Origin of the sequence: Tepidibacter sp. Z1-5, assembly GCF_037844525.1 — a bacterium.
Classification (GTDB): Bacteria; Bacillota; Clostridia; order Peptostreptococcales; family Peptostreptococcaceae; genus Tepidibacter_A.
Genome location: NZ_JBBMMD010000045.1, coordinates 1 through 57,671, shown reverse-complemented (window position 1 = coordinate 57,671; position 57,671 = coordinate 1). Strand labels below are relative to the sequence as shown.

The window sequence follows — 57,671 nt, the reverse complement described above, 5'->3', positions numbered from 1 at the left end:
CTAACTGAAAATATAAAATTTCCATAATTATTAGTAACATCTGAACACCAGTAAAATAAGAAACAAGTTAATATTATTATGATTATTTTTCCAATGAATTTGCCAAAGCAAATTTCAATAATATCGTATAAATCTTTATCGGGGAAAATAGAATGAAGTCGTGAGTATATAAGTGCCATCGGTAACGCCATAAATATTGCTAAAATAATAGCTAACCACAAATCTTGTTTAGCTTCTGAGCCCATTATAAAAACAGAAGATGATCCTATAATAAATAAAACTATAAGAGAAATACCTTGTTTATCAGAAACAACTTCTTTGTTCATCAGTCTACTCCCTTTACATTGATAATGTTAATAAATTACAAAATAAAATAGAACACCTAAATATAGTATATCCTAATCAAACTGTATTTATAATTTTAAAAAAATTATTAAGTATTGCTATTAAAAAGATTGCATAATATAAAGTGAAACTTAATTCAGATGGAGTTCTTATCTCCAGCCTTAAGAGGGCCAAGTATTAGAACTCTTAGCCTTCGGATAAATACAAAAATATGATAAACTAATGTATATAAGGTAGTGACAAGGGGGCGAGTATAATAAAATTAAAAAAACATATTGTAATTATTGGAATAGTAGTAATGGTAGCTTTAATTATTAGTATTAATTTTGCAAAAAAACTATCAACAGGAGAAATTTTAAATTCTCAAAAAAACAAAAAGCTTACTATAGCAAGAGCTAGTGATTCTATTAGTTTAGACCCTGCGATAACAACGGATATGGAATCTTTTAAGGTTTGTGTAAATATATATGATACATTAGTTAAATACGAAAAAAATGGGGATGAGATAGTTCCATCTCTTGCTGAAAGCTGGAAAACCAGTGAAGATGGTCTTAGATGGGTATTTAAGTTAAGAAAAAATGTTAAGTTTCACGATGGAACAGACTTTAATGCTCATGCTGCTGTATTTAATTTTGAAAGATGGAAGAATGGGGACAATCCATATCATATAGGTTCTTTTAGTTATTGGAGCTATAATTTTGGTCAGTTTCCTGGATTGATAAAGAGTGTAACAGCTCTTTCTGATTATTCACTTGAGATAGTTTTAAATGAACCGTATTCTCCTTTTTTAAGTACTCTTACTATGCCTGCATTTGGGATTGCAAGTCCAGATTCTATAATGAAGTATAATGAAAACTTTAAGGAACATCCTATTGGAACGGGACCATTTGAATTTGAGTATTGGGATAAAGGAAATGAAATAGTATTAAAGAAAAACCAAAATTACTGGGGAAATATTGCAAAGTTAGATGAAGTGGTTTTTAGTGTCGTTCAGTCAAGTGAAAAAAGATTGAAACTTCTTGAAGAAGGCAAGAGCGATATTGCAGATAATTTAACATCTAACGAAGTTGATAGAATAAATAAAAATCCAGATTTAGATTTATATTTAAAAAGTTTTTTTAATATAGGGTATTTGGCTATGAACAATCAAAAAAAGCCTTTTGATAATAAAAATGTAAGAGATGCAGTAGGACACTTAATTGATAAAGATAAAATGGTTAAAGATGTATTTAATGATTTTGCAAGGCCTGCAAATTCATTTGTTCCGCCTATAATTTGGTCATATAATGAAGATATTAAGTCTTTAGATTATAATATAGATACGGCGAGAAAATTACTTAAAGAAGCTGGGTATGAAAATGGATTCGATACAACTCTTTGGGTTATGGAGGCTCCTAGAGCATACTTTCCTGATACAATACGAATAGCTAAGTTCATACAAGCGAGTCTTTTGAAGGCAAATATTAGAGTTGAAATTATTACTTATTCATGGGATGAATATATTGAAAAAATCAAAGAAGGCAAGCATGACTTAGCTCTTATAGGGTGGACGGGAGACCATATTGATCCAGACAATTTTTTATATACATTCTTTTCATCGGATAACAGAAAAACTGAACTTACTAGCAATTATTCATTTTATAAAAATAAAGAGGTTGATAAACTATTAAAACAAGCTCGTCAAGCTACGGATAGGGAGTTTAGAAAGAATATTTATAGAAAATTACAGGAAATTATTAATGAAGATACTCCTGCTATACCGCTTGTTCATACTATGCCAATAATGGGTGCATCTAAAAAAGTAAAAGGATACACTCCACATCTTACTGGAGAAGAAACATTAGAAGATGTTTATTTAATATCTGACTAGTTATTTTTTTGAAGATGTCTAACGTTTGGAGGAAATCATGAAATCTAATATATTAAAATTTATAGTGTTCATAGTTATATTAATAATTCTTGCTGTAATTTCGAATACTTCTAAAATCCAAGTAAATGATGACAGATATGAGTTGCCTTCTCTTCCTAGACCTATAGCAAAGGACAAGGTCTTGATAACTTCTGCTGGGCAAAGTACGGATACTTATATTGTAAAAGATATTGCAAATAAGCTTATGATTCATAATTTTTTTATGCCTCAAGCGAAGGATGTAGATCTTGAAGGAATTAATACAGTTGTATTCGTAGTAGGATATAGTGCTATTGGCGAAAATTTACATGATTTAACATATGAAGAAGAGAAAAAACGTATAGATGATTTGATTCAAAAGCTTAGATATAAAGAGATAACTATAATAACTATATTTATTGGTGATAGAGATAATAAAAATAAAAAAACAGATGAATTTTTGGATTTAACGTGTAAATATTCTGACTATGTAATAGGAACTCAAAATAATAATAACAATAGATCTTTGGTAGAACTTGCAAAAAAGTATAAATTTCCTCTTACAATAGTTGAGGATGTAACTGGTTTATCAGAGCCTTTTGCATCAGCATTTAGGTAGGGAGCAGATTATGAAAAATAAAGATAATATGATTTACATTAGGACTTTTAGTTTTATTGTTATAGGATTTGTATTCTCATTTTTTACAAGTTCTCTTTGGTTTAATGTTATTGTGAAAATTAGAGAGGCTATATATACAGGAGATAGTGGACATCTTATTTTAGCTTCAGCTTATAGTAGTATTCTTTTTTCTATTCAAAGTACATTGTTTTTTTTGGGTACTATAAGTTTGTTATCTATAATAAATAAAAAACATCAAATGTCACACATTAAAACATATGTATTTGTTATTGTAGTATTTTCTATTTTGAATAGAATTGTTGAGGTGTTTTTTATTGTTCCTTGGGAGCCTATAACTATGATTGTGGGATTGTTTGCTACTATGATTTTGCTAAAGGAGCAAGATTATTCATCATTTGAGTTTATACAAACTACTATAATAGCGATTCAGGTATTTTTTGCATTTCAGTGGCTAAATATAATGCCTACTTTTTCTTTTTTACAAATTGGACAAAGTGATATATCGATGAGTATTAAAATAGCTGGAGAGTATCTTAAATCAGAATCTGTACTAAATTTTATAGGGTTTTCTTTCTTTTTACCATTTACATTCTTAGCATCTATTACAGCATCTTTGTTTATGATTTATGCTCATAATATATTGATTCTTGAGGAAAATTATAAAAAAGAGAGGGATATTCAGCTAATTAAATCTAAGGCAATGGAGAATAGAATATATCAAGAAATAAAATCTTTAGCACATGATTTAAAAACTCCACTAGTTACCATTAAAGGTCTAAATTCATTGATTCCAATATGTAATAATAAGGACAAATTAATAGAGTATAGTGAACGTATAGAAGGGGCTATTACTAAAATGGGTGAGATGATTTCAAGCTTTTTATATGAAGAGTCTCGTCAAAAACTTAAGGTGGAGGAGCTGATTCAATATATTCAGGCTCAAATACCTATTGAAGATGAATTTTTAAATGTTGATATTGATTTAGAAACCCAATTGCCTTTAATTTATGTAAATAAGGTAAGGGTTGTTAGAGCGCTTATAAATATCGTTGAAAATGCAATTGTAGTTCCTTGCATTCATAAATTTAAACATATAATAATTAAGGTAAGGAAGGTAGAAGGTGGGGTCAAGATATATATATATGATAATGGGATAGGAATAAAGCCATCAGACCTTGAGAAGATATGGGAAATAGGGTATTCCACTTGTAAAACATCTGGACTTGGATTACCTTTTGCAAAACAGATTATAGAGGATCATAATGGGATTATAAGCATTGAAAGCAAACTAGAAGAAGGAACTTGTGTAACAATATATTTACCATCAGCTAATGACATTAAAAATAAAAGGGGTGATTGTGGTGAATAGTAAAAACAAAATAAGAATTGTAGTAATAGATGATGAAGAGGATATTTTATATACGATAAAAGAAATATGTGAATTTGGAGGATATGACGTATTAACTGCAACTAGCGGAAAAAAAGGATATGAACTTTGCAAAAAATATAACCCACAGCTTGTTATTGTAGATTATCATATGCCAGATTGGGATGGAATAAATACTGTTAAAAAAATTAGACATATGAACCCAGCTGTGTCTATTCTAGTTTTGACAGTTGATGAGAGACAGGAAATTTCAGATAAATTTATTGAGGTAGGAGCTACTGATTTTGCAATAAAACCTATTAAAGCACCAGATTTAATATCTAGAATAAAGGTTAATTTGAAAATTCATGAAGTGACTAAAAAGAGTATTGAAGAGAGAGCTAATGCATTTGTAGATAAAGGAATTAGTCCTGCTACTTTAAGTTTAGTATGGGATTTTCTCTTAAATCAAGATGAGGATGTAACTATAGACTATATTGCTAGTGGTATGAATTTGGCTTATCAAACCGTACATAGATATGTTCAATACCTTATTGAGCATGAGAAATTAGAACTCATTCCAGTATATGGTCAAATCGGAAGGCCTAAAAATAAATATAGAGTTATAGATAAAAAAATGTCTGAATAGACATCTTTTTCGATTATTCAGAAATTTTATTCAGAGAAAAAAGTGATAAAAAGTAAAAAAATATTTTGAAAATATATAATAGTATGTGAAGTTATATATTTTTAAAAATTAAAAGAAGGGGGTTACAATATGGCAAAAGAAGATATTGCAAAGAAAGAATTTAAACCTTTTATATCTGCAGACAAAGTTTTACCAGAATTTACAATCACATCAATAATATTAGGTATTTTATTAGCTGTTGTATTTGGCGCTGCTAATGCATACTTAGGATTAAAAGTAGGAATGACAATAAGTGCATCTATTCCTGCAGCAGTTATTTCTATGGGACTTATAAGAGGGGTTTTAAAGAAAGAATCTATTTTAGAAAACAATATGGTTCAAACTATTGGTTCTGCTGGAGAGTCATTGGCAGCAGGAGCTATATTTACATTACCAGCTCTTTATATTTGGTTAGAAGAGTGGGATATGGGAACTCCAAGTTTATTAACTATAACAACTATAGCTTTATGTGGTGGGATTTTAGGAGTATTATTTATGGTTCCTTTAAGAAAAGCTCTAATAGTTAAAGAACATGGTGTTTTACCTTATCCTGAGGGAACAGCTTGTGCTGAGGTACTTCTTGCTGGAGAAGAAGGAGGAGACAAGGCTAAAGCTTGTTTTACAGGTCTAGGTGTTGGAGCATTATACAAATTTATAGCTGATGGAATGAAATTATTTCCAAGTGAAATTGAAACAACAATCAAAGGATACAAGGACGCTGCTATTGGAGCAGATGTTTTACCAGCACTTTTAGGGGTTGGATTTATTATAGGACCTACTATTTCTGCTTATATGTTAGCTGGTGCTGTTATAGGATGGTTTGGATTAATACCATTGATTTCAAATATTGGTGGTATGGGAGAAGTTATAATGTATCCTGCATCTGTACCTATTAGTGAATTAGGATACTGGGGAATATGGAATTATTATATAAGATATATTGGTGCTGGAGCAGTTGCTTTTGGTGGTGTTTTCAGTTTAATAAAATCTTTACCATTAATAGTTCAAACATTTAAAGATGCTATGAAGGATTACTCTGCTGGCGGTGGCGTATCTTCATTAAAAAGAACAGAGCAAGATATGTCTATGAAGATTGTTTTAATAGGGGTATTAGTAATTATATTATCTATGATGATGCTTCCAATAATACCTGTAGGACTTGGTGGAGCTTTACTGATTGCTGTATTAGGTTTCTTCTTTGCAACTGTATCATCAAGAATAGTTGGTCTTGTAGGAAGTTCGTCAAACCCAGTTTCTGGTATGACTATTGCTACATTAATAATCACAGCTATTATATTTAAATCAACTGGAAATGATGGACAAACAGGAATGATAGCTACATTAACAGTAGGTGCTATAATATGTATTATCGCTGCCATGGCAGGGGATACATCTCAAGATTTAAAAACAGGATTTTTAGTAGGAGCGACACCTAAAAAGCAACAGTATGGAGAGATAATCGGAGCATTAGCTGCAGCTATTGCAATAGGTTCTGTTTTAACATTATTGAACCAAGCATGGGGATTTGGATCTGCTGAATTACCAGCACCTCAAGCAACTCTTATGAAGCTTGTTATAGAAGGGGTTATGGGTGGAAGTCTACCTTGGGCTTTAGTATTTACAGGAGTTGGTATAGGAGTAGCTATTGAATTATTAGGACTTCCAGTTCTACCTATAGCAATAGGTTTATATTTACCAATTCATTTAAGTACTCCTATTATGGCAGGTGGATTAATAAGAGGAGTATTAGATAAGAAGTTAAACAAAGTAGGTGGAGAAGAAGCTATTCATGAAAATAAAGAAGCTAGAGGATTCAAAGATAAAATTGAATCAGGAATTTTATATGCATCAGGTTTAATTGCTGGAGAAGGTTTAATTGGAATTCTTCTAGCAGTATTTGCAGTAGCAGGATGGAATGTGAACCTTGGAGTTGACTTAGGACAATTAGGATCAATTGCGTTCTTTGCTTTACTGATATATTCATTAATGAAGCATTCTGTATTAAAGAAAAATTAATAGTATAATAAAAAAGAGGATATTTAATATCCTCTTTAAATTATGGATAAATATAAATTCCGTTATGAGTTTCAAAAAAGTTTACATTTAAGGTTCTTCAGAGAAGAACTTTTTTACTTACTAAGAATTTATAAAAAGAAGGTGACAAAATGGCTAACAAAATAAAAAAAGATGATAACTTTTTGGAATTAGTTCCTAAAAAAACGGGTAAATATAAATGGGAAACAAATGAAGACGGGTTTGTTAAAATTATTATACCTAGAGACGGAGTATTAGATAAAATAGTTAGATTTTTCTTCAAAACTCCAAAAGAAATGAAAATAGATTTAGATGAGCAAGGAAGTTGGGTTTGGAAACTAATAGATGGAAAGAATAATATTGAAGATATAGGTAGTAGTTTAAAAGACGAGTTTGGGAAAAAATCTGAACCTGTTTATGAGAGATTGGGAACTTATATAAATATTTTAAGAAACAATAATTTTATAACACTTGAGAAGGTAAGTGATTAGTATGATGAATTTTGTGTTCAAGATATTATTAGTGGCTGTAACATTTGCTTTTTTACTGTCATGGGGATACATTAAGCAACAAAGAAAGAATGAGGAATTATTGAATAATTTATATAAGAAAATAGAGAATAAAGTAATGAATGAATTTAAGAAAAAAGAGAAATTAACTATAGCAGATATAGAAAACCTTATTAAGGGAACAAAAGCGTCTTTATTTTGGAGTAAGAATAAAATTACAGTAACTGATCCAAGGGTATTTATTAAAAATATGATAAAAGATATGATGAATAAAGGACTTATTGTAGAGGTTGTAGATAATAATTCTAGAGTATATAAAGCTAAATGAACTATATTAAAAGGTGCATGTGAAAATAGTGTTTTGATAAAACTATTTTCACATGCACCTTTTGTATATATGATAATTTTATTACATCTAGATTATAACTATTTTAGCGAGTTTACACATTTTAAATTATATACTCATATATTCAAGAAAAACTATATGATTAGCATTTGATATTTTTAAGAAAATTTTAAGATTTCATTAATATTAAATAATTAGAATAAGTAAATAAAATTTTATATTAACTATAATCGAGCAGTTTAAATTGAAAATTTTCACAGTTAAACAACTAAAGCAATTTCTATGTGATTTTCTTGAATTATTCTGCATTTTTTTAAATCCAGAGTCAAAATTAAAGGCTACGCATGAGGAAAATTTAGAATAAGTATAGGATATTAACATTATTTTGTATAAATATTTTTATTTTGTTCAAATGTAAATTTATTCAAGAGGTTTTGTGCTTTTACAATATTTAACAATTATTTTTTCTATAGATAAATAAGTTTAAGTTTTAAAAATATACCATTTTATATAAGCAGATATTTAAGTAGGATATATGAACTAAAATTGAAAGAATTTTCAAAAAAGTATTGAAAATTATAAAGAGAGGTATATAATGTAAAAAAAAGAATTGTTTTGTCGAGAAAAGTTTTTTTTTGACGAAAAACTGAAATTTATATGGAGGCAGAAAATATGGAAACAGAAAAAAGTTCAGTAACAGATTTTATTAACGAAAATAATATAAATACAGATGAAGGAGCGATTTTAAATGATAATACTAATGCAGAAAATGTAAATAATGAAGAGTTCAAACTTGATCCATTATTAAATGAATTATCAGAAGAACTTGCTAGAGTGCAAGGGGACATGGAATCAGCCTATACAAACTTATCAAGAATAACTGGTAAAGAAAGTTTTGGTAATTACGCTAAATATATGAAATCTCTAACAGCAATAAAGACTATTTTTATGCGTAATGGAATTAATGATCCTGCTGATTTATTTAGACGTTTAAATCAAGTAGGTGCAGCAAGTGGCTTACCAAGTCAAATAGCAGGGCCAATAAGTATGAATAATTTTGTTTATAATTTATTGAATGAAATTGTATGGGGAAATACAAAGGATCGTAAAAAAAGTATTCTTCGTTTAACACAAGATGCAGCAGGGATTGCAGTGGATACATTTGGTCTTGGATATAGTATATTTGCAGCTAAAATGGATCCAAGCTTAAAAGGAGAAACATTTGCAGAAAGATTTCTCGAAAGATATATGACGGTGAGTGATACTACAATTACAACAAGAAGTTATGATCTTGAAAATGCTGTAGTTAGGAATTTAGACATAGATCCAGACGTAGAGTTGACATCATATAAGCCAATAGCAGATGATGGTATTTCTAATAAACCTATAGATGCTGATATACCTAATAAACCTGTAGATGTTGATATTCCTAATGTAGGACGTGGTTCAATAACTTCAAGACAGTTACGTACACAATTAAATAAACTTAATAATGCTTTTGGAGAGGTTATGGGTTATGGCAGTTATGATTTTAATTTAGCAAGAGAAAACTATAATGCAGCAGTAGATCCAGATACAGGTATTACAGGAACAAGCTACAAACCAACAGGAGATGTAGATGTACCAAATTCAGGATCAAAACCTTCATTAGGATCAAACACTTCAGAAGTTTATAATCCAGGTAGTAGATTCGGTTCAATTAATAATGCTGCAAATACAGGATTAAATGCGCTAGGAGTAGGATTAAGTGCGTATGGTTTAGGCTTTAGTTTATATGACATAATAACTGCTGGGCAAGAAGGGAAGATTAATGCGAGGCATATAACTAATGTAATAGGTAATACATTAGGTCTTCTAGCAAACTGTTTAGCATTTGCAGGACCTATAGGTGCAATAGCAGGTGCTATAATAGGAGGAGTAGGTGCAGTAGTATCGTCTGCTGGACAGATTGCTAGTCTACCTTCAGATGCTAGTTCACTACAAAAATTTACGGCTTCAATGGCTATAATGGTATCATCTATTCCACTTATGCCAGATGTACCTTCAATAATAAAAGCAATGAAATTAGAAGAACTAAAACATTCAGCAAATAATGATATAGATAGAGATACTTATTCAACATTGCACAAGATTTCTGCATTAAATGCAACACCAATTATTAACACGTTTTCACCTGGTTATACGTTAAAATTACAAAAGGATTTATTTGAAAAGCTTACTAATGATTATAAGACAGAACCAGATTTCTTTAAGCATCTATTTGAAAGTAGGGTAATAGAACAAGTTGGAAAATATGCAGACGAAGTAATAAAAGAAATGGGTGCTAATGCATTCACATATGAAACTTATCAGACACCTGGAACGGTTGGAAACATAGTTGAAGGAAATAATTATAATACAACACTATATAGACAAACACACGTAAATGGAGAAACACATACTAATGCAATAGGTTACCATTTTAAAGAGGAAGGTAACAAAAAAAGGGAGATTCGCTTAGACGTAGGTGAAAAAGGAACAGGCAAAATAGATTCATTTTATCACGAAGATATAAGTAAAACAATGGCAGATAAGATTGCAAAAGATTTAAATGGTACAAAAATTAATCAGAATTATGTAGATATGGGTAACACTAGAAACTATTTAGTTACTAAGCTTATGAATTTTATAAATCAAGAAATTCAATTAAATGGTGGTGACGATATAGTAGAATTTAAAGAAACTCTTAGAGCAAAGGATGCTAAAAATATATATGCGAAGGTAGATGGTGGAGAAGGACATGATGGGGCAAATTTAGGAAATATTACAGAAAAAAATCATCAATTATATAAAGGAGACTTTTATTCTGGGTCTAATAAATTAGATGTTAGACATGTCGGGTCTGTAAATAATTCAACTATTGTTACATTATCTAATTTTGAAGAAATTTATCTTCCTTCTACCAAATATGCTCACAATATAATAAATCATATACAAGAAGATAGTTCTTCTGATAAACCAAAAACAATAAGATTAATTGCACCTAAAGCAGGTAAAAATGAAATTAATTTTACAGATGTTACAAAAAGTAGACTTGAATTTATAGGATCAGTTTATGAGAATATTGTAAATGGTACAAATAATGATGATTACATGAGTGGAAATGGATTATCTACTTCGGAAGAAAATGAAAAAATTAATGTAGTGATGGACAATCTAAAACCTTTGATACATAATAGGATTGATACTTCATATGATTTTCTTAATGATAGAAGTTTTAAGCAAGCGGTTATAAGCTTAGGTTTAAATTCTAATGAAAAAATAGGTAGTACATTCCATGGTATGGAAGGTAATGATATATTAATAGGAGGAATAGGAACTGATAAGTTATATGGAGATGATGGAAATGACTATTTAGATGGAGGGCTTTTAGGAAGAGATGAACTTTATGGTGGAAAAGGAAATGATACACTTAAGATTAATTATATGACTAAAGTAATAGATGGAGGAGAAGGAACGGATATAGTAGACTTTAGTAATATTGATGAAGATATTAAGCTGAATTTTAATTCTGGAGAGAGATATAGTGTCGGTAGAAGGTTTATGGACAATTTAAAATCTATTGAAGGAGTAAAAGGAGGTACAGGAAATGATACCTTCACTGGATATTTAAATAGTGAAAATATGATTGAGGGTAATGAAGGAAACGATGAAATAATAGGAGGAAATAAAAATGACTTCCTAGCAGGGGGAAAAGGAAACGATGCATTATATGGTAATGATGGAGATGATATTCTAAATGGAAAAGAAGGAAGAAACAACCTTTATGGTGGAGCAGGAAAAGACATACTTATGGATAACCATTTAAATACAACAGTAGATGGAGGAGAAGGAATAGATTGCGTAGATTATAGCAGATATGATGGATCTGTTTCAGTAGATCTTCAAAATCAAAAAGTTGAGTTTTTTGAATCTAATACAGATACTAGTATAGGTAATCATAATATTACTTCTATAGAACAAGTTAAAGGAAGTAAGAATAATGATACAATCAACGGGTTTGAAACAAGCGGAAATAGTATTTTTGGATATAAGGGGAATGATAGTATTATTGGAGGAAGTGAAGCTGACCTTCTTAATGGTGGAGAAGGTGATGATGAATTAAATGGTCAAGATGGAAATGATAATTTAGTAGGCGGTAACGGTTTTGATCAAATTTATGGTGGAGATGGAAATGATTTAATTATTGGAGGAAAATCAAAAGATCAAATTTATGGTGGATCTGGAGATGATTTGATTTTCAGTGATGATATGAATTCATATAATACTCCTGATGAAGACAGATTTGTAGCCTCTTACATAAATGGGGAGGATGGTAATGATAGTATCTATGGAAGTGATTATCAAGATCGCATTTATGGTGGATCTGGAGATGATTATATAGATGGTAGAAAAGGGTTTAATGAATTATATGGAGAAGAAGGAAATGATACAATTTATGCTATAGAAGGTCACAGTAATGTTCATGCTGGAGACGGAGATGATATTGTTTATGACTATAGCGGAAATAGAGGTGTATATGACGGTATAATTATAAATGTATCTGGGGGAAATGGATATGACAGAGTAGATTATAGTAAAAGTGATCTAAATGTTAACATAGATCTTAAATTTGGTACTGCTGAATTTGGAGATGGATCAAAACATAACGTACTTGGATTTGAGAGTGTTATAGGAAGTAATTTAAGTGATTCTATTAAGGGGAATTATGCAGATAATCATTTAGAAGGTAAAGATGGAGACGATTCTATATATGGATATGAAGGAAATGATCGTATTCATGGAGACGAAGGAAATGATAATATTGTAGGTGGAGAAGGAAACGATATGCTATTTGGAGAAAATGGAGATGATACATTAGTTGGAAATGAAGGCAATGATATGATTACTGCTGGAGAAGGAGATGATACATTAGTTGGAAGCGAAGGAAACGATATGCTATTTGGAGGAAATGGAACTGATACATATAAGTTTGAAGGTAGCTTTGGCAACGATATGATATATGATCCAGGAGATGGAAATGATATTATTTCCTTTGAAGACAAAAGAAAAGAAGATATTTTCTTTGAAAGAGAGAATGATAATTTAATTATAAAGGTAATTGGAGAAAGTAATTCAATTACTGTTAATAATTGGTATTCAGAAAAAGATTGTAAACTAGACATAAAATATGCAGACGGAAGCAGTATTACAAAAAATAAAATTGATTTATTAGTTGATCAAATGGCTGGATTTGAAAGTGAAAGAGGCGTAAGCTGGGAAGATGCAATGAAGGAAAATATACAAAATAATAATAATGTATTAGCAAGCTCTAATGGAGCTGCAGCATATAATATTTTAAACAATAGCTTTTAATCATCCGACAAATTAAATAACTGAGTATAAAAAGAGACTAATGTTCTTAGTCTCTTTTTATAACAAATAAAAAATATTTAATTTAAAAGCGAAGGAGAGGAATAAATGGAAAATGAAAATTTTAAAAAATCATTGAATAGTTTAATTGTTGTTGCACAAATCAATCATATTGCTTTAAATGAAGAACAAATCAATCATGACTTCGCTTTAGAAGGAAAAGATGTAAGTGCCGAAGATATTCTCTTAATTAGCAAAAAAGTCGGGTTAAAGGCAAAAATAACAAATATGGAATATTCAAAAATGATAAAATGCCCTTTACCAATATTGATTGAGACAAAAGAAGGGGATTTTATTGTACTTGCAAGAGCAAATAAAGAAAAGTTAATGATATTTGATCCACAAAAGCAAAAGCCTGAGGAAATTAATAAAGAAGAATTTGAAAAAATTTGTACAGGGAAAATCATCTTAATTAAGAACAAAGACAATAAGCTTCAAAATATAAAATTTGGAGTAAAGTGGTTCATACCAACAATACTTAAATTTAAAAAATCTTTTATAGATGTTTTAATAGCAGCATTTATACTTCAAATTATAGGATTAGTATCTCCTCTTATAATTCAAACCATTGTTGATAAGGTATTGGTTCATAAAGGATTTACAACTTTAAAGGTTTTAATGACAGGACTCTTTATTGTTATAATATTTGAAATGTTTTTAAATATGTCTAAAAATTATGTTTTTTCACATGTAACAAATAGGATAGATGTGGTTCTTAGTGCAAGAATTTTTGATCATTTATTTAAGTTACCACTTAAGTTTTTTGAATCAAGACGAGTTGGAGAAACAATTGCTAGAGTAAAAGAGGTAGAAAATGTTAGACGTTTCTTAACCGGAGCTCCTCTTTCAACAGTAATAGATATTATTTTTTTAGTAGTTTATATTGTTGTAATGTATATATATAGTAAGACGCTAACAAATATTGTTTTATTATCATTACCTATTTTTATTATATTATCTTTAATTGTAACACCAATTTTTAAAAATCAGCTAGAAGAAAAATTTAAATATAATGCTGAAATGCACAGTTTTTTAGTGGAAAGTGTATCTGGAGTTCAAACAATCAAATCTTTTGCACTAGAGCCTTTAAGTCAAAAAAGATGGGAAGATAAAGTTGCAGATTATACAAATTCTTCTTTTAAAACATCAATTACAGCAGGTAATTCAAATGCTATAGCACAATTTATTCAAAGAGCCTTTGATTTAATCGTTTTATGGAAGGGCACTCATATGGTTATAAGTGGGAAAATAACGGTAGGACAGCTTATTGCTTTTAGAATGCTTTCAGGAAATGTAAGTGGACCAATATTAAGACTTGTAAACCTTTGGCAAGAGTTTCAGCAAATGAGTGTATCTATTGAAAGATTAGGAGATATTTTCAATACACAAACAGAACCAAATTTTGATGGAAAAAAGCTAAGATTACCAAATATAAAAGGGAATATTGAATTTCAAAATGTTACCTATAGATATAGAATTAATACACCTGAAGCTATAAGAAATTTATCATTTAAAATACCATCTGGTAAAACAATAGGAATTGTTGGAAGATCAGGTTCGGGTAAAAGTACTTTGTTTAAATTAATACAACGTCTTTATATTCCTGAAAGTGGAAAAATAATGGTGGATGGAGTGGATATTTCAATGGCAGATCCACATTGGTTAAGACGCCAAATTGGTGTTGTGCTTCAAGAAAGCTTTCTTTTCAATGGATCTGTAAAGGATAATATTTGTATTAATAAGCCAGAGGCAAGTATGGAGGAAATAATTTATTGTGCTAAGCTTGCAGGAGCTCATGAATTTATTCTTGGAACGCCACAAGGATATGATACACAAGTAGGAGAAAAAGGAACAGCACTTTCTGGAGGACAGCGTCAGAGAATAGCAATAGCTAGAGCGCTTATTACAAATCCATCAATATTAATATTTGATGAAGCAACCTCAGCACTTGATTATGAATCTGAAAATATTATTCAAAAGAATTTATCAAAAATTTGTAAAGGGCGTACAGTTCTTATAATTGCACATAGACTTTCAACGATAAAAAATGCAGATGCAATAATGGTATTAGATAAAGGAAATCTAGTAGAAGCGGGATCTCATGCTGATTTAATGAATAAAAAAGGATTGTATCATTATTTATTCAATCAACAAGATCAGGAGCAAAATAATAATTAAAAAAGTTTTTATGAATTGGAGGGAAAAAATGCGATTATTTGAAAAGAAAGATATACGAAAGGAATTTCTTCCTTCGGCCTTAGAAATTATAGAAACACCTGAATCACCACTTGGGAAATTAGTTATTTGGATAGTTGCTTTAATAATAATAATTGCGATTATTTGGTCTATAGTTGGAAAGGTAGATGAAGTTGCTATAGTTGCTGGAAAGGTAATTCCAGATGGAAATGTTAAAGTAATACAAGCATCAGACGGTGGAGTAATTACATCTATAGATATTAAAGAAGGAGAAAAAGTGAAAAAAGGACAGCTTATAATGAAATTAGATACATCTATTTTAGAGGCTGAAAAAGATAAAATAGAAAATGCTTTAAATACAACATTTGTTGAAAGAAAATTGCTACTTACTACATTTAATAAAGGTAACTTACAGCTTAAGGATAATGGAAATATAAAAAAAGATGAGTTAGCAAGACAATTAGAATACAATAAAATGAAGGAAGCTCAACAGGATCAGAAACAACAAGCTTATGAGAATAGTACAGAAAAAATTATAAAAGAGTTTGAAGTAGAAAAGCAAAATTTAAAGCAAATTGAATTAAAGATACAAATATTAAGTGAAGAAGAGCAGAAATTAAAAAAGCTATATGAAGATGATTCTATACCTCAGCAACAATATATAGATAAAAAAAATGAACTTGATTTAGCGAAGCAGTCTATGGAAATTCAAAAGAGTAAGATAGATATTTATGAAAAGCAAGTAGAACTAAATAAAAATCAAAAGATAATTAGTTCATTAGATTATGATAAGAATACTATGAAGGAAATAGTAGAAAAGGATAAAACAATACAAACTATGGAAAAAGAATTAGAAAAAATAAAAAATCGTATACAAAGACAGACTATTGTTTCACCCGTAGATGGAACAGTACAAAGTCTAAGTGTAAATACTATTGGAGGAGTAATTGAAACAGGAAAGCCTATTGTAACAGTTGTTCCAGATGACTCAGAATTGCTTATTGAAGGTATGATATTGAATAAAGATATAGCATTTGTAAATGTAGGGCAGTCAGTAGAAATAAAACTTGATACTTTTCCTTTTCAAAAATATGGAACAATCAAAGGTAAGGTTGTACATATAAGCCCAGACGCAGTTCAAAATGAAAAAATGGGATATGTTTATAAGGCTTTAATCAAACCATCAAAAAATTCAATTTTTGTTGAAAAAAAAGAAGTAAATATTTCAACAGGAATGACGGCAGTTGTAGAAGTAAAGACAGGTACAAGAAGAATAATTGAATTTTTCCTTCCAGGAATAAAGGAAATAAAGGAATGCTTTCAATTAAGATAAAAATAATAGATATAAAAAGAGGGATTAAATATGAAAAAAGTTATTTTGGGTACATTTTTATTGTGTATACTGATAACATCTTCAACAGGAGTGTATGCTCAAGATAAATCAGAGGATATAAAAAAACTTTCTATTGAAGAGGCAATAAAAGAAGGAATAAAAAACTCTAATGAAATTAAATTAAGTGATTTAGATATTCAGATAAAAGAAATAGAATTAAATCAAGCAAATTATAGAGAGAAAAAGTATAAAAAAGGAAATAATGACAATTTCTCAGGAACAATAGAAGGATTTCAATTAGATGCAAATATGGTATCTAAAAATGCTGAGTATGAATTTCAAGAGGAGAAAATAAAAAAGGAATATAAAATAGAAAATTTAAAATATAATATAACGAAATATTATTATTTAGCAATTCAAGCAAGGGATAAGCTTTTTATAGCACAAAATAATTTAGAAAATGTTGAAAATAATAAAAACATAGTAAATAAAAAATTTGATGCTGGATTAGCATCAAAATCAGATTTAATAATGGCTGACATTAATTTAAGTGAAGCAAAAACAACTTTAGAAAGAGCAAGTAATGATGCAAAAAAATCTCTAAGAGAATTAAATAAGCAATTAAGCTATTCTCTTGATACAGAAATTGAGCTTACATCTGATTTTAATGAAGCAGATTTTCTTTCTGACTTAAATAAGGATTTAGAAAAAGCGTATAAAAATAGATTTGATATGATTAAAATAAAGAATAAATATGAAATTGCAAAACTGGATTTTGAAACTAATGCAATAAAATACTCAGAAAACACATATACCTATAAATATAAGGAAAGAAATGTAGTAAAAGTAGAAAATCTTTTAAAAGAGGTTAAAAGTGATGTTGAATTTGATATAAAATCAAAATATGATGAAGTGAATGTTCTTAAAAGACAGATAGATATTGCAAAGTATCAGGTAGAAAAAGAAAAGGAACAACTGAGATTAAAGCAAAGCTCATATAATGCTGGAATGACAACATTAATAGAAGTAAAGCAAGCATTTAATAATTTATATAAAGCTCAAATTTATCTTGACGAAACTGTATCGAATTATAATTTATCTATTCTTGATTATAATAAGTGTGTGAGTATAGGGGAGATAGGATAATATGAAAATAATCTAGAAAATATAAAAATTTCTGTATGCGTCGGGAGGCCACTGAAAAAGTGTTCTTATTTTAAAAAGGTATAGCGTTCACTTCATTATATGAATGTTATACCTTTTTATTGTGCATAATTCTAATATAAAAAATTAAAGATGAGTTGACTTCAAAGTATTGTGTTGATAATGGTCGCGTAGCGATTGATCCTATAAAAGATATGAATCTTTTAGATATGCTTATAAATAAAACTGTTGAGATTTCTATAGAGAAAGGTATTATAAAGAGTAACTCTATAATTGTAGATGCTACTCATACTAAAGCACGTTATAATCAAAAATCGCCTAAAGAAATCTTAATGGATAGATCTAAAAAACTGAGAAAATCAGTATATACAATAGATGAAAGTATTAAATCAAAATTTCCAACTAAAACAACAACAAATATTTTAGAAGATGAAATAGAATATTGCCAAAAACTTATTGATGTTATAGAAAAAGAAGATTATATATCAAACTATCCTAAAGTTAAAGAAAAATTGAATATTTTGAAAGAGACCTTAGCAGATGATATAGAGCACTTACGAATATCGGAAGATGAAGACGCAAAAATTGGTCATAAAACTGTGGATTCTTCATTTTTGGTTATAAAACACATATTGAGATGAGTGAAGAACGAATTATTACTGCAGCAAATCAAACTACTACATATTATTTTGATATAGAAAAGTGTAAATGTTGTCCATATAAAGAAGGATGCTATAAGAAAGGGGCTAAAAGTAAGAGCTATTCTGTAAGAATTAAATCAGCTGAACACACAGAACAAGCAAAATTTCAAGAAAGTGACTATTTTAAAGAAAAATCAAAAGAGCGATATAAAATAGAAGCTAAAAATAGCGAATTAAAACACAGACACAGGTATGATGTTGCATCGTCTTCGGGTCTTATTGGCATGGAAAGACAAGGAGCAATGGCTATATTCACGGCAAACTTAAAGCGAATATTGAAGCTATTAGGTTAAAAAACAGGGTTGAAAAAGGATTTATTCCATAAAAAAAGATGACTCAAAAATTTAAAGAATAAATTTGAGCCATCTTTTTTTATATTTGTTTAAGTTCATTGAAAAACAATAAGTTTTTCAGTGGCCTCGGCGTCGGTAGAATCTTTTTATTTATGGGAATTATTTTTAAAATAAAGGGAATTACCTATAAGAAAATAATATTATAATTTGCCTAATAATCTATATCAAAAAATACCAAAAATGCTATAATATAGATAAGAATGTAATGTTTTAGCGAAAGGGGATGATTCTTATGAATATAGGTTCTGATAATTTAGAAAAAAGAGATTGCTATGATTTAGAGAAAGAGATTGAGTTAACTCGTCAAAAATTAAATAGTATTATAGTTGAAAAAAATGAAAACTTACTAGATCAAGAGGTTATAAAGCTAAGTGAAGAATTAGATGAATTAATAGTTAAATTTCAGTATATTAAGTCTATACAAGATACTTGCTTAATGAATTTGAAAAATATAATGGGTACTCATTCTACTTTTTATTATTACGGAAAAGATCATCTCTTTGCAAATATGATTCAGTATATAAAAATAGGAATAGATAATAATGAAGTGATATATATATATATGAAGCCTGAATTGTACAAAGACTTAAAAAAATACTTAAAGAATTTTGGAATATATGACAAACATTTAAAATTACAATCTATCAAACAACTTATAGATATAAACAAAACTGGTGGAGTAAAAAAGCTTAAAGAAAAGGTTGAATTTGTAGTAGAAGAAGAAATTAAACAGGGATATAGTGGTATTCGTTGGATAGGTCAACCTACATATGCTATTGAGCAAAATTCTAAAAAGGATTTTTTGGATATGGAAAGTAATTTAACTGAAGGTTTAAGACATACTAAAGCATCTCTTCTTTGTATATATGATTATTATGATTATATAAATAACAAGAAAGTCATAGATGAAGAAATTATCAAAAAATCACTAAGTACACATTCTCATAAACTGCATAAGTTTTTTTTAAAAGAACAAATTATATAAAAAAACTTCCCTTTAAAAAATAAAATAATATTGTTGATTAACTCATATATTATTGGGTAAAGTAATAAAAGTAAAAGAAAAATCAATTTAAATATCTATATATTACGATATTGACATATTCATAATAAAAGAGTATAGTATGGATATAATGAATATAAAATTAATTTAAATTGGGAGGAATTTAATTATGATAAAAGTTGTAAATACTAATGATTTTAACGAAAACGTAGAAAATGATAATGGTGTAGTTGTAGTAGATTTTTTTGCGGAATGGTGTGGACCTTGTAAAATGCTAGCTCCTGTGTTTAAAGATTTAGATGAAGAAATTGGTGATAAGGTTAAGTTTATGAAAGTTGATATAGATAAAGATATAAATTTAGCTGAGAAATTTCAAATAACAAGTGTTCCTACAATGATAGTGTTTAAAAATGGAAAACCAGTGGATACTATAATGGGATTTAGACCTAAGGATATGATAAAGTCCCAAATAGAAACACACTTATAAGAGGGTAAAATTTTATGAGGTATGATATAGCTATATTAGGAAGTGGGCCAGCTGGATTGTCAGCGGCTATAAATGCTAAAATTAGAAATAAAAAAATAATAGTATTTGGAAACAGCAATTTAAGTGACAAGATAGTAAAAGCACCTAAGGTAGATAATTACTTAGGTATTCATGATATAACTGGTGAAAATTTAAAGGATATCTTCAAATCCCACATAGACAAGATGGGGATTGAAATTATAGAGGAAAGAATTAATAATGTATATGCTATGGGAGATTATTTTGCCCTAATGGTGAATGAAAAAACTTATGAGGCAACTACAGTAATACTTGCCACTGGAATAGAGTATGCAAAGCCTATAAAAGGAGAAGAAGAATTTTTGGGTAAGGGAGTAGGTTATTGTGCTACTTGCGACGCAGCTTTATATAGAGGGAAAAAGGTAGTTATAGTAGGTTATAATGAAGAAGCTGAGGAAGAAGCTAACTTTTTAATGGAAATAGCATCTAAGGTATATTATATACCTATGTATAATGGTAAGTATGAGTTAGTTGATGGCATTGAGATTATGAAGGATATACCTATTGAGGTATGCGGTAAGATGAAGGCTAATAAGCTTATACTTAGAAACTCGGAAATAGATGTAGATGGGATATTTTTTATAAGAAATAGTATATCGCCTAAATACTTAGTTCCTGGGCTGGAAGTTGAAGAGGGACATATAAAAGTAGATAGAGGTATGAATACGAATATAAAAGGATGTTTTGCAGCTGGAGATTGTATAGGAAAACCATATCAATATATAAAAGCTGCAGGAGAAGGTCAGGTTGCAGCACTTAATGCAGTTTCATATATTGATAAAAAATAGAAATATTAAGGTTTACAGACAAAGATATAAGAGAATAATAAAGAGGTATGGTTAATTAACCATACCTCTTTATTATAATGAGTAGGCAATCATATTGACAAATTAAGTAAATATGTTATTATAATATATGATAATGATAATTGTTGCTAATTAACAAAGGGGTGAAAATTTTGAAGAAAAATTTAATTTATATAGTTATTTTAATAGGATTATTTTTAATTGGAGGATGTTCAAATAAAGAAGTATATAGTAATAAAGATAGTAATTTGGGAAATAATACTATAAAGGTTTCTGTAGCGATTGTGCCACAAAGAACATTTGTAAAAGCAGTAGGAGGAGATTTAGTTGACGTTGAGGTTATGATACCTCCGGGATATAGTCCGGCTAATTATCAGCCTACACCTAAGCAGATGTCCAAGCTTAGTGAATCTCAAGTTTATTTTTCAATAGGAGTTCCAACAGAAAAGTCTAATATAGTTCCGATGATCGAAGGTTTAGATGAGAATATAAAAGTAGTGCATTTAGAAGATAAAGTTAGGAAAGTATATCCAGATAGAATGTTTGACGAAGAACACGATTCGGATGAACATGACCACGAAGGTCGAGACCCTCATATATGGTTATCTCCAAAGAGAGTTAAAGTGATGATTGATGAAATTAAGAATGAGCTAGTAGTATTAGATCCTAATAATAAGCAAATATACGAAAAAAATGCTATGGATTACATATCTAAGTTAGATGAAGTTGATAAAGAAATTAAGGATATTATTAGTGATGTTAGCAAACAATCTTTCATAATATATCACCCATCTTTTGGATATTTTGCAGATGATTATAATTTAAATATGGTTGCTATAGAAGAAGATGGTAAGGAAACTACTTCTAAAAGACTTCAGAACATAATAGACTTTGCTAAACAAAATAATATTAAGTTTGTATTTTATCAAGAAGAGTTTGACAGCAAACAGGCTGAGACTATAGCTTATGAAATAGGTGGAGAGAGCCTACAGGTATCTCCTTTAAGTCCTGATTATATAAAAAATCTAAAACATATATCTGATAAGTTTAAGGAAGTTTTAAATTAGGAGAGGATTATATATGAATGATATAGAAATGAAAAATTTGAGCGTAAATTATGGAGATGTATGCGCTTTGAAAGATATAAATTTAAAGATAGGAAGTAGAGAATTTGTAGGAATAACAGGTCCTAATGGAGCTGGAAAAAGCACTCTTTTAAAGGTTTTACTCGGAATATTAAAGCCTACAAGTGGAAGCATTTTATTAAAAGATAATGTGTCTATTGGGTATGTTCCACAATTTACATCTTTTGATAAGCAATTTCCTATAAAAGTATTAGATGTAATACTTATGGGGAATTTATCTAATAAAATCAAGTTATTTAAAAAATATTCTAAAGAAGATATTAATAGAGCTAGAGATATTATGAACAAATTAGGAATACTAAGGTTTGAACATAGACAAATTGGACAGTTATCAGGAGGACAACTTCAAAAGGTATTAATAGCGAGAGCTCTTATGATAGATCCTAAGATATTAGTATTAGATGAACCCACTGCAAGTCTAGATTTTAAAGCGAAAATAGAGATTTATGAAATGTTATCTAAAATAAAAAAAGAAAAGACCATAATAATAGTTACTCATGATATGGAAGAGATTGTTTCGTATACTGATAGAGTAGTTTATTTGAATAAGGGAGTAGTTAGGCGTAAGGAGGGGGAGCATGATAGAAACATTATTTAATTATAACTTTATGAAAAATGCTTTAATGGCTGCTATACTCAGTAGTGTAGTGTGTGGGATAATAGGTACAATAATAGTTGAAAAAAAGCTTGTAAGTATGAGTGGGGGTATAGCACATGTTTCATTTGGAGGTATAGGACTGGGGTATTTACTAGGGATTGAGCCTATAATAGGAGGACTTGTATTTTCAGTGTTTGCATCTGTTGGAATATCCACTATAAATAGAAAGACTAATACTAATTCAGATGCTTTAATAGGTATGTTTTGGTCGGTTGGAATGGCTCTTGGAATATTATTTATAGCTTTAACGCCTGGATATCCACCTGATATGACATCTTATTTATTTGGAGATATACTAACGGTATCATCTATTTATATAAAAATAATGATAATATTGAGTTTAATAATACTCATATCTATATTTAGCATATTTAATTACTGGAAGGCTTATTTATTTGATGAAGAATTTGTTAAGGTGTTAGGTATAAATACAGGATTTTTAGAGTACTTTTTATTTATATTGATAGCCCTTAGCATAGTAGTGCTAATAAAAGTAGTGGGAATAATACTATCTATAGCACTTTTGACCATACCACCAGCTATAGCTAAACTCTTTACTTACGACATTAAAAATATTATGCTACTGTCCACATTGTTGGGTATAGTATTTAATGTTTTGGGACTACTAATATCTTATCAGTACAATATTCCATCAGGAGCAACTATAATAATTTTATCTACAATTGGGTATTTTTTGGCTATTGGTTTAAGTAAATATATAAAATATAAAAAAGTGTTAGCATAATTCTATGCCAACACTTTTTATAATGAGTAGGAAATTATATTCCTATTTAAATTGGCGATAGATATAATTTTCGTTACGAATTTCAAAAAAAGCCTATGATTAAAATCTTCAAAGGAAGACTTTTTTATATAATATAATTATAAAATTAAGATAAATTTAAGAATTTTAGTATACAATTGACTCTTAAGACTATGAAGACAAGAGGGGGAAGAGCACTGATGAACTTAATCAAAAACTTAGATATTGGAAATAGTAAAGTAACAGAGATAGGAATTTTAGGAGCTATATGGATATTTATACTCCATATATTTTCAGATTTTTTGATGATACCAATTTATATAGTAGAAAGTATATTTTCTATAAGTTCTCCGGATATGATATTCTATATTGAAGGTATTGGTAGTTTAATAGTTAAAATTATAATGGTTAAGTTGCTTTTAAAAATGTATTCTGCGAAGGAAGACGTTGAGGAAAGAGAGAATATAAATATTTCTAAAAAATATTATATATATACTATACTTATAATTGTTTTATTTAGAATAATATTTGATAATAGTATAGGTATATTTATAGATCAAATACCAGTTAATGAGAATATCCAAGCAGCTTTCGATAAATTGCTTAGATACCCTATTATAGCATTTGCTTCTATATGTATAGTAGCACCTATATACGAAGAATTAATTTATAGAGGAATAATACTTAAAGGACTTAGCAGAAAGTACAATGATAAAATAGGTATAATAGTATCTGCTCTTTTATTTGCAGTAATGCATATGAATCTACAGCAAGCAATTAATGCTTTTTTTATTGGAGTTATATTCGGTTATTTGTATTTAAAAACAAAGTCTATATACATAAGCATGTTTGCTCATTTTATAAACAATGGAGTGGGTATAATAGTTTCTTCTATATTTACAGAGGTTATTAAAAACTTTCATTATATAGTAATTGTAAAATCTGTTGTTACTGTTATTGGACCAATACTTATGTATAAGATTATTATGTGGTTTAAAAAGAATGAAATAATATTGGAAGAAGAATGTTTATGTGAAGGTGTAGAAGGTTGTTAATATAATAAAAAGTAGCTACCCAGATCTCGTACAAGCGAGATTTAGGTAGCTATTTTTTTGAAAATTGAAAAAATGTATCTTATTTTTTTATAATTATAAATTAATTAATTTTTCTAAAAAATATTACAAAATCGATGTATGGAATGTATAATAGCATAGAGGGAAGTTAGGGACATTATGATGTATATTTCGATTATAATGACAAAATAATATATATACATAGAATAAGATAACTATTGGAGGGTATTTATGATAAAAATTATAGCAGATTCAACCTGTGATTTATCTCAAGATTTAATAGATAAGTATGGTATTGGGATAGCTCCGTTGACGATTAATATAAATGGGAAAACATATAGAGATAGAATAGATATAAAAACGGATGAATTTTATAGTATAATTGAAAATTTAACTAAAGAACCAACAACTGCTATGCCAAGTCCTACAGAATATTTGAAGATAATGAATGAATCTGTAGAAAATGGATACACACATATAATATGTATATGCATGTCAAGCGGTACTAGTGGTTCTTATCAATCAGCAGTTATAGCTAAGGATTATTTTTATGATGAGAATGAAGGATCGGATGTTAAGATTCATATAGTTGATTCAAAGTGTATGAGTCATGGAAGTGGATGGTTAGTTCTAAAGAGTGCTATATTAAAAGAGCAAGGAATGAGTTTTGAAGAAATAGTAGAATTCAATGAAACGTATAAGATGAATGTTAAACATTTTTTATCTGTTGATGATTTAGATCATTTAATAAAAAGTGGAAGGCTTTCGAATTCAAGTGCTTTTATAGGAAAAATATTAAAAATTAAGCCTATAATGACTATGAAAAAAGGAAAGGGAGCAATAGTAGCAAAGGAAAGAGGACGTAAAAGAGTTTTAAAACATTATATAGATGAATTTATAAGTAGAAACGATGAAGAAGCTACAGATTTTATAATAATAGGATATACATCTGATATTAGTGTTGCTGAAAATTTAAAAAATAAGGTAAATCAAGAAACTGATTTTAAAGGTGATATATATATTATGCAAATGGGAGTAGCGGTTGGAACTCATGTTGGACTTGGAGCTGTATCTATGTATTATATAGAGAAAGGACACAAAAAAGATAATCTTCTTATAAATGAAGTACATGGCTTGATGGGAAAAAAAGCTAAGATAATGGAAAAAATAAAAAATACAAGATTAAATTCTTAAAAAAGTAGCTTGTATTTACAAGCTACTTTTTTGTTATATCACCCAATTACCATTTTCGAATATTTGAACTTTTTCTCCATCATGAGTTTCAGCTACTATATCCATATCATCAGAACCTATCATAAAGTCTTCGTGGATTAATGAATCATTAGCACCAGCTTTTTGAAGCTCTTCAGAACTCATCTGAGTTCCATTTTTTATACATGTAGGATAAGCCATTCCAAATGCTAGGTGGCAAGATGCATTTTCATCGAATAAAGTATTATAAAATACTATAGTTGAATTTGATATAGGTGAGTCATAAGCAACTAAAGCTACTTCACCAATATAACAAGCACCGTCATCTGTTTCTAATAATTTTTTCAAAGTTTCATGACCAACTTCAGCTTTAAAGTCTACAACTTTACCATCTTTAAATGTTAAAGTAAAGTTATCTATTAAGTTACCTGCATAGTTAAAAGGTTTAGTATTTTTAACAGTTCCATTTATACCAGTTTTAAGAGGCAATGTAAATACTTCTTCTGTTGGCATATTTGCAACAAAATAAGTTTTCTTACTATTATATTCTCCGCCACCAGCCCATAAATGATCCTTTGGAAGTTCTATATTAAGGTCTGTAACACTTGATTTAAAGTGGAGCGATTTAAAGTTTTTATTATTTAAAAAGTCTACTCTACTATTAAGTGTATTAAGATGTTCGTCCCAAGCCTTTATAGGATCATCATTATCAACTCTAACTATTTTGAATATATTATCCCAAAGTTTTTGAACTGCTTCATCTTCTGATACATCTGAGAATACTTTTTTAGCCCAAGCTTTAGTTGGAATAGAAATTACACACCAAGATATTGTGCTGTTCATTATGTACTCTCTATAATTTTTAAGAGCAAGAGATCTTGCTTTGTTAGCAGCTGCAATTCTTTTTGGATCTACATTCTTTAAAAGTTCAGGATTAGAAGCTGATATAGATATAACTGCAGCACCGTTTTTAGCTAACTCTTCAAGACCATCAGCTTCCCACTTTGGAAACTCATTAAAGACTTCATCCGGTGCGTTTAAATATTTGATAAGAGCTAAATCTTCATCGCTCCATCTTACATGAATATTTTTAGCTCCATTTTTATAAGCACATTTAGCTACTATTCTAGTAAACTCAGAACATTCTATAGGAGAGTTAATTATAAGAGTCTGTCCGTTTTGAATATTAACACCGACTTTAACTGCGAGTGAAGCATATTTTTCTAGATTTTTATTAAAACTATTCATTTAATCACTCCTTCTTTAGTATTATTAAATAATATAAGTTAATTATACAGAAATGACCAAAAAAAGGGAAATAAAAAATTTGCTTCATGCTATCGAATGTCTCATATCGCCAACGAGTCCTACGCACTTCGTTGTTCAAAAATAGTTGCAAATTTAGCTCTTTAATAAATGCTAACTATAGATTCAAAAAATATATATAAGGGATGGATCAAAATGATTAAAGAAATCATTTTGATCCATCCCTTTTTCTACAGACTATAAATAAAAATTATGATTTTGAATTGTTTTAAAATAAGATCTATTCCAAACTATCCAATTGTTAGTTGATTTTTGTGGATTTAAAAAGTAAAGACATGTTGATATATTATTGTGTCCTTCAAGTGCCTGTTTTGCAGCTTGAATACTATCATTTGAAGGTGTATTATATATTCTACCATTAGCAACAGGAGTATATTGAATTCCATAGTTATTATCGAAGATAACACCTTTTATACTGCTGGGGAATAAGTCGCTATTCTTTCTATTCATTATAACATTAGCAACTGCTAGTTTTCCTTCGTAGGGTTCTCCCTGAGATTCTGCTTCGACTAATCTAGATAGCCAATATAAGTCCTCACTAGAGTAGTTAGGTGTATTATCTTTAACTACATCTTCATGAGAAGGTATGTAGCCTTTAGTTTTGATATCCACTATATAGTTATAGCTATCCCAGCTAACAGAACAGTTAAATGTCTCAGCTATAAATCTAACAGGTACAAATGTTCTTGAATTATATATATTCACAGGAGCATCAAGATATACAAAAGATCCGTTTATATTAGCTGTACTAGAATATACTGGCAATTTGATATTCTTGTCTTCATATTCCAATATAGCTTCTTGTGAGCTATTGTTCCATGATACATTTGCACCTAATTTTTCAGCGATAAATCTTATTGGAACAAATGTACGAGCATTTTCTATATAAGGATATTGATCTGTAGAAACAATTTGACCATCTATTTTTATAGATATGGTTTTTTGGTTTTGTATAGGTTTGATTTTTAATAAACTTCTAGCGTAAAGAGAGTATCCTGAATCATTATTTAATGAACGAATAGCATCAACGCTTGCATTATGCTCTTTTGCAATAGAAGCATAGGTATCCCCGGTTTGAACCGTATGCATAAGATATGACTGTGCATAGGAAGTAGAATTACCTAGTAGCAGAGCTGCAAAAATCAAGCTCGATATTAGTTTTTTCATTATGAATTCCTCCTTTGTAAGTCATTTACAATTTTATCATTGTAACAAAACGCATACAATGGAACAAAAATGGATAGCAAAGATAAAATTGTAAAATCAAAAAAGTGGAATTTGGTTGTATATATAGATGGACTGAATATATATCAAAAGTTAAATAATATGAAAAAAAAGGATTATATTAAAATAATTAACAGTTATAATTTTCTGAATTTGGGAAGGTATGTTTTCTGTGAAACAAAAAAATAGATAGATTCTTAATCTATCTGTTTTTTTTGTTATATTAAGCTACGCTTTTATTTTCCTTAGCTATTGATTCTTTATATGATTTGAACATCATGAATGTTGTATATACAACAACGAATATTAATAACCATTTTAATAGGTAAACATTCATAGACTTAACTAAATATGCAGCTATTAAAACTCCGATTGGACCCATAACATTAACTGCCATAGAACCTTGAGCAGAGTGAGAGTCTTCTTTTATGAACTTCATACCAGCAAAAGGTAATAAAAGTGCACAAGAACCCATCATTATAGGGAATGCTGCTATTGGAGACATACCTAACATGTAAACCATAGTCATACATGGAGCAAAAAGTCCTATACCTAGAGTGTTTAAAGCTCCAAATAAGAAGTTACCAACTATAGCTATTATAAGCTTAGTTCCATGAAGACCCATAGCATTTCCACCAACTGGGAAAAGGTTTAATTGACCAGCAAGTAATATTACTGCCATAGAGAATAAAGCTATTCCCATTGCAAGTTGTATAGTTTTCTTAGGAAGTTTAGATATAAGTCCAGCTCCTACAACTGCACCTGCAAGTGCTGCAGCTATCATAGAGAATAAAGTTAAAGGTTCAACTTCAACAGCTGCTATAAATATACAAGCCTGTACTAAGGTTGGGATTGTTGCACCAACATTTAGTGTTCCAGGTAATTTTTCATCACTAACTAAATTAAAGTTCTTAAATAAAGATGTTTCTATAGCGAAACTACTAAGACCTAAAGTATCAAAGAAGTTTGCTAAAGCTCCTATTAAACCCATTTTAATAAAACTTTCTTTTTCAAGTCTGCCTTCTGCTTTTCTCTTCATGTAAGATTGAACAAGCATGAAAGCAAATGGTAATCCAGACGCAATCATAATTCCTAAAAGTATTTTTGCCATTTAAAAATCTTCCTTTCACAATATAATAATTTTAAAATAAATAGAAATTAGTGCATAAGCTTTATATAACTATCATTATATAGATGACATAGTTATATAATTATCAAATGTACCGTGAACAAATTAAATTATATATTATTTTTATATTTAAGTCTACTAAAAAAATAAGTATTTTGTAAAAAGATAAAGTTTGGTGACTAAATGGCTAAATACCAACAAGGAAAACGATGTATTTAATATAAGATACACATGTTCTTGTGTTTTTAAAAGTTAAAATATTATAAAAATAAAGTTAATACAGAATTTTGAGAAAAGTATAAAATGTAAAAAAAGCTCTGAAATACCGCATAAATTGTTAAAAAAATAACTAAAACAATTTTGAAATTTATTATATAATTTAATATATACTATGAGAGAGGAGGGGTTTATAATTTTCGATAAAGAATATAAAAAACATATATCAATATATTTAAAAAAATATAAAAAAGAATTGATAAATTATAAAAATATATTATTTGAATATATAAACAAAAATTTAATCAAATTTAGGGAAATTAGTTTAAATGGAAATGGTATAGGAGAAAAGGATATAAGCGTTAAACTTTATTATGAATTGAAATATAAAAATAGTGTATTATTTGAACAAGGCAGAGACTATTTATTATACACAATTAAAGATAAAAAATTAGATAATTGGAATTATAATATATTTAGCGTTAAATATAATTTAAATATGGATAATAAAATAGTGGATTGTATAACAATAGTATTTAACAAAAATAATAATCTAAATATAGATAATATATTAAATATTTCACAAAAGTTTTTGCCAAAGGATAGTATTGTAATATCTCGTATAAACAAAGAATATATAAAGTTTGATTTAAATGATAAAGGTGAAAAAATAAAATATAATATAAAATATGAAAGTAAAAAAGTAAGAAAAAATACAGGAAAAAGTAATATATCATTAGATATATATAAAGTTGTTGAGCCTCTTTTATATAGTGATGAGGTTAGAGAACAGTTCATAAGAGTAAAAATTTCTAATTAAAATTTTAAAATTAGAAATTTTTACTCTTTACTTTATTTAAATAAAGTGATAAAGTAATGAAGTGATAAAAAAGTTATAGGAGGAGATTTAATTATGCTAATGAATCCAGTTGTAATATCTGTTATATTGATGACGGCGTTATGCCTTATGAGACTTAATGTTATTTTATCTTTAATAATATCTGCTATTAGTGCAGGGATATTATCGGGAATTTCTATTAATGAAATTATGAGTACATTTATAAAGGGAATGGGAGATAATACAGAAACAGCTCTTAGCTATATTTTATTAGGAGCTTTAGCGGTTGCTATTCATAAAACAGGACTTGCAGATATATTGGCTAGAAAAATAGTTAAATTAATAAAGGGAAAATCTGTTGTACTAGTTATTTTAATTGCGGTTATAAGTATTTTTTCTCAAAATCTTATACCGGTTCATATTGCATTTATACCTATATTGATTCCACCATTATTAGGAGTTATGAATAAACTTAAAATAGATAGAAGAGCTGTTGCTTGTTCACTGACATTTGGGCTTCAAATGCCTTATATGTGTATACCAGCTGGTTTTGGACTTATATTCCATAATATTATAAGGGATCAGATGAATGCTAATGGGATGAATATACATACTGATATGGTATGGAAGGCTATGGTTTTACCAGGAATAGGAATGATTATAGGGCTATTGGTAGCTATATTTATAACTTATAGAAAAGATAGAGAATATATATATGAAGATATATGTATAGATGAAGTAGCATGCACTTTGGATGAAAATATGAATAAAAAACACTATATTTCGATGGTGGCTGCATTATCAGCTTTAACAGTACAGTTGACATTAGGATCACTTCCTTTAGGAGCTTTGCTTGGTATAATTATAATGGTATCATTTAGAGCTATAAAATGGGGTGATGTAGATGAAATCGTAAGTGGTGGTATAAGTACTATGGGATTTATAGCATTTGTTATGTTAGTAGCATCAGGTTATGGAGCTGTTATTAGAGCTACTGGAGGTGTTGAAACTTTAGTTCAATCAGGATCTACTCTTATGGGCTCTAGTAAGTTAATAGCCGCAACGATTATGATTTTATTAGGACTTATAATAACTATGGGAATAGGAACCTCGTTTGGAACTATACCTATAATAGCAGCTATATATGTGCCTTTGGCAGCTTCTATAGGATTTAGTCCTATGGCTACTATAGCACTTATAGGAACGGCAGCAGCTCTTGGGGATGCAGGTTCTCCAGCTTCTGATAGCACACTTGGACCAACTTCTGGCCTTAATGCAGATAATCAGCACAATCACATTTGGGATACTTGTGTTCCTACTTTTTTACATTACAATATTCCTCTTGTTATATTTGGAATTGTAGGAGCTTTAATATTTTAATCATAAATCCTTAATTAAATAATATTATTTAATTAAGGATTTATTTATATACATAGAAAGGAGTTTCCTTATGTTGTCTCCGAGTCTTGAGGATTATTTAGAGGAAGTGTATAGGCTTTCTTTATATAATGAAGAAATTAGAGTGAAAGATATAGCTGAGTGCTTAAATTTCTCGATGCCATCTGTTGTTAAAGGTCTCAAAAAATTGGATGAGCTTGGATATATAAGATATAAACCATATGAAAAAATAAAACTGCTAGACAAAGGCAATAGAAAAGGGAAGTTTTTGGTTGACAGAAATTCTTTATTAAAAGAGTTTATAACTATTATAGGTGCCAAATGTGATATTAACCAAGAAGCTGAGGCTATGGAACATTATTTTAGTATAGAAACTATAAAATCTATAGAAAAATTAATACTTGTTTTAGAGGAAAATAAAGATATAGCAAAAAAAATAAGGAATTTAGAAATCGAAAGTGTGCTAGATTTATAGCCGTCCATTTAAATGGGCGGCTATTTTGTTGTATACATGAGTCGGTGCGTAGCAACTAGACGAATTTGTGTAACTTAATTTATATTCATTCATATTATATTATGTATAAAAAAGTTAGCCATGGCTAAGGAGGTGCAAAGTGAAAACAACTATTAAAGACCTAGATGTAGGTAAAAAATGTATAGTTATAGGTTTGTTAAATCAAGGAATAGCTAGAAGACGGATGTTAGATTTAGGTATAGTACCCGGTACGTTTATAGAGGTTATAAGAAAAAGCCCTCTAGGTGAGCCTAAACTTTATAAAATAAAGGGAGCACTTATAGCTTTGAGGAAAGAGGAAACGGTTAATATATTAGTAAAAACTATTGAAAAGTAAAGGAGAGATTCACATGGTATGTAACTGCGATAATTGCAATAAGTGTGAATGTAGAAATAAAATAGATGATTTTAATATAAAAATAGATTCAAAAGAATCTCTTGTTATAGCACTTGCAGGTAATCCTAATGTAGGAAAAAGTACAGTGTTTAATGCATTAACTGGACTTAAACAACACACTGGTAATTGGCCTGGAAAGACGGTGGCTAATGCAAGTGGAGATTATATTTATAAAGATAGAAAATTTACACTGGTTGATCTACCTGGAACTTACTCGCTTTTAGCTAATTCCGTTGAAGAAGAAGTAGCTAGAGATTTTATATGTTTTGGAAAACCTTATGCCACTATAGTAGTTGCTGATGCTACATGCTTTGAAAGAAATCTAAATCTGCTATATCAAGTTATGGAGATTACAGATAAAGTAGTTCTATGTTTGAATTTACTAGATGAGGCAAAGAGAAAGGGTATATATATAGATATTGAAAAATTAGGAAAAGAATTAGGAATACCTGTTATTGGAACATGTGCAAGAAAAAAAGAGGGATTAAATGAACTTATTGATAAAGTATACAATATAAGTCTTGATAAAGAAAAGTATACTCCAAAAAGAATAAAGTACTCAGACTTTATAGAAGAAAAAATAGAAAATTTGATTCCAAAATTAGATGATATATTGGGCAATGAAATCGATTTGAGATGGGTTGCTCTTAGGATATTAGAAGGAGATGCCTCTATAATTGATTCTATATCTAGGTATATATATGAAAAAAAAGAGGTGAATTAAATTATGCAGGATATACAAAAATTGTATATATTAATAAATGAATACAGTGAAGAAGAAAAACAGAAGGTAAGGGATGAGATGGTTTTTAATATATACGAAAATGCAAAAGAGTTATCTGATAAAATAGTTAAGAAAGATCAATCAAAAATAGATATAGATAAAAAAATAGATGATGTACTGACATCTAAAATTACTGGATATCCTATAATGTTCATTTTATTGGGATTGGTATTTTGGGTGACTATAGTGGGAGCTAATTATCCATCTGCTGTTATATCTAATTTCTTATTTGGGGTAGAAGAAAGATTGACAGACTTATTTATATCACTTAATGCACCTAAATGGATACATGGGATGTTAGTTCTTGGTATGTATAGAACTGTAGCGTGGGTTGTAGCTGTTATGCTTCCTCCTATGGCAATATTTTTTCCATGTTTTACTCTTCTTGAGGATTTGGGATATTTACCTAGAATTGCATTTAACTTAGATAGATTATTCAAAAAAGTAGGAGCACATGGAAAACAATCACTTACAATGAGCATGGGATTTGGATGTAATGCAGCTGGAATTATAGCGTGTAGAATAATAGAATCTCCGAGAGAAAGACTTATAGCGATGATTACAAACAACTTTGTACCATGTAATGGAAGATTTCCAACTTTAATAGCCATAGCATCTATATTTGTAGGGGGATATTTTGCAAGTATGTACAAAAGCTTAGTCGCATCATTTTTTATAGCTGGATTGGTGCTTGTTGGAATAATAATGACATTAATAGTATCTTGGGGACTTAGTAAAACTCTACTTAAGGGGGTTCCATCTTCATTTACATTGGAATTACCACCTTATAGAAGACCTCAATTTCTTAGAGTAATATATACATCTATAATAGATAGAACGATATTCGTATTATTAAGAGCAATTGCAGTAGCGGCACCTGCTGGTATTGTAATATGGATACTTGCCAATACAATTATAGGGGATGTAAGTATATTAACTCATATGGCACGATTGTTAGATCCATTTGGACAGTTGATAGGTCTTGATGGATTTATATTAATGGCATTTATACTAGGACTTCCAGCTAATGAAATAGTTATACCTATATTGATAATGTCGTACATGTCAAAGGGGGCTATGCTTGAACTAGATACTCTAAATAGTATGAAAAATTTATTTATACAAAACGGATGGACATTTATTACTGCACTTAATGTTATGTTATTTTCACTGCTTCACTTTCCTTGTGCAACAACATTAATAACTATAAAAAAAGAAAGTGGAAGTTACAAGTGGACAGTAATATCAGTTATTATTCCAACTGTGATAGCAGTGGTAGTATGTTTTATAACAAAGCAAATAAGTATTTTATTATAAATAAAAAGAAGAAGTGAATAAAAAATAGCTTATTTAAATTATAATTTTATTTAATATTTAAATTAGCTATTTTTATTTATAATCTAACATAATAATGCATTTTATGATATAGTAATAAATTGATATAAGATTAGGTTTGGGAAAAAAATTTAATTATAAAATAAATTAAAGATAATGATATACGATAAGGAGGTTTTTTTTTGGAATTAGGTCTGAAGTCATTAGATGTTGGTTGTATACCTCATAAAATGGACAGTATTATATATAATACAGGGGAGCCAGTAGAATTAACAGCAGAGATTGAAGTAGTAAAAGAGGGTAATAATATTGAATTTTATATAAAAAATATAAATACTATGTTCAGTGAGTATTTAAAGATTAGTCCTAATGAAATAATAGGGAAAAATATTTTAGACTTATATGAACAGAATTCTGCCAAGTTATATTATAAAATAGCTTTAAACATATATAATAATAAAATCAAAGAAGGTTTAAAATTTTATATAAGACGTACCAATAATGGAAGTGATATTATATCGTTTAATGAAATAGATTTAGAAAAGAATGAAATTTGTTTTGAAATTTCAGTATATCCTTTCGTTGAAGATGAAGAAATAAAAAAAATGTTTGTTGTAATTAAAAACGTAACACAACATTTAAGAAAAATTCAAAGTTTAAAGAAACAATACGTAGTTAAAAATTATAATGACAAAATAATAAGCATGTCAGATATTATATCGAATCTATCGCATGTATGGAGACAACCTCTTAATAGCTTGAATTTTTGTATTTTGAATTTAATAGATGAACTAAAAGAGGAATGTAAATATTGCGTGGGTTTGGAAGATTATTACAATGAAATGTGGGAAATAATGAAAAACTTATCTAAAAAAATAGATAAATTTCAGTCTTTCTTTGAGTGTTCAGATCAAAATGAATACTTTCAAGTAAAAAAATGTATAGAATTAACACTTGAAATAATGGAGGAAAAAATAAAAAAAGATAATATAAAAATAAATATAAAGATGAATGAAAAAATTAATGTATACAGTTCACCTAACGAATTTTCACAATGTATATATCATGTTTTTTGTAACGTTATTGAATTTTGTAAAAAATCGTTTGATATTAATAATAGAATGGTAAATGTGGAAATAGATTCAGATGAGAATTATATTAATTTAAAAATAAAATTAATATATGATAAAGAAAAATATAAAACAATAAAATTAAATCTAGAAAATCTATCTAATATAAATAATATAATTGAGCAAAGAATGAACGGTACAATTGGATTAATAGGTGATGACTTGGAAAAAGGAGTATTGTTAAATTTTCCGTTAGTTGTTGAGGAGGTTTAAATATGGAAAGTTTAAGTATATTAAAGAATGTAAAAGTTTTGTATGTAGAGGACGAGCCTATTACAAGAAATCAAGTTGAGAAATTTTTAAAAAGAAGAGTAGGGAAAGTTATATTAGCTGAAAATGGTAACGATGGAATTAAAAAATTTACTGAGCAAAAACCAGATATAATAATAACTGACTTAGTAATGCCAGATATGAGTGGTATTGAAATGATGAAAAAAATTAGAAATGATGGTTCTAAATGCCCTTGTATTATAACTTCGGCTTTATCAGATTCAAAAACTATTTTGGATACTGTAGATTTAAAAATAGAAAAATATTTAATAAAACCTATAGATATAAAGGCTTTATTAAAAAGTTTAAATGATATAGTTATTGAGAAATTAGAAAATGATAAAAATCTACTAGTAATTGATAATGAATTTATTTTAAAAGATGATAAGAAAAATGAATTGGAACTTGAAATTAGAAATATATATTCAAAATATCTCAAAAAGGTTACAGGTAAAGGAGCAAAGGTTATTCAAGTTCTTATAAAAGGAAAAGAAATAGAAATACTATTAAAAGATAATTTAACTGTTATTGAAGAAAGTTTATTATCATCAGGTTGTGGATTTACAACTATAGAGACAGTGAGAAAAAATATATATATGAGAACAAAATGTCAAATTGAAAATCAAATAGGAAGTCTTATTAATAGAAAAATAGTATTAGAAAAAATAGAGATATATCCAAAAGAAAAATATGAGAGAATATTATTTAATATTAAATAATAAAAACAGTAAAATTTAACTGATTATATATTTGACAAAAAAATAAATAATATGATAGTATTATTTATACAAAGATATGTTTTTCTTCTAACCTATAAAGTAAAAGTAGATATATTTCATATAAGCTATTTTTAAGAAGATTTGTGTTAAAAAATAAAATATATTTAGTGGAGTAACTATTTAAATCAAATAATAAATTTGCAATTTGGATGGTCCATAATTAGAGACTTTTGTAAGTCTCTAATTATGGACCATTTTTATTTTTAAAAATATAAAGTAGAAAGAAGGAAATGTTTTATGAAAATAAGTATTAGAATAAAATTAATAGCACTTATGTTATCATTAATAATAATACCGCTAGCCCTTGTAGGAACTATATCGTATCAAAGAGCTTATGATGGTATGGATAAACAGTTTAGACATTCTACGGAAGAATTAAACATAGAAATAAAAAGCTCTATTCAAACTTATTTTGAAGGATATGAACAAAGTATCGGTATGATTAGTGATAATATAAATCTTAAACAGATTATTAATCATCCAGAATTTGAAGTTTTTTTAGTTGACATATTTAAAAATTATATGGAAAACAATAATGATGCATCTCAGATATATATAGGAACTATAGATGGAAAAATGATTATGTACCCTGAATCAGATTTGGGTAGTGATTTTGATCCTAGAATAAGAGAATGGTACCAAAAAGCAGAACAAAAACAAACTGTGGTTTGGACTGAACCATACATAGGCAAAGCTAGTGGTAAGCTACAAATTACTTGTTCAGCTCCTGTTTATGAAGATGTAGACAAAAGTAAATTTATTGGAGTAGTAGGAGTAACGATACCATTAGATGAATTATCAAATAAAATAAGCTCTATAAAAGTAGGCAAAGAAGGATATTCTTGTATTATAGATTCTAATAAGAAGTACGTTACACATAAAGATATTAAATATATAGGACAAAAAGTTACGGTTTCAGAAATAAACAAAATTTTAGATGAAAGTAAGGATGGGATTGTAGATTATAAATGGGAAGAAAAGGATGGAAGTACAAGCAGTAAGTTTTGTGTATACACAAGAATACCTGAAATGAATTGGACTGTACTTTCTGCAATTAAAATTGATGAAATAAAAAAAGAAACCAATCCAATATTGTTTAATACTGTTTTGACAACAATAATGTCGCTTATAATTGCATGTATAATAGGAATTGGTTTTACAAATAGAATTACAAAACCAATACAAACAATAGTTAAAGATATAGATAAAGTAAAAGATGGAGACTTTACAGTAAAAACTAATGTTAAATCTAATGATGAGATTGGAGTATTAGCAAATAATTTCAATATTATGGTTGAAAATGTGAAATGCCTTTTGTTAGATGCTAAAGAGGTAAGTGAAGAAGTAACTTATTCTGCAACGAATCTAGCTGCTACATCAGAAGAAACTAGTGCATCGGCTGAAGAAATAGCAAGAACTGTTGAGGAAATAGCAAATGGTGCTAATAATCAAGCAGAAGATGCTGAAAAAGGAGCTAAAATAGCTTGTAATTTAGATGTTAAGTTTAATGATTTATTAAACAACAGTCAAAATATGTTCAAAAATACAAATGAGATAATGGAAATAAATACATTAGGATTATCTGTTGTAAATGAATTAAAAGAAAAAACAAATTTAAATAAAAATTCTATTGATAAAATAGAAAGAGCAATAAATCAATTAAGTCAGAAATCTAGTTATATAGAAGGGATATTAGATACAATAAAATCTATATCAGAGCAGACTAACCTATTAGCCCTTAATGCATCGATTGAGGCAGCGCGTGCAGGAGAAGCAGGAAGAGGATTTGCAGTAGTAGCAGATGAAATAAGAAAACTTGCAGAAGGTTCAGGTAATGCAAGTAATGAAATAAAGGGAATAGTAGATGCTATTCAAGAAGAAAATAAAAATACTGTTGATATTATGAGAGAAGTAAAAGCGGTATCTTTAAATCAGACAAAATCAGTTGAAGATGTAAATAATGCATTTGAAAAGATATCAAATTCAATATGTAATATATCGACTAACATAGAAGAAGTTAATGAATATATATACAACATAACAAATGATAAAGATGTGATTGTAGACTATATAGAAAATATATCAGCAGTATCACAAGAAACAGCAGCAGCATCAGAGCAAGTTACAGCATCTGTTCAGCAACAATCAATGGCAGTTGAAGAAGTAGCAAGAAATGCAGAAAAACTTAATGAACTTTCTTTAAAACTTAATGATCAAATAGATAAATTTAAAATATAAAAATGTATATTAACTATTTAAGGGTAGGTGAAGACGGTCATTGGATGTTTATAAATACAAGATGACCAATTATAAATATGGTAAATAGAGAAGATGAAATTTTAAATCATGGATACCGGGTAGCTTTATTGGCTAAAGAACTTGGGAAAGTTGTTGGATTATCTAAAAAAGAAATTGAGTATATTTACATAACGGGATTAAACCATGATGTAGGAAAAAAATATTTGGATATTAAAATATTAAATAAAAAAGGCGTTCTTACAGAAAGAGAAAAAATATATATAAAAATGCATGTTTTATTGTCTACAAGTACAGCTATTGAGAAAAAAATGGATATATACATAGTAAAGGGTATATCGCATCATCATGAGAATTTTGATGGGACAGGATATCCATATAACCTTAAAGGTGATGAAATACCTATACAATCTAAAATATTAAGAATAGTAGATACATATGATAATTTAATGATGAACACATTTGGGGGTAAAGTCTTAAAAAAACAAAATGCTATAGAAATCATGGATAAAGATATACATAAATTTGACAGAAATATATACTTGAAATTTAAAAAAATGATTAAAAATCATAATATATATTCAAGTGAATTAAAAGCTGTGAATTAATAAAAAAATAAGCCTCAAATTGATCTTAAAATTTAATTTGAGGCTTATTCTTGTGTAAGTTCATTAATTTTTAAATTTTATGTGAATAATAAGATTTGTGAATTTCACTTATGTGTTAGGTATAAGATTAGATTTTTTCAATAAAGTATTTCTTATATCAAGGTTAGTATCTGCAATTTTATAAAGATCTAATAAATTAGCCATTATATTTGACACCTCCCCTAGTATATTATCAAAGCATCCAAGATACTCTTCATTTATATTATCCTTTTGATCGAGTACATTTACAGCAGTTTGGTTTACTGTGGATAAATTATAAACCTCGTATTTAACTTTGTATATAAGATTTGTAAGCTCCTTTGAAGAAATTTTTATATTATTAGATACATCTCTAACTTCTTTTAATTTATTATTGAAATCATTGCCTTTTTTATTAGAATCATTCTCAATAGATATATCATAAACAAGATTGTTTAAATGATCAATTGAGGAATCTAAGTCGTTTATAATATCTCCAAGCTGAATTATCATAGAAGTTATTTCCTTTGTTTTTGCATCAATAGCATTAACAGATTGTTTTATTGCATAATCTGACTCAAGGAGTTTATTAACTTTTATAGAATTCTCTTTAGAATAAGTCTTTATATTATTATTAAATTTAGATAGTTCCTTTATTTTAGTATAAAGAGAATTTATATTTTTGTTTGATTGAGTCAATATATTTGCGCTTGAACTTAACTTGCTGCCTTTTTTATTGATGGACTTAATCTTTGGATCAGTATAATCTAAATCATCAATAGATTCTTTTATAATTTCTTTGTTTTTAAAAGAGTTTTTTAGTATAGAAAATAATAATACGTTAAGGCCTATAAGGAACATGGCATATATTAGTAATATTTTTTTGAATGTCATATCGATATCAGACTTTGTAAAAAAAACAATAGATACTGACGATATAATTAGTATAAAAGTTATTAATAAAATAATATGTTTTTTGTTTTTTGACTTAAGCATAAGTACCTCCCTAAGATGTCAAAGATAAAATCCGACATTTTTTGTATACATATAGTAATATACGATGAAAAATTAAAAATTGGGTACCTAATTTTTTAAAAATAAAAAAGTTTTTATTTAAAAAAAATTTATTCCAAAGCTAAAAATTCAATTGGAATAGGAACTATATTTGAATTAAGTTTCGTTTTATGTTTAAAGGAGATGATTAGAATGAAAGTGCTATTTACTTACAATTATGGAAAAGAAAAAATGAATAAGATTAAGGAATTGGGGTATGAAATTGTATATATGAATGAAAAAGAAGTTTGTAACAATGAAAACATAAATGATATAGATGTTCTTGTTTGTTACAATCCTTTTGAAAAAATTGATATGGAACAATTTAAAAAACTAAAATTAATTCAGTTATCAAGCATCGGAATAGATCAAGCGCCTATTGATTACATAAAAAGAAACAATATAATATTATCTAATAATAAAGGAGGATATAGTATACCTATTGGAGAGTGGATAATACTCAAAATACTTGAAATATATAAAAAAAGTTGGAATTTTTATGAAAATAAAGAAAATAAAATTTGGAAGATTAATACTGATTTATTAGAATTATATAACAAAAATGTAGGTTTTATAGGAACTGGAACAATAGCTATTGAAGGAGCTAAAAGACTTCAGGGATTTGGAGTAAATGTATATGGTCTTAATACAAATGGAAGAGATGTAGAACATTTTGATAAGTGCTTTTCTATTGATTATATGGATAAATTTTTATCAAAATGTGACGTTATTGTAGTATCTATACCATATACAAAAAAAACTCATCACTTGATAGATGCAAAAGTTATAGATAAGATGAAGGATAAATGTGTTCTTATAAACATAGCAAGAGGAAGTATAATCAATGAATTGGATTTAATAGACAAAATAAAACAAGGTAAATTTTTAGGTGTGGCATTAGATGTATTTGAACAAGAGCCTTTACCTAAAGAAAGTACTCTTTGGAATTTAGACAATGTTATATTAACTCCTCACAATTGCTGGATATCAGAAAACAGAAACAATAGAAGGTTTGAAGTAATCTATGAGAATTTGAAAAGATTTAAAAATAATGAAGAATTAATGAATATAGTAAATTTAAGTAAAGGATACTAAAATTTTCTAATTTTTTGGAAAAGAAAACAAATTGACAATTAAACTCTTAGAATGATAAAATTTTTACAAATAAATAATTATTTTGAATTGTCAAATAAGGTTTTATTAAAAAAAATTTTAAATAGGCAAGGGAGGACTTATGAAGAAGAACGTTGGAATAAAGGCAAAATTGATATCTCTTATTTTAGTACTTATAATAGCACCTATGTTGATTTTAGGTATTTCTACAAATGTAAAAACTTCTAAAATAATTAAGGAAGATTTCGTAAATAGCACTAAATTATTGAATAATCAAATAGAATATTCAATTGAAAATTATTTTTCTAAATTTTCAAGAGGTATTAAACTATTAGGGCAAAACATTAATTTTAGGGATATAGTTGATAATCCAAGCCATGAACCTTATTTGGTTAATTTGTTAAAATCATATAAGGAAAGTAACCCTGAAGCGTTAAGTATTTATATGGGAACTGAAGAAGGTAAGATGATGATTTATCCAAATACAGAGTTGTCAGAAGGTTATGACCCTAGAGAAAGAGACTGGTATAAAGATGTAAAAGAAAAACAATCTGATAATATAACGAATGTATACGAAGATGTTATTGTTGGAGGATTTGTAGTTACGTATTCTGCTCCTGTATATAATCTTAACAATGAATTTGTAGGAGTTATTGGTGTTGATTTACCTATAAAAGAATTGAATGATGAGATAAGTTCTATAAAAATAGGTGAAAAAGGATATCCGTATATACTAGATTCAGATGCTAACTTTATAATACACAAAAATCAAGACCTTATAGGAACTAAAATACCAGTTAAAGAAATTCAAGATGCTTTAAATAATGATTCTGATGTAGCATACTATGATTGGGAAGAAAATGGGAAAATATATTCTAAGTTTTCTGTATTAACAAAAATGCCTGATTTAGGATGGACTGTACTTTCGTCTACATACATGGATGAAGCGGATAAAAAAGTTAATAATATAATTAAATTTATTGCAATGATTGGTATAATTACTTTAATAATTGCATCTATAATAGGATATTTATTTACAAATAAAATAACTAATCCTATAAAGGTTATAGTTGAAGATATGCAAAAAGTTAAAAATGGAGATTTTACAGTTAAAACTAATGTTAAATCTGGAGATGAAATGGGCATATTAGCTGAGAATTTCAATGATATGATAGAAAATGTTAAGAGTCTTTTAGTTGATGCGAGTGAAGTTTCTAGAGAGGTTTCTGATGCATCTACTAATTTAGCAGCTGTATCAGAAGAAACTAGTGCATCTGCTGAAGAAATAGGAAGAACTGTTGAGGAAATAGCTACTGGAGCTACGAATCAAGCTCAGGATGCTGAAGAGGGAGTTAGAATTATAACGAGACTTAATGAAAAATTCATAGAATTAAATGGTAATAGTAACAATATGTTGGAAACTACGAATCAAATATCTAGTGTAAATGAACTTGGAATAAAATCAGTAAGTGAATTGAAGGAAAGTAATAATTTAAATAATGATTCTATATCAAAAATAGAATATGCTATAAATCAACTTAGTAATAAATCTAACAACATAGAGGCAATATTATCAACTATAAATTCTATAGCTGAGCAAACCAATTTATTGGCTCTTAATGCATCTATTGAAGCTGCTCGTGCTGGTGAGGCTGGAAAGGGCTTTGCAGTTGTAGCTGATGAAATAAGAAAGCTTGCAGAAGGCTCAGGCAAAGCGACTAATGAGATAAAGGAAATTGTATATGCTATTCAACAAGAGAGTGCTAATACAGTTGACATTATGAAAGAAGTGAAAGATGTATCTTTTAATCAAACTCAATCTGTTGAGGATGTAAATAATGCATTTAATGAAATATCACATTCTATAGTGGCTATTACTAGTAGTATTGAAGCTGTGAGTGAACATATAAATGATATAATGAATGATAAAGATTCTATTGTAGACTCAATAGAAAATATATCTGCAGTATCAGAAGAAACTGCAGCGTGTTCTGAAGAAGTAACAGCGTCTGTTCAACAACAGACTATGGCTGTTGAAGAGGTTGCAAAAAGTGCACAAAATCTTAATGAGCTTTCGTTAAAGTTAAATACCCAAATATCAAAATTCAATATTAGATAGTAAATTAACCCTTAGCATTATTTAGATGCTAAGGGTTAATTATATGATATAATGTATGGTGAAATTTTATTTGAGGGGGATTTTTTATGGCACTTGTTGAAGTTACTATAGTTCCACTTGGAAGTGAGAGCACAAGTCTTAGTTCATATGTAGCGGATGTACATAAGGTATTGGAAAAAGAAAAAAATTTAAAACATATGTTAACTCCTATGGGAACTATAATAGAGGGTGATTTAGATTTGATATTTAGTACTATAAAACAGATGCATGAAAGTGTATTTGAAAATGGAGCGATGAGGGTTTCTACTAGCATCAAAATAGATGATAGAAGAGACAAGGTTGGAAGTATGAAACAAAAAATAGAATCGGTTGAGAGTAAATTGAAATAATATATCCTTAATTTAGGATATATTTTTTTATGATAACTAAATTAGGCGTTTAATTGAAAATGACACTCATTGAAATAACGTTACTTAGTCAATATTTAAATGAGCGTCATTTTTAATGTGTATATTCAGAGCTTGCTTTCAGGTGTTTTAGATAATATATATAAAACAAAAAAATATAAATATAAATTTTTATATAAAGATTTTTGTAGATAATTGAATTATAATAGTTTTGGTAATGAAATCTTTATTTATTACAAATAAAATTATATAATTTGGATTCATGGGTATCATTAACAGTAGGATAAAGTTGATGATATAAGTTTTGTGAAAGGTGATGAGGTATGGATATTAAGAAAAGAGTTGAAGAACTTACTGAAATTATAAATTATCATAATCATAAATACTATGTTCAGGATGATCCTGAGATTGAGGATTATGATTACGATATGTTGATGAATGAGCTTATGGATATAGAAAAAAAATATCCTGAATATAAAAAAGAGGATTCACCTACACAAAGAGTTGGTGGGATTGCACTTGATAAATTTGAACAAGTAGTACATAAAACTCCTATGCTAAGTCTTTCTAATGCATTTTCAGATAGTGATTTGAGAGATTTTGATAATAGAATAAAAAATGTAGTAAATAGTGATGTTGAATATGTAGTAGAATTTAAGATAGATGGATTATCAGCCGTTATAACTTATGAAAATGGAGTATTAAAAATAGGTGCAACTCGTGGAGATGGACAAGTAGGAGAAGATGTAACTAAGAACTTAAAGACTGTAAAGAGTATACCTATAAAAATTAGCGAAAATCTGAATTTGCAGGTAAGAGGAGAAGTGTTTATACCAAAAGATAAATTTGAAAAGCTTAATAAATATCAAGAAGAAAATGGGTTGAATTTATTTGCAAATCCTAGAAATGCAGCTGCAGGTTCTTTAAGACAGCTTGATTCTAAGATTGCGGCAAAGAGACATTTAGATATGTTTGTATTTAATCTTGAAGGAATAGATGAAGATAAATTTAAAACTCACAGTGAAAGCTTAGAATTCTTGAAAGAATTAGGATTTAAGGTTAGCTCTAATTACAAAGTATGCAAGAATATACAAGAAGTTATAGAGTTTATAAGTTATTGGACAGAACATAGATCAGAGTTAAAGTTTGATATAGATGGTATGGTTATAAAGGTTAATGATTTAAAGCAAAGAGAAGAATTAGGAAATACAACTAAAAGTCCTCGTTGGGCAATAGCTTATAAATTCCCTGCTGAAAGGAAAAAGACTAAATTACTTGATATAATAATTCAGGTTGGAAGAACTGGAAATCTTACACCGACAGCTTTACTTGAGCCAGTTCAAGTTGCGGGATCTATAGTATCAAGAGCAACACTTCATAACGAAGATTACATAAAACAAAAGGATATTAAAATCAAAGATACGGTTATAATACAAAAAGCAGGAGATGTTATACCAGAGGTTGTAGAAGTTGTTAAAGATGAAAGAGATGGCACAGAAGTAGAATTTAAAATGCCTGATAAATGTCCGGAGTGTGGTTTTGATACTAGTAGATTAGAGGGAGAAGCTGCTGTTAAGTGTATGAATATATCTTGTCCTGCTCAAATAAGAAGAGGGATAATACATTTTGTATCAAGAGACGCTATGAATATAGATGGACTAGGTGAACGTATAGTAGCACTTTTATTAAAAGAAAATTTAATAAAGGATATAGCAGATATTTATTACTTGAAAAAAGAAGATTTAGTTTCTCTTGAGAGAATGGGAGAAAAGTCTTCTCAAAATTTAATAGAGGCTATACAAAAATCTAAAGAGAATGATTTGTCGAGATTAGTATTTGGTTTAGGAATAAAGTATATAGGAAGTAAAGGTGCTAAGATACTTGCTAATGATTTTGACGATATATACAAAATAATAGAAGCTAAGAAAGAAGATTTAATTCAACTTGAAGAATTTGGAGAAGTTATGGCTGATAGTGTAGTAGATTTCTTTGATAATGATAAGAATTTAGAGCTTATAGAAAAACTTAAAACAGCAAATGTAAATCTGAAATCACTAAAAACTAACAGTAGTGAGGTTAAAATATTTGAAGGAATGAAGATAGTTTTAACAGGAACACTTGATAAATATAAGAGAAATGATGTTAAAGAAATAATAGAAAAATTTGGTGGTAAAGTAACTGGAAGTGTAAGTAAATCAACAGATATAGTTTTTGCTGGTAGAGAGGCTGGATCTAAGCTTGATAAAGCAAATTCTCTTGGAATAAAGGTTATAGATGAGAAGATATTTGACGAAATAATAAAATTATCTTCAAAGGAAGAAGTTCAGAAACATTTAGATATGAGTAACTAACCTAGATTATTTGAGTAAAAAAAGGTATAATTTTAGTTATGCATGCAAAATTCGTACAATTTTGCTTTTAGATTTAAAAAGGAGTGAGAATATGTTAGATAAGGATACTGTGAAGCATGTGGCTAAATTGTCTAGGCTTGAAGTTAAGGAAGATGAAATTGAAGCTATCTCTAAGAAAATAGGAGATGTATTAAATTATGTAGAAAAGCTTCAAAGTGTAGACACTGAAAATACTGATATAACTTATAACCCTATAAATATTTCTAATCAATTTAGAAATGATGAAGTAAAAGAATCATTAGAAGTTAAAAAGGTACTTCAAAATGCTCCACAAAAAGAGATGGGATGCTTTAAGGTACCAAAAGTATTAGATTAGAAAGGAGTGAACCTATTGAAACTTTATGAAATGACGTTGAAAGAAGCAAGTGAAAAAATAAAAAAACAAGAAATAACGGCTCTGGAGCTTACTCAAAGTATTCTAGATAGAATAAAAGAGGTTGAGCCAAAGGTTGATTCTTATATAACTGTAACTGAGGAAGAGGCTTTAAATAGAGCTAAGGAAATAGATGAAAAGATAAAATCAGGAGAGGCAGTATCAGTTCTTGCGGGTATTCCAATGGCTGTAAAGGATAATATATGTACAGATGGAATTAAAACTACTTGTGCATCTAAGATGCTTGAAAACTTTATACCTCCATATGATGCAACGGTTGTAAAAAAGCTTAATGCTGCTGGAGCTGTAATGGTTGGTAAAACTAATATGGATGAATTTGCTATGGGATCATCTACAGAAAATTCATATTTTAAAAAGACTAAAAATCCTTGGAATTTAAATAAGGTTCCAGGCGGATCATCTGGAGGTTCTGCAGCGGCAGTAGCAGCTGGACAGGCTTTTTATGCTCTTGGATCTGACACAGGAGGATCTGTAAAACAACCAGCGGCCCTTACTGGACTTGTTGGACTTAGACCTACATACGGAAGAATCTCTAGATATGGACTTATAGCATTTGGTTCATCTCTTGATCAAGTTGGTATATTTACAAAGGATGTAACAGATTGTTCTATTGTGTTAAGAGAACTAGCTGGAAAAGACAGCATGGATGGAACTAGTGCAGAGGTTGAGGTTGTAGATTATGAGAAATGCTTAGATAAAGATATGAGCAACATCAAGATAGGTATTCCTAAAGAGTATTTTATAGAAGGAATAGACGAAGATATTAAAAAAGCAGTTTTGGATGGTGTAGAAAAATTAAAAGAAATGGGAGCAACTGTTAAGGAAATATCGCTTCCTCATACTGACTCAGCTATAGCTACTTACTATGTATTAGCCCCTAGTGAAGCGAGTTCTAATCTTGCTAGATTTGATGGTATAAGATATGGTTATAGAGCTGAAGGATATAAATCTTTAGAAGAATTATATACTAAAACTAGAACTGAAGGTTTTGGAGATGAAGTTAAGAGAAGAATAATGATAGGTACTTATGCTTTAAGTGCTGGTTATTATGATGCTTATTATAAAAAGGCTTTAAAGGTTAGAACTTTGATAAAGCAAGACTTTGTGGATGCATTTGAAGATGTAGATGTTATAATAGCTCCTACTGCTCCAAATGTAGCATTTAATATAGGAGAGAAGACATCTGACCCTATGGCTATGTATATGGAAGATGCATGTACTATTCCATCTTGCCTTGCTGGTGTTCCTGGAATGTCTATTCCATGTGGATTCAAAGATGGGCTTCCAATTGGAATGCAAATAATAGGAAATTACTTTGATGAAGCTACTATGCTTAAGGTAGCTCATGCATTTGAGAGTGTAACAGAATTTAAAGATCAAAGAGCGAAACTGTAATTGGAGGTGAAATAATGGGTGATAAAATTTTAATAGGACTTGAAATACATGCAGAACTTTTAACTAATACTAAAATATTTTGTGGATGCAAAAATGAATTTGGATCAGATGTAAATACTAACTGTTGTCCAGTATGCCTAGGGCTTCCTGGATCTTTACCTGTTTTAAATGAAAGGGTTTTAGATTTTGCTATTACTGCTGGACTTAGCTTTAATTGTAAAATAGCTAGAAATACTAAAATGGACAGAAAGAACTATTTCTATCCAGATCTTACAAAGGCTTACCAAATATCTCAATATGATATACCTCTTTGCTCGGATGGATATATAGAGGTAGAAGCTGAAGATGGGTCTATTAAAAAAATAGGAATAGAGAGAATACATATAGAAGAGGATACAGGTAAATCTCTTCATGATGCAACTGGAGATACTCTTCTTGACTATAATAGAAGTGGGGTTCCGCTAATTGAAATAGTTTCTAGACCTGATATGAATTCTCCACAAGAAGCATATCAATTCTTAGAAAAATTAAAAGAAGTATTACTATTTACAAATATTTCTGATGTGAAAATGGAGCAAGGCTCGTTAAGATGTGATGTGAATGTAAATGTAATAAAAGAAGATGGAAGAAAGTCTAATATAGTAGAACTTAAAAATCTAAACTCATTTAAAGCAGCTTTAAAGGCTATGGAATATGAGGTTGTAAGACATAATGAACTTCTTGCAAAAGGAGAAAATACAGTACGTGAAACAAGACGTTGGGATGACTCTCAAAATAAGACTATATCTATGAGAAGTAAAGAAAGTGTTCAAGATTATAGATACTTCCCAGAGCCAGATGTTGTAGATATAAATCTTACTGAAGAGTATATAAATGAGATAGAAGGTAAATTACCAGAACTTCCTGATGACAAAAGAAATAGATTCATAAAAGAATATTCACTTCCTGAATACGATGCTAAGGTACTGACTACTTCTAAGGAAATTTCAAGTTATTTTGAAGAAATGGTATCTAAGTTTAGTGACGCTAAGATGATAAGTAACTGGATTATGACTGAATTATTGAGAAGAGTTAATGATGAAGGAATAACACTTGATGATGTTAAGTTTGATAAAGACGATTTCGTATACTTATTAAAGGTTATATCAGATGGAAAGATAAATAATAATGCTGGTAAAAAGGTGTTTAGAGAAATGTTTGAAACTGGAAAGAAACCAGAAGATATAATAAAAGAAAAAGGTCTTATTCAAATACAAGATGAAGGGGCTATAAAAGAAATAGTAGTAGGTATATTAAATAACAACCCTCAATCTGTTGAAGATTATAAGAACGGAAAAGATAGAGCTTTAGGATTCTTAGTAGGTCAAGTTATGAAGGCTAGTAAAGGTAAGGCAAATCCTCAAATGGCGAATAAATTAATAATAGATATAATGAAAAATATGTAAGAGTGGGAATTCCCACTCTTATTTTTTTTGAATAAAATCAGGAAAAGTTTTTAATAATATAGTGAAAGCTAAATTTAAATTAGAAATTGTAGAGAAAACGATATTTTTCAGAAAAAAAAGAATATAAAACCAAAAACATTCAAAAGACACGTGTTCATGAGGTGTATAAATGTGAAAATTTTTAAAGAATGTTGAAAAATGAATGAAACTGGAAGAAAAGAGTCCTTGCATTAAATGAAAAAATAATATAATATATATAAAAATGAAATTATCGCAAAAAAAAAATCATATGTAAAAATAATCTGATAATAAAGGAGTGATATCGTGGGTCGTTATATTGTTAAAAGGTTAATATCAATGATAATAACTTTATTTTTTATCGTAACTATTACTTTCATACTTATGCATACTATTCCAGGAGGGCCTTTTACAGGTGAAAAAAAGTTGCCTCCAGAAATAGAAGCAGCGCTTAATGAAAAATATCATTTAAATGAACCGGTATTTGTGCAGTACACAACTTATCTTAAGAATATTTTAAAGGGAGATTTAGGACCATCTTATCAGGTAAAGGGTGAGACCGTAAATCACATCATAGCTCAAACATTCCCAGCTTCAGCTCAATTAGGAGTTATAGCTATAGCAATAATACTATTAATAGGAGTTCCTCTTGGAGTTATAGCTGCATTAAAGCAAGGAACTTGGGTAGACAGTGGAGTAATGTTTATTGCCATACTTGGAGTTACCATACCGAGTTTTGTTATAGCAACGTTAATGATATATGTATTTGCAGTAAAGGTACATGTTCTACCTGCCGCTAGATGGGGAACGTGGAGACATATGATAATGCCTAGTATTGCTCTTGCATCGTATTCTTTTGCATTTATAGCAAGACTTACGAGATCTAGTATGCTTGAGGTTGTATCTCAAGACTATATAAGAACTGCTAGAGCTAAGGGACTTAGTGAAGGAATAGTAATATTTAAGCACGCTCTTAAAAATGCTTTAATACCTATAGTTACTTACATAGGACCTCTTGCAGCAGGACTTTTGACAGGATCTTTTGTTATAGAAAAGATATTTGCAGTTCCTGGACTTGGTAGATCATTTGTTGAGAGTATAACTAATAGAGATTACACTCTTATAATGGGAGTTACAATTTTTTATGCTGTATTCTTAGTTGGAATGATACTTATAGTAGACTTACTTTACGGATTAATAGATCCTAGAATAAAATATGATGACTAAGGGGGAGTGATTAATGGAAAACCTTAATATAGATAAAAATTTATGGCAACCTTTGAGCCAAGAAGATAGAGATTCTGAAAAAATATTAAGACCTTCTATGACATATTGGCAGGATGTATGGAGACGTTTGAAGAATAATAAAGTAGCTATGGGATCTTTGGTATTTTTGATATTCTTAGTAGTGATAGCTATATTTGGACCTATGATGGCTAAATATTCTTATTCAGATCAAAATTTATTAAATGCAAATCAAACGCCGAATGCTGACCATTGGTTTGGTACAGACTCTCATGGTAGAGACTTATATGTTAGAGTATTATATGGGGCTAGGATTTCTTTAACAGTAGGAATTGTAGCATCTATAATAAATCTTGTAATAGGAGTGCTTTACGGTGGAATCGCAGGGTATTTTGGAGGTAAGATAGATAATATAATGATGAGAATAGTAGATATATTATACACTATACCTCTTACATTATACGTTATACTTCTTATGGTAGTTATGGGAACGGGACTTAATGCTATACTAGTTGCTATAGGATCTGTTTATTGGATTAATATGGCAAGAATAGTTAGGGGTCAAATACTATCATTAAAAGAACAAGAATATGTACTAGCTGCAAAAACACTTGGTGCTAGTGACTTTAGAATACTTATTATGCATTTAATACCTAACGCTATGGGACCTATAATAATAACTATGACAATGTCGATACCGAGTGCTATATTTACTGAAGCATTCTTATCATTTATCGGTCTTGGAGTTTCAGCTCCGATGGCATCTTGGGGAGTACTTGCTAATGATGCGTTAGCAACTTTGAGTATATATCCATATCAATTGTTCTTCCCATCACTTGCTATATCAGTTACTATGTTAGGATTTAATTTCTTAGGGGATGGATTGAGAGATGCACTAGATCCACGTATGCGTAAATAAAAGGAGGAGAAATTGATGAAAGATCATTTACTTGAATTAAAAGAACTGAGAACTTCCTTTTTTACTCATGTAGGAGAAGTAAAGGCTATAAGAGGAGTAAGTTTTCATTTGGATAAAGGAGAGGCATTGGGTATAGTTGGAGAGTCGGGTAGTGGTAAATCTGTAACATCTATGTCTATTATGAGATTACTTCAACATCCAGGAAAAATAATCGGCGGAGATATAATTTTTAATGGTGAGAATTTAATAGAAAAAAGTGATAAGGAAATGCAAAAAATAAGAGGAAACGACATAGCAATGATATTCCAAGATCCTATGACTTCTTTAAATCCTGTTTATACTGTTGGAAATCAAATAATTGAAGCGGTAGTTAAACATCAAAAAATATCTAAGGCTGAAGCTAGAAAAAAAGCTATAGAAATGTTAGATATTGTTGGTATACCTAGTCCTGAAAAAAGAATAGATCAATATCCACATGAGTTTTCAGGTGGAATGAGACAAAGAGCAATGATTGCCATGGCACTTTCTTGTGAACCTCAACTTCTAATAGCGGATGAACCAACAACTGCTCTTGATGTTACTATCCAAGCGCAAATACTTGAACTTATGAAAGATTTAAAAAATAAACTAGATACATCTATAATACTTATAACACACGACCTAGGTGTAGTTGCAGATGTATGTTCAAGAATAATTGTTATGTATGGAGGAATAATATTAGAAGAGGGTAGATCTGAAGATATATTCTATAACCCTAAGCATCCGTATACACTTGGACTTTTAAAATCTATACCGAAGCTTGCAAATAAAGAGGATAAAGAAAGATTGATTCCAATCCCAGGATCACCTCCAGATTTATTAAAGCCTCCTAAAGGATGTCCATTTGCAGCTAGATGTGAATATGCTATGAAGATATGCATAGATAAAATGCCTGAATACACTTATGTAAAAGAAGATCACAGATCTATGTGTTGGCTACTTCATAAAGATGCTCCTAAGGTAGATAGTATAAATAAAAACCTAAAGGAGGGTAAATAAATATGAATAAAAATGAAATACTAGTTGATGTACAGAATCTAAAAAAATACTTTCCTATAAAAAAGGGATTTATAAACAGGGAAACTCAATACGTAAAAGCAGTTGATGATGTAAGCTTTCACATAAGAAAAGGAGAAACGTTAGGTCTTGTTGGAGAATCTGGTTGTGGTAAGTCTACAACAGGAAGAACTATAATAAGACTTTATGATCCAACAGATGGAAAAATAATGTTTGGAGGAAAGGATATAGCAAACCTTTCTCAAAAAGAATTGAAGCCGTACAGAAAAAAAATACAAATGATATTCCAAGATCCATATGCTTCTCTTAATACGCGTATGACTGTTGGAGATATTATAGGAGAGCCTTTTGATATACACAATATGTGTAGTAATGGAAAAGAAAAGCTTGAAAGAATTCATTATTTACTACAAAAAGTTGGTCTTAATCCAGATCACGCGGCAAGATATCCTCATGAATTCTCAGGTGGACAAAGACAACGTATAGGAATAGCTAGAGCTTTAGCTGTAGAACCAGAATTTATAATAGCGGATGAACCTATATCTGCACTGGATGTGTCTATACAAGCACAGGTTGTAAATATGCTAGAAGATTTACAAAATGAACTTGGACTTACATATCTGTTTATAGCACATGATTTATCTATGGTTAAATATATATCTAATAGAATAGGGGTTATGTATTTGGGTAAATTAGTTGAGATAGCAGAAAGTGATGAGTTATACAATAATCCAGCTCATCCTTATACTAAGGCACTACTTTCGGCAATACCACATCCAGACCCAAATGCTGCAAAAAACAGTAAGAGAATAGTTCTTGAAGGAGATGTTCCGAGTCCTCTAAATCCTCCATCAGGATGTAGATTTAGAACTAGATGTAAGTACGCTATGCCAAAATGTGCAGAGGTTGAACCTATGCTTAAAGAAATATCTAGTGGACATAGCTCAGCATGTCATTTACACGAATAATACAAAATGTTCGAAAAATTCAAAAAAATAAAAAGGGTTTGATTAAAATATATAGAATACATATTAACTATGTGTTTTATATTTTAATAAAATAAAAAATATTAAAGGGAGGGATTCATTTGAAAAAAGTTCTATCATTTATGATGATACTTGTACTAGCACTCGGAACTTTAGCTGGATGTGGCGGAGGAACTGATCAGGCTGGTACGGCGAAAAAAACAGTGAAATATAATATAGGAGCAGATCCGAAGACATTAGATCCTGCTTTAAATTCAGGAGTTCAGTCATCAGGTGTTTTAGCAAACTGTTATGAAGGACTTATGAGACTTGATGAAAATAATAAGGCTATACCAGGTATGGCAGAAAAAGTTGATATATCTGATGATAAGGCAACTTATACATTCCATTTAAGAGATGCACAGTGGTCTGATGGAGAACCGGTAAAAGCTCAAGATTTCGAGTATGCTTGGAAAAGAGCTTTAGATCCTAAGACTGCAGCTGAATATGCATACCAATTATATTACATTAAAAATGGTAATGAATTCAATGCAAATGAAGCTAAAATGGATGATGTAGCTGTTAAGGCTTTGGATGAAAAGACTTTAGAGGTTACTCTTATAGCTCCAACTCCATACTTCTTAGAGTTAACAGCTTTCCCAACTTATTTCCCTGTTAGAAAAGATATAGTTGAGAAAGATCCAGAAGCATGGCCTATACATCCAGAAAACGTACCTTTTAATGGACCATTTAAGATGGTTAAATGGCAAAGAGGAGACGTTATAGAAGTAGTTAAAAATGATAAATATTATGATGCAGACAGAGTAAAGCTTGATAGTATTGAATACACTATGATAACTGAAGCTACAACAGCTTTCCAAGCTTTCCAATCAGGAGAAATAGATGGAACTGATTTAGTACCAGAACCTCAAATACCACAGCTTAGAGAAAAGAATGATCCGAATTTCAAGATACATCCATATCTTGGAACTTACTATTATTCGCTTAATGTAACTAAGGAGCCTACTAATGACCCTAAGGTTAGAAAAGCTTTATCATTAGCAATAGATAGAAATCTTATAACTACAGTTGTTGTTAAAGCTGGACAAAAGCCTGCTAAGACATTTGTACCAGAAGGAATAACAGGACCTAATGGAAAAGACTTTGTGGAAAGTTCTAAAGATTATGGTATAACTCCTGATGCTAATGTTGAAGAAGCACAAAAATTATTAGCTGAAGCTGGATATCCAAATGGAGAAGGATTCCCAGAAACTACTGTATACTATAATACTGATGAAAATCATAAGGCTATAGCTGAAGCTGTTCAAGAAATGTGGAAGAAGAACTTAAATATAGATGTTAAGCTTCAAAATCAAGAATGGAAGGTATTCCAAGAGACTAGAATTCAAGGACATTTCCAAATAGCTAGAAATGGATGGATAGGAGATTATTCAGATCCTATGACATTCTTAGATATGTTTATATCTACAAGTGGGAATAACAATTCTCACTGGAAAAATCCTGAGTTTGATAAACTTATAACTGATATTAAGAAGACTGAAGATCCAGAAAAAAGATATGAGATGCTTCATAAAGGACAAGATATGATTATGGATGATAATATATTAATTCCAATTTATTATTACACAAATCCAGAATTATTAAAAGAAAACATAAAAGGTGTTAAAGTATCTCCGCTAGGTCAAGTATTCTTTGATAATGCGTATATAGAACAATAATTTAGTAAAAAATAAGAGAGCAGAAATGCTCTCTTATTTTTTGTACAAAAATCAAAGGAGGATATTATGGAGTTTTTATTTGATGATTATACTAAGACAAAAAGAGTTTATCATGTTATATCTTTGAAAGACTTAGGATACGTTATGAAAAATGGGATATCATTTGATGATAAAATAACTTATATCACTAAATACAAGGGATTTCATGATTATATAGAAGATTTGAAAACAGATAAAGTTCCTGATTGGGTAGATAGAAAAAAAGCTATATTTGCAAGTCTTAATTTTAGAAAAGACCATTATTTTCATTCTCATAGTGCTCTTTTATCATTAAAGATAAATGAGGATATGTGTTGGATTGCAGATGAAAATTTGGCGAATGAAATATATGAGCCATTTGCATTGAGGAATATAGAAGGCTTTGAATATTGTAACAAATATTTAGATACTAAGGCTAAAGATGTTATTACAAGATATTGGGAAACATCTTTGAGTTTTAAAGAAAATTTAAAGGTTAGAAGAGACTTGAGTGAATATTATGATGCAGAGATATTGATAGCTAATCATATACCTAAGGAAGATATAGAAATTCTAAAAATTTATTCGGATCATAATGCATTTTCACTTGATGAATTTAGAAATTATTTCACGTTATAAAGTAAGGCGAAAACCTAAGTTCTTCTTGAGGTCTTGTGGGTTATCGAAAACTATCTATAAAAATACCGCGAATGCAACGATATTTTGAATACAACTAAGCTTTTATCTTATTAATAATTCTAAAATTTACGAACTCCCTACGGTCAGACACGCAAATTTTTTAACGGATTATTAAACGATAAAACCTAAGTTATATTAGTCAAAATATCTAAAAGTATTCACTAACATTTGTATAGACAGTTTTAATATTAGCAACTCTATTATAAATTAAAAC

General features: G+C 29.1%; 47 protein-coding genes and 1 pseudogene (1 of these 48 running past the window's edge). 43 read left to right on the top strand and 5 right to left on the bottom strand.

Features of this window, described 5'->3' with window-relative positions:
• Nucleotides 1–326 carry the beginning of a GerAB/ArcD/ProY family transporter gene (locus tag WJW32_RS10920; RefSeq protein WP_340258213.1) on the bottom strand. The gene continues 778 nt to the left of window position 1, outside the view, so the window shows 326 of its 1,104 coding nt (coding positions 1–326); its start codon is at nucleotides 324–326; its stop codon lies off the left edge, out of view.
• Between the two features lie 317 nt (nucleotides 327–643).
• Between WJW32_RS10920 and WJW32_RS10915 the strand changes: the two genes are divergently transcribed.
• The 20 genes and pseudogenes from WJW32_RS10915 (at nucleotide 644) to WJW32_RS10820 (ending at nucleotide 26,221) form a co-directional block, all read left to right on the top strand.
• Complete coding sequence (locus tag WJW32_RS10915; RefSeq protein WP_340258211.1) at nucleotides 644–2,215, top strand: ABC transporter substrate-binding protein; 1,572 nt, start codon at nucleotides 644–646, stop codon at nucleotides 2,213–2,215.
• A 37-nt stretch (nucleotides 2,216–2,252) separates the two neighbouring features.
• Complete coding sequence (locus tag WJW32_RS10910) at nucleotides 2,253–2,852, top strand: DUF6305 family protein (RefSeq protein ID WP_340258209.1); 600 nt, start codon at nucleotides 2,253–2,255, stop codon at nucleotides 2,850–2,852.
• A 10-nt stretch (nucleotides 2,853–2,862) separates the two neighbouring features.
• Nucleotides 2,863–4,242 (top strand): HAMP domain-containing sensor histidine kinase, encoded by a 1,380-nt coding sequence (locus tag WJW32_RS10905; RefSeq protein WP_340258207.1) that lies wholly within the window; start codon nucleotides 2,863–2,865, stop codon nucleotides 4,240–4,242.
• Nucleotides 4,235–4,888 (top strand): response regulator, encoded by a 654-nt coding sequence (locus WJW32_RS10900; RefSeq protein WP_340258205.1) that lies wholly within the window; start codon nucleotides 4,235–4,237, stop codon nucleotides 4,886–4,888. The genes WJW32_RS10905 and WJW32_RS10900 overlap by 8 nt, the downstream gene beginning before the upstream one ends.
• Before the next feature lie 129 nt (nucleotides 4,889–5,017).
• Nucleotides 5,018–6,943, top strand: coding sequence for an OPT family oligopeptide transporter (locus tag WJW32_RS10895; protein ID WP_340258203.1), 1,926 nt, complete (start codon nucleotides 5,018–5,020; stop codon nucleotides 6,941–6,943).
• Nucleotides 6,944–7,092: 149 nt separating this feature from the next.
• On the top strand, nucleotides 7,093–7,452 hold the full coding sequence (locus WJW32_RS10890) for a PqqD family protein (protein ID WP_340258201.1): 360 nt from the start codon (nucleotides 7,093–7,095) through the stop codon (nucleotides 7,450–7,452).
• Between the two features lies 1 nt (nucleotide 7,453).
• Entirely contained in the window at nucleotides 7,454–7,798 is a 345-nt protein-coding gene (locus WJW32_RS10885) for a hypothetical protein (RefSeq protein WP_340258199.1), read from the top strand.
• A 690-nt stretch (nucleotides 7,799–8,488) separates the two neighbouring features.
• Complete coding sequence (locus WJW32_RS10880; RefSeq protein ID WP_340258197.1) at nucleotides 8,489–13,210, top strand: calcium-binding protein; 4,722 nt, start codon at nucleotides 8,489–8,491, stop codon at nucleotides 13,208–13,210.
• 105 nt (nucleotides 13,211–13,315) lie between these two features.
• The gene (locus WJW32_RS10875; RefSeq protein WP_340258195.1) at nucleotides 13,316–15,445 is read left to right on the top strand and encodes a type I secretion system permease/ATPase; all 2,130 of its coding nucleotides are present in this window, start codon (nucleotides 13,316–13,318) and stop codon (nucleotides 15,443–15,445) included.
• A 28-nt stretch (nucleotides 15,446–15,473) separates the two neighbouring features.
• Nucleotides 15,474–16,796: an HlyD family type I secretion periplasmic adaptor subunit gene (locus WJW32_RS10870; protein ID WP_340258193.1), complete on the top strand. Its 1,323-nt coding sequence runs from the start codon at nucleotides 15,474–15,476 to the stop codon at nucleotides 16,794–16,796.
• Between the two features lie 30 nt (nucleotides 16,797–16,826).
• The gene (locus WJW32_RS10865; RefSeq protein ID WP_340258191.1) at nucleotides 16,827–17,942 is read left to right on the top strand and encodes a TolC family protein; all 1,116 of its coding nucleotides are present in this window, start codon (nucleotides 16,827–16,829) and stop codon (nucleotides 17,940–17,942) included.
• A 203-nt stretch (nucleotides 17,943–18,145) separates the two neighbouring features.
• Nucleotides 18,146–18,954 (top strand): annotated as a pseudogene (locus tag WJW32_RS10860) (transposase); the annotation flags it as partial.
• A gap of 292 nt (nucleotides 18,955–19,246) precedes the next feature.
• Nucleotides 19,247–19,999, top strand: coding sequence for an MEDS domain-containing protein (locus WJW32_RS10855; protein WP_340258189.1), 753 nt, complete (start codon nucleotides 19,247–19,249; stop codon nucleotides 19,997–19,999).
• Between the two features lie 187 nt (nucleotides 20,000–20,186).
• Complete coding sequence (gene trxA, locus WJW32_RS10850; RefSeq protein WP_340258187.1) at nucleotides 20,187–20,504, top strand: thioredoxin; 318 nt, start codon at nucleotides 20,187–20,189, stop codon at nucleotides 20,502–20,504.
• Between the two features lie 14 nt (nucleotides 20,505–20,518).
• Nucleotides 20,519–21,370: an NAD(P)/FAD-dependent oxidoreductase gene (locus WJW32_RS10845; protein WP_340258185.1), complete on the top strand. Its 852-nt coding sequence runs from the start codon at nucleotides 20,519–20,521 to the stop codon at nucleotides 21,368–21,370.
• A 170-nt stretch (nucleotides 21,371–21,540) separates the two neighbouring features.
• Nucleotides 21,541–22,455, top strand: coding sequence for a metal ABC transporter solute-binding protein, Zn/Mn family (locus WJW32_RS10840; RefSeq protein ID WP_340258183.1), 915 nt, complete (start codon nucleotides 21,541–21,543; stop codon nucleotides 22,453–22,455).
• A gap of 13 nt (nucleotides 22,456–22,468) precedes the next feature.
• On the top strand, nucleotides 22,469–23,131 hold the full coding sequence (locus tag WJW32_RS10835; RefSeq protein ID WP_340258181.1) for a metal ABC transporter ATP-binding protein: 663 nt from the start codon (nucleotides 22,469–22,471) through the stop codon (nucleotides 23,129–23,131).
• On the top strand, nucleotides 23,112–23,936 hold the full coding sequence (locus tag WJW32_RS10830; protein ID WP_340258179.1) for a metal ABC transporter permease: 825 nt from the start codon (nucleotides 23,112–23,114) through the stop codon (nucleotides 23,934–23,936). Before WJW32_RS10835 ends, WJW32_RS10830 begins: the two co-directional genes overlap by 20 nt.
• Nucleotides 23,937–24,154: 218 nt before the next feature.
• Nucleotides 24,155–25,009, top strand: coding sequence for a CPBP family intramembrane glutamic endopeptidase (locus WJW32_RS10825; RefSeq protein WP_340258177.1), 855 nt, complete (start codon nucleotides 24,155–24,157; stop codon nucleotides 25,007–25,009).
• Between the two features lie 249 nt (nucleotides 25,010–25,258).
• Complete coding sequence (locus tag WJW32_RS10820) at nucleotides 25,259–26,221, top strand: DegV family protein (RefSeq protein WP_340258176.1); 963 nt, start codon at nucleotides 25,259–25,261, stop codon at nucleotides 26,219–26,221.
• Nucleotides 26,222–26,254: 33 nt separating this feature from the next.
• Here the strand turns inward: WJW32_RS10820 and WJW32_RS10815 are convergent, their stop codons facing one another.
• The 3 genes from WJW32_RS10815 to WJW32_RS10805 all read right to left on the bottom strand — a co-directional run bounded on the left by WJW32_RS10815 (nucleotide 26,255) and on the right by WJW32_RS10805 (nucleotide 29,900).
• Complete coding sequence (locus WJW32_RS10815; RefSeq protein ID WP_340258174.1) at nucleotides 26,255–27,487, bottom strand: aminopeptidase; 1,233 nt, start codon at nucleotides 27,485–27,487, stop codon at nucleotides 26,255–26,257.
• A gap of 255 nt (nucleotides 27,488–27,742) precedes the next feature.
• On the bottom strand, nucleotides 27,743–28,732 hold the full coding sequence (locus tag WJW32_RS10810) for a stalk domain-containing protein (protein ID WP_340258172.1): 990 nt from the start codon (nucleotides 28,730–28,732) through the stop codon (nucleotides 27,743–27,745).
• Between the two features lie 280 nt (nucleotides 28,733–29,012).
• Entirely contained in the window at nucleotides 29,013–29,900 is an 888-nt protein-coding gene (locus WJW32_RS10805; RefSeq protein WP_340258170.1) for a permease, read from the bottom strand.
• Between the two features lie 490 nt (nucleotides 29,901–30,390).
• Here WJW32_RS10805 and WJW32_RS10800 point away from each other — a divergent pair, with 490 nt between their 5' ends.
• The 10 genes from WJW32_RS10800 to WJW32_RS10755 all read left to right on the top strand — a co-directional run bounded on the left by WJW32_RS10800 (nucleotide 30,391) and on the right by WJW32_RS10755 (nucleotide 40,443).
• Nucleotides 30,391–30,954 (top strand): hypothetical protein, encoded by a 564-nt coding sequence (locus WJW32_RS10800; protein ID WP_340258168.1) that lies wholly within the window; start codon nucleotides 30,391–30,393, stop codon nucleotides 30,952–30,954.
• A gap of 93 nt (nucleotides 30,955–31,047) precedes the next feature.
• A complete protein-coding gene (locus WJW32_RS10795; RefSeq protein WP_340258166.1) occupies nucleotides 31,048–32,352 on the top strand; it encodes a Na+/H+ antiporter family protein in 1,305 nt (434 codons plus the stop codon).
• A gap of 70 nt (nucleotides 32,353–32,422) precedes the next feature.
• On the top strand, nucleotides 32,423–32,845 hold the full coding sequence (locus WJW32_RS10790) for a metal-dependent transcriptional regulator (protein WP_340258164.1): 423 nt from the start codon (nucleotides 32,423–32,425) through the stop codon (nucleotides 32,843–32,845).
• Between the two features lie 139 nt (nucleotides 32,846–32,984).
• Nucleotides 32,985–33,221, top strand: a complete 237-nt coding sequence (locus WJW32_RS10785; RefSeq protein ID WP_340258162.1) for a FeoA family protein — start codon at nucleotides 32,985–32,987, stop codon at nucleotides 33,219–33,221.
• A 13-nt stretch (nucleotides 33,222–33,234) separates the two neighbouring features.
• On the top strand, nucleotides 33,235–34,005 hold the full coding sequence (locus WJW32_RS10780; RefSeq protein WP_340258160.1) for a FeoB small GTPase domain-containing protein: 771 nt from the start codon (nucleotides 33,235–33,237) through the stop codon (nucleotides 34,003–34,005).
• Nucleotides 34,006–34,008: 3 nt separating this feature from the next.
• The gene (locus tag WJW32_RS10775; protein ID WP_340258158.1) at nucleotides 34,009–35,382 is read left to right on the top strand and encodes a nucleoside recognition domain-containing protein; all 1,374 of its coding nucleotides are present in this window, start codon (nucleotides 34,009–34,011) and stop codon (nucleotides 35,380–35,382) included.
• A gap of 200 nt (nucleotides 35,383–35,582) precedes the next feature.
• Nucleotides 35,583–36,743: a hypothetical protein gene (locus WJW32_RS10770; protein ID WP_340258156.1), complete on the top strand. Its 1,161-nt coding sequence runs from the start codon at nucleotides 35,583–35,585 to the stop codon at nucleotides 36,741–36,743.
• Between the two features lie 2 nt (nucleotides 36,744–36,745).
• Nucleotides 36,746–37,519: a Na-translocating system protein MpsC family protein gene (locus tag WJW32_RS10765; RefSeq protein ID WP_340258154.1), complete on the top strand. Its 774-nt coding sequence runs from the start codon at nucleotides 36,746–36,748 to the stop codon at nucleotides 37,517–37,519.
• 297 nt (nucleotides 37,520–37,816) lie between these two features.
• Entirely contained in the window at nucleotides 37,817–39,817 is a 2,001-nt protein-coding gene (locus tag WJW32_RS10760; RefSeq protein ID WP_340258152.1) for a methyl-accepting chemotaxis protein, read from the top strand.
• 77 nt (nucleotides 39,818–39,894) lie between these two features.
• Nucleotides 39,895–40,443 carry an HD-GYP domain-containing protein gene (locus WJW32_RS10755; protein WP_340258150.1) on the top strand — a complete coding sequence of 183 codons (549 nt, stop codon included), beginning with the start codon at nucleotides 39,895–39,897 and terminating at the stop codon, nucleotides 40,441–40,443.
• A gap of 108 nt (nucleotides 40,444–40,551) precedes the next feature.
• Here WJW32_RS10755 and WJW32_RS10750 read toward each other — a convergent pair whose 3' ends face one another.
• A complete protein-coding gene (locus tag WJW32_RS10750) occupies nucleotides 40,552–41,457 on the bottom strand; it encodes a hypothetical protein (protein WP_340258148.1) in 906 nt (301 codons plus the stop codon).
• Between the two features lie 210 nt (nucleotides 41,458–41,667).
• Here WJW32_RS10750 and WJW32_RS10745 point away from each other — a divergent pair, with 210 nt between their 5' ends.
• From WJW32_RS10745 to WJW32_RS10685, 13 genes are all read left to right on the top strand, one after another.
• On the top strand, nucleotides 41,668–42,609 hold the full coding sequence (locus WJW32_RS10745; RefSeq protein WP_340258146.1) for a phosphoglycerate dehydrogenase: 942 nt from the start codon (nucleotides 41,668–41,670) through the stop codon (nucleotides 42,607–42,609).
• A 139-nt stretch (nucleotides 42,610–42,748) separates the two neighbouring features.
• Nucleotides 42,749–44,746, top strand: a complete 1,998-nt coding sequence (locus WJW32_RS10740; RefSeq protein ID WP_340258144.1) for a methyl-accepting chemotaxis protein — start codon at nucleotides 42,749–42,751, stop codon at nucleotides 44,744–44,746.
• A gap of 86 nt (nucleotides 44,747–44,832) precedes the next feature.
• Nucleotides 44,833–45,135, top strand: coding sequence for an MTH1187 family thiamine-binding protein (locus tag WJW32_RS10735; RefSeq protein ID WP_340258142.1), 303 nt, complete (start codon nucleotides 44,833–44,835; stop codon nucleotides 45,133–45,135).
• Between the two features lie 341 nt (nucleotides 45,136–45,476).
• A complete protein-coding gene (gene ligA, locus WJW32_RS10730; RefSeq protein ID WP_340258140.1) occupies nucleotides 45,477–47,504 on the top strand; it encodes an NAD-dependent DNA ligase LigA in 2,028 nt (675 codons plus the stop codon).
• 91 nt (nucleotides 47,505–47,595) lie between these two features.
• A complete protein-coding gene (gene gatC, locus WJW32_RS10725) occupies nucleotides 47,596–47,880 on the top strand; it encodes an Asp-tRNA(Asn)/Glu-tRNA(Gln) amidotransferase subunit GatC (RefSeq protein WP_340258138.1) in 285 nt (94 codons plus the stop codon).
• Nucleotides 47,881–47,886: 6 nt separating this feature from the next.
• Nucleotides 47,887–49,353, top strand: a complete 1,467-nt coding sequence (gatA, locus tag WJW32_RS10720; RefSeq protein ID WP_445330236.1) for an Asp-tRNA(Asn)/Glu-tRNA(Gln) amidotransferase subunit GatA — start codon at nucleotides 47,887–47,889, stop codon at nucleotides 49,351–49,353.
• Between the two features lie 14 nt (nucleotides 49,354–49,367).
• Nucleotides 49,368–50,798, top strand: coding sequence for an Asp-tRNA(Asn)/Glu-tRNA(Gln) amidotransferase subunit GatB (gene gatB / locus WJW32_RS10715; RefSeq protein ID WP_340258134.1), 1,431 nt, complete (start codon nucleotides 49,368–49,370; stop codon nucleotides 50,796–50,798).
• 324 nt (nucleotides 50,799–51,122) lie between these two features.
• Nucleotides 51,123–52,043 carry an ABC transporter permease gene (locus WJW32_RS10710; RefSeq protein ID WP_340258132.1) on the top strand — a complete coding sequence of 307 codons (921 nt, stop codon included), beginning with the start codon at nucleotides 51,123–51,125 and terminating at the stop codon, nucleotides 52,041–52,043.
• A gap of 13 nt (nucleotides 52,044–52,056) precedes the next feature.
• The gene (locus WJW32_RS10705) at nucleotides 52,057–52,980 is read left to right on the top strand and encodes an ABC transporter permease (RefSeq protein WP_340258130.1); all 924 of its coding nucleotides are present in this window, start codon (nucleotides 52,057–52,059) and stop codon (nucleotides 52,978–52,980) included.
• A 15-nt stretch (nucleotides 52,981–52,995) separates the two neighbouring features.
• Nucleotides 52,996–54,018, top strand: a complete 1,023-nt coding sequence (locus WJW32_RS10700) for an ABC transporter ATP-binding protein (protein WP_340258128.1) — start codon at nucleotides 52,996–52,998, stop codon at nucleotides 54,016–54,018.
• A 2-nt stretch (nucleotides 54,019–54,020) separates the two neighbouring features.
• Nucleotides 54,021–55,004 (top strand): ABC transporter ATP-binding protein, encoded by a 984-nt coding sequence (locus WJW32_RS10695; RefSeq protein ID WP_340258126.1) that lies wholly within the window; start codon nucleotides 54,021–54,023, stop codon nucleotides 55,002–55,004.
• Between the two features lie 119 nt (nucleotides 55,005–55,123).
• Entirely contained in the window at nucleotides 55,124–56,740 is a 1,617-nt protein-coding gene (locus WJW32_RS10690; protein WP_340258124.1) for a peptide ABC transporter substrate-binding protein, read from the top strand.
• A gap of 66 nt (nucleotides 56,741–56,806) precedes the next feature.
• Nucleotides 56,807–57,397, top strand: a complete 591-nt coding sequence (locus WJW32_RS10685; RefSeq protein ID WP_340258123.1) for a hypothetical protein — start codon at nucleotides 56,807–56,809, stop codon at nucleotides 57,395–57,397.
• The last annotated feature ends 274 nt before the right edge of the window (nucleotides 57,398–57,671 follow it).

What these genes read in the sequence shown, in the direction of transcription:
- WJW32_RS10915 (WP_340258211.1), top strand. Translation starts at nt 644, where the DNA reads ATGGTAGCTTTAATTATTAGTATTAATTTTGCAAAAAAACTATCAACA.
- WJW32_RS10910 (WP_340258209.1), top strand. Translation starts at nt 2,253, where the DNA reads ATGAAATCTAATATATTAAAATTTATAGTGTTCATAGTTATATTAATA.
- WJW32_RS10905 (WP_340258207.1), top strand. Translation starts at nt 2,863, where the DNA reads ATGAAAAATAAAGATAATATGATTTACATTAGGACTTTTAGTTTTATT.
- WJW32_RS10895 (WP_340258203.1), top strand. Translation starts at nt 5,018, where the DNA reads ATGGCAAAAGAAGATATTGCAAAGAAAGAATTTAAACCTTTTATATCT.
- WJW32_RS10890 (WP_340258201.1), top strand. Translation starts at nt 7,093, where the DNA reads ATGGCTAACAAAATAAAAAAAGATGATAACTTTTTGGAATTAGTTCCT.
- WJW32_RS10885 (WP_340258199.1), top strand. Translation starts at nt 7,454, where the DNA reads ATGATGAATTTTGTGTTCAAGATATTATTAGTGGCTGTAACATTTGCT.
- WJW32_RS10880 (WP_340258197.1), top strand. Translation starts at nt 8,489, where the DNA reads ATGGAAACAGAAAAAAGTTCAGTAACAGATTTTATTAACGAAAATAAT.
- WJW32_RS10875 (WP_340258195.1), top strand. Translation starts at nt 13,316, where the DNA reads ATGGAAAATGAAAATTTTAAAAAATCATTGAATAGTTTAATTGTTGTT.
- WJW32_RS10870 (WP_340258193.1), top strand. Translation starts at nt 15,474, where the DNA reads ATGCGATTATTTGAAAAGAAAGATATACGAAAGGAATTTCTTCCTTCG.
- WJW32_RS10865 (WP_340258191.1), top strand. Translation starts at nt 16,827, where the DNA reads ATGAAAAAAGTTATTTTGGGTACATTTTTATTGTGTATACTGATAACA.
- WJW32_RS10855 (WP_340258189.1), top strand. Translation starts at nt 19,247, where the DNA reads ATGAATATAGGTTCTGATAATTTAGAAAAAAGAGATTGCTATGATTTA.
- trxA (WP_340258187.1), top strand. Translation starts at nt 20,187, where the DNA reads ATGATAAAAGTTGTAAATACTAATGATTTTAACGAAAACGTAGAAAAT.
- WJW32_RS10845 (WP_340258185.1), top strand. Translation starts at nt 20,519, where the DNA reads ATGAGGTATGATATAGCTATATTAGGAAGTGGGCCAGCTGGATTGTCA.
- WJW32_RS10835 (WP_340258181.1), top strand. Translation starts at nt 22,469, where the DNA reads ATGAATGATATAGAAATGAAAAATTTGAGCGTAAATTATGGAGATGTA.
- WJW32_RS10830 (WP_340258179.1), top strand. Translation starts at nt 23,112, where the DNA reads ATGATAGAAACATTATTTAATTATAACTTTATGAAAAATGCTTTAATG.
- WJW32_RS10825 (WP_340258177.1), top strand. Translation starts at nt 24,155, where the DNA reads ATGAACTTAATCAAAAACTTAGATATTGGAAATAGTAAAGTAACAGAG.
- WJW32_RS10820 (WP_340258176.1), top strand. Translation starts at nt 25,259, where the DNA reads ATGATAAAAATTATAGCAGATTCAACCTGTGATTTATCTCAAGATTTA.
- WJW32_RS10815 (WP_340258174.1), bottom strand. Translation starts at nt 27,487, where the DNA reads ATGAATAGTTTTAATAAAAATCTAGAAAAATATGCTTCACTCGCAGTT.
- WJW32_RS10810 (WP_340258172.1), bottom strand. Translation starts at nt 28,732, where the DNA reads ATGAAAAAACTAATATCGAGCTTGATTTTTGCAGCTCTGCTACTAGGT.
- WJW32_RS10805 (WP_340258170.1), bottom strand. Translation starts at nt 29,900, where the DNA reads ATGGCAAAAATACTTTTAGGAATTATGATTGCGTCTGGATTACCATTT.
- WJW32_RS10795 (WP_340258166.1), top strand. Translation starts at nt 31,048, where the DNA reads ATGCTAATGAATCCAGTTGTAATATCTGTTATATTGATGACGGCGTTA.
- WJW32_RS10790 (WP_340258164.1), top strand. Translation starts at nt 32,423, where the DNA reads ATGTTGTCTCCGAGTCTTGAGGATTATTTAGAGGAAGTGTATAGGCTT.
- WJW32_RS10780 (WP_340258160.1), top strand. Translation starts at nt 33,235, where the DNA reads ATGGTATGTAACTGCGATAATTGCAATAAGTGTGAATGTAGAAATAAA.
- WJW32_RS10775 (WP_340258158.1), top strand. Translation starts at nt 34,009, where the DNA reads ATGCAGGATATACAAAAATTGTATATATTAATAAATGAATACAGTGAA.
- WJW32_RS10765 (WP_340258154.1), top strand. Translation starts at nt 36,746, where the DNA reads ATGGAAAGTTTAAGTATATTAAAGAATGTAAAAGTTTTGTATGTAGAG.
- WJW32_RS10760 (WP_340258152.1), top strand. Translation starts at nt 37,817, where the DNA reads ATGAAAATAAGTATTAGAATAAAATTAATAGCACTTATGTTATCATTA.
- WJW32_RS10755 (WP_340258150.1), top strand. Translation starts at nt 39,895, where the DNA reads ATGGTAAATAGAGAAGATGAAATTTTAAATCATGGATACCGGGTAGCT.
- WJW32_RS10750 (WP_340258148.1), bottom strand. Translation starts at nt 41,457, where the DNA reads ATGCTTAAGTCAAAAAACAAAAAACATATTATTTTATTAATAACTTTT.
- WJW32_RS10745 (WP_340258146.1), top strand. Translation starts at nt 41,668, where the DNA reads ATGAAAGTGCTATTTACTTACAATTATGGAAAAGAAAAAATGAATAAG.
- WJW32_RS10740 (WP_340258144.1), top strand. Translation starts at nt 42,749, where the DNA reads ATGAAGAAGAACGTTGGAATAAAGGCAAAATTGATATCTCTTATTTTA.
- WJW32_RS10735 (WP_340258142.1), top strand. Translation starts at nt 44,833, where the DNA reads ATGGCACTTGTTGAAGTTACTATAGTTCCACTTGGAAGTGAGAGCACA.
- ligA (WP_340258140.1), top strand. Translation starts at nt 45,477, where the DNA reads ATGGATATTAAGAAAAGAGTTGAAGAACTTACTGAAATTATAAATTAT.
- gatC (WP_340258138.1), top strand. Translation starts at nt 47,596, where the DNA reads ATGTTAGATAAGGATACTGTGAAGCATGTGGCTAAATTGTCTAGGCTT.
- gatB (WP_340258134.1), top strand. Translation starts at nt 49,368, where the DNA reads ATGGGTGATAAAATTTTAATAGGACTTGAAATACATGCAGAACTTTTA.
- WJW32_RS10705 (WP_340258130.1), top strand. Translation starts at nt 52,057, where the DNA reads ATGGAAAACCTTAATATAGATAAAAATTTATGGCAACCTTTGAGCCAA.
- WJW32_RS10700 (WP_340258128.1), top strand. Translation starts at nt 52,996, where the DNA reads ATGAAAGATCATTTACTTGAATTAAAAGAACTGAGAACTTCCTTTTTT.
- WJW32_RS10695 (WP_340258126.1), top strand. Translation starts at nt 54,021, where the DNA reads ATGAATAAAAATGAAATACTAGTTGATGTACAGAATCTAAAAAAATAC.
- WJW32_RS10685 (WP_340258123.1), top strand. Translation starts at nt 56,807, where the DNA reads ATGGAGTTTTTATTTGATGATTATACTAAGACAAAAAGAGTTTATCAT.